Here is a 57,671-nt window from a genome sequence, read left to right as displayed (position 1 = left end):
ATCCAGGGCGGCCTGCGAGGTGGAGGATCCGCCCGAGTGCATGGTTGCGATAAATGCGCGGTGGTTTTCAAGTTTTTCGGCGAACACCGCGAAGCTGAATGGCTTGATTAGGTACTGGGTGATGCCGGTGGCCACCGCCGAACGTACCACGGCTAGGTCGCGTACCGCGGTGATGGCAATAATGTCGAGGGTGTATCCGCGCCCACGCATGCGTCGGGCCACATCAATTCCATGCAGGTCTGGCAAGGTCATATCGAGCAAGACTAGGTCAAAGGGGGCGCCAGCCTCGTGGGCGTCGTTGAGTAATTGCAACGCACTGTGCCCATTGGACGCGATAGCACCGGTGCAGAAACCCGGAACCCGGTCCACATAAGTGGCGTGCGCGCGGGCGGTCTCCGGTTCGTCGTCAACCACGAGTACCAAGAACTCACCGCTCGTCTCGGCTGGACTCACTCGCTGTCCTCCTCAGGTGGTACCGGCAGGGTGACGGTAAAAATCGCCCCGGCATCATTGTCTATGGTCATTGTTCCATGAAGCCGGGTTACCGCCTGCTGCACCAGAGCGAGCCCGAGTCCACGTGGCGCGTTGCCCTGTTTGGTGCTCACTCCGAAGCGCAGCAGGTTTTCTAAGAATTCTGGTTCGATACCCGGTCCTGAATCGGCAACGGCGATGTTCACCTCATCGTCCAAGGCGTGAACCTCCACCCAGACAGTCGCTTCCTCGGTACCCACCGAAACGTCCAACGCATTATCGAGGAGGTTTCCCACAATGGTCACGATGTCGCTGGCGTGGAAGGTGTCTGGACGGACCACCCCGGTCGCGCTGATGCTGAGCGTAACGCCACGCTCGTGCGCTTGGGCAGACTTAGCGACCAGCAAGCTCGAAAGGTACACATCGTCGATATTTTTGACGATCGCATCGGTGAGCGCCTGCGAGTTTTGTCGATCATCCACGGCGAAGGCCAAAGCCTTATCTGAGCTACCGTTTTCGATCAGCGTGGCAATGGTATGTAGGCGATTGGCGTGTTCGTGGGTTTGCGCGCGCAACGCGGTGGAGAAGGTTTTCAGCGACTGTACTTCACCGGTGAGCTCTTGCACCTCGGTAAGATCGCGCAGGGTGAGCACCTGCCCGGTAGGCGGTTGCACCCGAAGCCAGCGCAGCGGAAGTCGGTAGCGTCCGGGCAATTGTGTTCCGGTCAGTCGGGCATTGCTTTGTGAGACGGCCAGTACCGAGCTATGACCCAAATGGATCTCGTCGCGGGCCGCTCGTCCACTAGACATCAACTCACGCAGCGTGTCCGGCAAGTTTGCATCCGAAAGTTCGAGACCTTCATGTGGGGTTTGCGGTGGCAGCTTCAGTAGGCGGGCGGCCTCGGAGTTATAGAGCACGATGCGGTGCCTGCGGTCCAGAAGAATCAATCCCTCACGTACCGAGTGCAGCGCCGAGAAATAGAAGGCGTAGAGCCGGCGCAGTCCATGCGGCCCGAAACCCAAGGTAGCGCTTTGGATGTACTTTGAAAATGACCAGGAGGTGAACCCGGCCAGTAGCAGCGCGAAAAGTGAGACCAGCAAAATCTGTGGCAGTTCTTCGCGGTAAAGAACTTGCAGGCTTTCCAGGGTAATGCCGGTGGAGACCATGCCCACCAAGGTTCCGTCTTCCGCGTAGATCGGAGCGATGGTACGCACCGACCTGCCTAGGGTACCGACAGCTTGCTCGGAGAAAACCTCACCGCGTAGGGCCTGTTCAGTGGACCCGGAATAGGTCTTACCCAGTTGTGTCGGGTCGGGGTGGGTCACCCGCAACAGGTCCGGGGTCATGATGGTAATAAAATCGATGGTTTGCGCGTGCGACAAAATGTTCTGGGTGTAGGGCTGCAAGCTCGCGCTGGGGTCAGCTTCTTGGAGAGCGTTTGCCACGAACGGGTCATTGGCCAAGGTAGTGGACACGGTGGCGACGGTTGACTGGCGCACGTCGAGTGCCACCCGGGCCACGTGCTGATAGGAAGCGACGCCAAGCCAGATGACCACCACAATGACCAGCAGCATTTGTGCGGCAAATATCCGGGCGGCAAAGGACCAGCCGTCGCGGGTTAACGGCACCGGCGCGTTGCTTGCGGCTCCATCGTGCAAGTCGCTGGCCATGAACGTGGCTCCTTGATCGAACGTTTAAGATTTGCTGTGTGAACAATATGAACGCAATAGAGAGCTGAATCACTTAGTCGCGCACCATGGAACAAGAACGATCTTACGCGCCAGCCTAACAAAGTGGTTGAGCTGGTCCCTCGGCATATTAAGGCTGGAATCCCCATGGCTGTCACAGAGCAAGTACCGCAGGATCCGACGTCCCAGACGCCGGTCAAGAAAAAGGACCGCACCCACTGGCTCTACATCATGGTGATCGCCGCGGTAGTCCTTGGCGCAGCGGTAGGACTGCTGGCCCCCGAGGTGGGCAAGGCGCTCAAGCCTCTAGGAACCGGTTTCGTCGCACTGATCAAGATGCTCATCGCCCCGGTGATCTTCTGCACCATCGCACTTGGTGTCGGCTCGATCGCTAAGGCTGCCACTGTGGGTAAGGTCGGCGGTCTAGCATTGCTGTACTTCATCACCATGTCCACCTTTGCACTGGCCATCGGCCTGCTGGTAGGAAATATCATCCACCCCGGTGCCGGTCTGAAGCTAGAACCATACGAGTCGGGCTCCGCAGGTGGGGAAAACTCCACCGTTGCATTCCTGCTTGACATGATCCCGGGCGATATTCCGGTACTTCCTACCCTGGTACTTGCACTACTGGTTGGCTTCGCCTTGCAGTCCATGGGCAAGTCCGGTGAGCCGGTGCTCAATGGAATCAGAAATATTCAGGCAGTGGTCTTCCGCCTCATGATGATGATCATGTGGGCCGCTCCAATTGGTGCATTCGGTGCTATTGCCGCAGTGGTTGGTGCTACCGGTTGGGCCGCTATTGGATCGATGGCGATTCTAATGGGTGCTTTCTACGCTACCTGTGCAGTATTTATCGTGGTCATCCTCGGCACGATGCTGCGTCTGGTCACCGGGCTGAACATCTTCGCACTGTTGAAGTACTTGGCCCGCGAATACCTGCTGATCTTCTCCACCAGCTCTTCCGAATCGGCTCTGCCACGCCTGATCGCCAAGATGGAACACGTCGGTGTTTCCAAGCCGGTTGTCGGCATCACCGTACCTACCGGTTACTCCTTCAACCTTGACGGAACCGCGATCTACCTGACCATGGCGGCACTGTTCGTTTCAACCGCGATGGGCATGCCGATGAACCTCGGCGAGCAGATTGGTCTGCTGGTCTTCATGATTATTGCTTCGAAGGGTGCCGCCGGGGTGACCGGTGCCGGACTTGCCACACTGGCAGCCGGACTGCAGTCACACCGACCTGAACTGCTCGATGGTATGGGCGTGATCGTGGGTATCGATAAGTTCATGTCCGAGGCACGCGCACTGACCAACTTCACCGGTAATGCCGTGGCCACCTTGCTGATCGGCAAGTGGACCAAGGAGATTGATATGGAACAGGCCCGTGCAGTGCTGGCTGGCGATCGCCCGTTTGATGAGCTGTCATTGGAGCCAGACGCTCACTAATCTAGACACACTTTAAAAACCAAAAGTCCGCGGTCCCTATTAGGAGGGACCGCGGACTTTTGCGATTTTTGAACTGGCGGTGAAAAGGTCTCTAAGGTGCTTTGCTGAGACGAACCGTTGTGGTGGTCCCAAGGATGCCAGCTTCATAGCTGATCTGTTCATTGTCGAAGGTGAATTCCTTGCTATCGGAAGTTGAAGCTAGCAATGCGGTGTCAGTAGCTTTCTTATCACGCTTTGAAGACCAGATGTAGGGTTCCTGCAAGGTCGTTGGAGCTTCGAAAGTTCCAACCCAGTAAGTCGATTTGGTGTCACCATTGTTGGTCACCCAATCAATGGTGATCACTTCGTCGCGGACCGTGGCAACCTGGTAGGCATCCTCGCTCTGCGAATTCGTCTGCTTCCAGTCGCCAGTAAGGTCCGCTGGTACCGATTGCGCTACTTCGTTGTTACTGGTTGTCTCGCTAGAACTCTCTGCTGTTGAGGCAGTGCCCGCGCACCCCACAAGGAATATCAAGAACGCAAGACTTATGGGCGCGAGTATTTTTCTCATACCCTGAGAGTTCCACGGATGGGTACTACTTTGAAGTAGTCGCGGCGTGGCAGCCCAGTGCCTGACCGAGGACTTGCATGCCTTCGGCGTAAGCCCCGGGATTAGGACCAGAGAAGTTCAGCCGAACAAACGAACCACTGGGTTCTGCGGGGAACCACTCGTTACCAGCGGCGATGATGACGCCGGAGCGTTCACAAAAATTCGAGAGTTCTTCAAGGTTCGTCCCATCGGGCAAACGCAACCAGAGATGCAAACCGCCCTTGGGGATGTTTTCGATCTGAGCCTGTGGGACAAATTCGAGCACGCTACTGACTAACAAGTCGCGCCGAGCTTGGAGCTGCTGGCGTAGCTTGCGCAGATGGGTATTCCAGCCTGGTTGAGTCACAATATCCAGTGCCGCTGCCTGAAGAATTCCACTGACATAGATGGTTTCAGCGCCACGCGCGGCAAGGATGCGGGCTCGGGCCGGCCCACGCGCAATGACCGCTGCAATGCGAATAGCGGGAGAGACACTCTTGGTTAGTGAGCGAATGTAGATGACATGGCCAGCATCATCACGTGCCGCCAAAGGAACTGGGCTGGTGTTGATGCCGAAGTCGTGCGCCCAATCGTCCTCGATCAGGAATGCCCCGTGGTTGCGCACTACCTCTAATATTTGCTCGGCTCGCTGCGCAGACCACTGTGCCCCCGAAGGATTGGCATAGTGCGGTTGCGCATAGAACATCCGCGCACCAGATTCCTTGAATGCTCTGGCCAATACCGCCGGGTCTGGACCGTCGGGACCGCTAGGTACGGGGATGAGACGGACTCCAACGTTCCGGGCGACCAAGATAGCTCCCCAATAGGTGGGAGATTCAATGAGCAACGGTTGGCCGGCGCCCACAAGCGAGCTGAAGATCGAGCTCAGTCCGCTCTGGCTTCCTGGTAGCACGATGACATCGCTAGGAGTCGGAGGATTGACGCCGGTGGGGGTGAACGCTCCGAGCTCGCGGGCGAACCAAGCTTGCAGTTCCGGTAACCCTGCCACGGGCGGTCGGGACAACGCCGTATCTCCGCGCGCAGCCCGAACTAGTGCTGCTTGTACAAGCCGTTCAGGCAATAAATCACGGTCCGGATAGGCCGAGTGGAATGAGATAGCTTCGTTGGAAACTACGCGCATCGTGGCTGAGCTGGGTGGCAACGTTGTGCGAGGTGTACCCAAAGCTGCGCTCTGCCATCCGTAGTCGGCCGGGCGTGCGGTTGTTGTAGATCGGACAAAGGTTCCTACGCCAGGACGGCTTTCCACTAGCCCCTGCATGCTCAGAGCCTGTAAGGCTTTTTGCACGGTGACGGGGCTGGCTTTAAAGTCCGCGACCAATTCCCTGGTGGATGGCAATCGGGTTCCAGGGACGGAACTCAATATTCTTTTTTGGAGCTGCGCCACAATTCGCGAACTGCTATCGTTGTTCATGAAGACCAATGATAGCGCTACTGTAAATTTTCAACCACCGATACTGCGTCCGGTAACTAACGGCCTCTGGTGGGGCTTACTGGGAGTAGCAGCATTCTCATTCACTGTTCCACTCACACGAGTAGCAGTAGGTGGGATGTCCCCATTATTTGTTGGCTCCGGGCGAGCAGTTATTGCAGCACTTTTGGCTGGACTCGCCTTAGCCCTCACACAACAGCGGCTTCCTCATGGCAAACAGTGGCTGCGACTGGCAGCGATTGCTGGCGGAATTGTAGTGGGGTTCCCGTTATTGACATCCTTCGCACTCCAGAGCGTACCGGCCAGTCATGGTGCCGTGGTCATCGCCCTAATGCCTGCAGCTACCGCGACAGTCGCCGTTGTACGTGGACGCGAACATCCATCTAAAGCTTTCTGGATAGCCACCGTGATCGGGGCTCTAGCCGCGATTGGATTTGCCTTCCTTCAAAGCGGAAGTCTTGGATCGCTGAGTTGGAGTGACCTTCTGCTCTTCGGAGCGGTCGTGGCAGCAGCCATTGGATATGCCGAAGGGGGCCTGCTCGCTCGAGAACTCGGCGCCTGGCAGACCGTCTCTTGGGCGCTAGTTCTTGTTTCACCACTGATGGTGGGATTGACCGTGTTCGCTTTATTTCTGCACCCTATTTCTGCCTCTCCTGTTCAATGGGCGTCGTTCGCCTACTTAGGGGTGATCAGCATGTTCTTAGGCTACTTCGCGTGGTATCGAGGGTTAGCAATTGGGCCCATAGCCCAAGTGAGCCAGACCCAATTGGTCCAACCTGTGCTCAGTATCTGTTGGGCAGCTCTGCTGCTAGGGGAGAGCCTGACCTGGACCACAGCATTAGGTGGACTAGCCATAATCCTTTGCGCCGGTTTTGCAGTTCGAGTGAGACTCAACCCCGTACGGACAAGGACGAACGCTAAAAGCTAGGTGCAGGACTACGGCAACGGGGTAATCAAGGATCCTGCCAAAACCACAAGATTCCCGTCGGGGTCCTCCAACTGCAAAATGTGCGCCCCGCCGCCACGCTCGGGCCCATTATGGCTGATACCGAGGCTATGTAGCCGTGCAGCATCCGCGTTGAGATCGGCCACGTCGAGGACCACCGTGGATTTTCCTGCACGTTCGGGATCCGCCCACACTTGCACGCCAAAGCCTTGGCCAAGATGCCACTCCAAAAGCCCGGGCATTGGACGGTGGTCCGGTTCGCGTTCGAACAAGCGCGTGTACCAATCTTCCGCGCGTGCCAGATCTGAGACTGTGCAATTGGCAAGTATTCCCTTGATCAAGGTCCTGTCCTACCGTCCTGGAGAGTTCAACGTTGTTGATCAAGTCGACCACGGAGTTGATGCAGAGGCAAGAGCTCCAGGTGCGACTCGAAGTTGCTCACCGAACACTCATTCGACACAGACCTTGCGGCCGAGAAATGCCGCGAGTCGGTCTAATGCGCGGGACTGTTTGCTGACGGGCTGAGGTTGGGCGAAGCGACCGGTTCGAGACTGGCGTGAGAGTTGGGCTTGCACATAGTCCAGAGAATGTTCCGCCAGCTCATCTAAGTTGGCTAACTGGACACCGGTAGCTTGGGATAGATCCCAGGCATGAGCGAGTAGATCGTACATCCGTATCTCAAGTCGTTCCTGGCCCGTTGCTGATCCCAACGGAGTGTGGAAGCTCTGCTCTAGAACCGCCGGGCGTTCGAAACTTTTCAAGAGAGCGTCAGCTGAAGTGCGAAAGGCCAGACTTGGATCGTGTCCCAGCACCTCGACATCCCGCGATGGTGGCGTCTGTCCGGTAAGTAGCGCAGCGAAAACAAGGTTCATTCCCACCAAGTGAGCTACGAGCTCACGCACGTCCCATTCGGTACACGGTGTCGGAAGCGAGAACTTTTCGGGTGCTAGCTCATCGAGTAGTGCTTGGACCGCGACAAAAGCATCGGATAACTGCTCGATAGTTGTGCTCGGCTCGGTTCTCATAATGTCTCCGTATTATCTATGAGCAGGACGTTTAATTGGGGCCCTAATAAACTACAGATGCGCCGTTTGTTAGGGCGCGAATATGACCCCTACCGGATGGCCGGCGTGAATTTCTTGGATAACAGCCAATGGTTCTGTTCCGGGTTCAACAGAGTTTACTCCCGGCATGAATCGGCGCGTCCAGCCACCCCGCTGACGGTTTCTACCCTGAATACCGCCGGGTCATCAAGAACTGTAGACACCGATTTCCCGTCGAGATGGATGTTGAGAGGCACCGCGTTGCTCATCATAAGGAAAGTCCATCGTGAAGCGGCCGTGGCAAAGCTTCCAAGCTGTCATCTCGTCGAATAATTGGGCTAGGGATGAGCCATAATCGCTGGGAGAATGAACCGAAAAATAACGCCCAGCTCCCTTACAACATTTGAGTTAAGGTTCAAGGTAAAGGCTCGCCGTAGAACTGCCCTATACCCAAGTATTTTTAGGCTGAACCGTTAACCTTAAAGTAAGTACATCGTCCGATCCGAACGGGAAGTGTGGTTCACCCATCGTGAACGAACAGCAGGGAAGCAAGCAGCGCGGCGCAGGAATGCTCAAGGAACCTCATCCGTTGGGCCCCACAGGTAAACCGCTTACTGAGTTCCCGACCCCGCAGCCCCTGCCATCGCACGGGCCAGCGCGCGTGATCGCGATGGTCAACCAGAAGGGTGGCGTGGGTAAAACCACCTCCACCATCAACCTCGCCGCGGCGCTCGCCGAGTACGGTCGCAAGGTGCTACTGGTTGATTTTGACCCACAGGGTGCCTTGTCTGCCGGTTTCGGTATGAACCCGCACGAGCTGGATATGACCGTTTACAACGTGCTCATGGATCGTAAAGTTCAGATCACCGACGCGATCCGAACCACCGACGTCGAAAATATCGATCTATTGCCGGCCAATATTGACTTGTCAGCCGCCGAGGTTCAGCTGGTCAACGAGGTAGCTCGCGAACAGGCACTGGAACGTGCACTGCGCAACGTGATCGACGATTACGACGTGGTACTTATCGACTGCCAGCCATCGCTGGGCTTGCTCACGGTCAACGCGCTAACCGCAGCACATGGCGTGATTATTCCGCTAACCGCGGAGTTCTTCGCGCTGCGAGCTGTGGCGCTACTGATGGAAACCATTGACAAGGTCAAGGACCGACTGAATCAGGTTTTGGAGGTCGACGGCGTGGTAGCCACCATGTATGACGCTCGAACCTTGCACAGCCGCGAAGTGATGTCCCGTCTAGAGGAAGCCTTCGGGGACAAACTTTTCGAAACCGTCATCAAGCGAACCATCAAGTTTGCAGATGCCAACGTAGCGGCAGAACCAATTACTTCCTATGCTGCTAGCCACCCTGGCGCAGAGGCGTACCGCAACCTGGCAAAGGAACTGATCTTCCGCGGTGGCGCCCCGTAATGAGCGCGCAGGCCGCAGAAAAAACCGCCACCGATTCATCCACGGATGAGACGGCTGGCGGTTTTCGCCTTGCACTAGAGAATTTTAACGGCCCCTTCGACGTCTTACTGCACCTGATCACCCAGCGTGAAATGGACATTACCGAGGTGGCACTAGCCGAGGTCACCGATGAGTTCATCGCGTACTTGAAGGCGCTACAAGGTACCGGAGACGGGCTGAAGCTGCTCGACGAGACAACCGAATTTTTGGTTGTTGCCTCCACCTTGCTCGACCTCAAAGCATCGCGACTGCTTCCGCGCGGGGAAATGGCCGATGCCGATGACTTCGAACTGCTTGAAGAGCGAGATCTGCTTTTTGCTCGGCTCTTGCAGTACAAGGCATTCAAACATGCGGCCCAATTTTTGGGCGAGCGATATCACGAGGAATCCTCCCGTCACCCCCGTGAGGTTTCGCTGGAACCGCAGTTCGCAGCACTGCTTCCGGATCTGATATTCAACATTGGGCCGGAGAAGTTTGCGCAGCTTGCGGCTTCGGCCTTGGCGCCCAAACCGGAACCGGTCACCGAGGTGGGGTTGGCGCACTTACACGGAGCAAATGTCACCATTGGCGAGGAAGCGGCAACGATGACCGCCATGCTTGCCGAGCATGGCACCTTGGATTTTGTTGCGTTGATCGCAGATACCCATGAGCAGTTGGTCGTGGTGGTGCGTTTTCTGGCATTGTTGGAGATGTTCAGGCAGAAGGTGATCGTGTTTGCGCAGCAGAGCCCGCTGGGTCGGCTAGAGATTTCTCTGGCAGGCGAGAGCGACTTTGATGTGCACGAAGTTCAGGATCAATACGAGGGGAGCGCAGGTGAGCGGGATCATGAGTGAGATTGCACCCATCGACGAGCTGCCTGGAGGGCTTAAATCGGGTCTCGAAGCGGTGCTGATGGTCGCCGATTCGCCCGTATCTACGGCACGTTTGGCCCAAATCTTCGACCTTCCGATAGCCCGGCTCGCGGCCACTTTGGAAGAACTCGCGACCGAGTATGATGGTAAAGATCGTCCGCGCGGATTTGAACTGCGCCGTGTCGCCTCTGGCTGGCGCTTTTACACGCGGACCGATTACGCCGATTTCGTCTCCAGTTATGTACTCGACGGGCAAACAGCACGCCTTTCACAGGCCGCCCTAGAAACTCTGGCTGTCATCGCTTACCGACAGCCGGTCTCGCGTGGACGTATTTCGGCGATTCGAGGTGTCAACGTCGATTCTGTAGTGCGCACACTACTGACTCGGGGGTTGATCACGGAACACCCGGAGATTGGCGACGGCGGAGCGACGCTGTACCAAACAACCGAGTATTTCTTGGAACGACTGGGATTGAGTGCGTTGGAAGATCTTCCGGCGCTTTCTCCTTATCTTCCCGGGGTAGCCGACCTTGAATCGCTCGATTCGGCAACCTACGACGACTAGGCATCCGCGTATGAAACGGATGTCGACCGGACACCAGATGCGTTCCGCTTTTTAAGCGGTGCGCCCGCGATACTTAACAGACAAAGGAATTACGAACCATGAACAAGGGTTCCTCGGCACCGCGCAACTCGCGTGGCCCCAAGAGCTTCGGCGGCAAATCCGCTGGCAACAAGTCCTACGGCGATAAGCCATACGGCAATCGTTCCGAGGGTGGCAAGTCCTACGGTGACAAGCCTTACGGCAATCGTTCCGAGGGTGGCAAGTCCTACGGCGATAAGCCTTACGGCAACCGTTCCGAGGGTGGTAAGTCCTACGGCGATAAGCCATACGGAAACCGTTCCGAAGGCGGCAAGTCCTACGGTGACAAGCCTTACGGCAACCGCTCTGAGGGTAACAAGCCTTACGGCAACCGCTCCGAGGGTGGCAAGTCCTACGGCAACCGCTCTGAGGGTGGCAAGTCCTTTGGCAACAAGCAGGGCGATCGTTCCGGTCGACCAGGTGCAGGCCGTGACAAGTCCAGCTCTTCGGCATTTGGCAAGAACTCCGAGGCAGCCTTCGGTAAGGAACGTTTCGGTAACTCGGTGCAGTCAAACTATGCCCGACCAACCCAGCGTGCTCGGGCTCAGGCTCGCGTCGAAAACCAGGCAAACCGCACCGACAGCCAGGACGGCGTTCGTCTGCAGAAGGCCATGGCCAACGCCGGAGTCGCATCCCGCCGCGTCTGTGAAGAAATGATCACCGAAGGCCGCGTTGAGGTCAACGGTAAGCTCATCGTCGAACTCGGTGCCCGCGTGGATCCGACCAAGGATTCCATCCACGTCGACGGCATGCGTTTGCAGCTGAACCAGACGAACAAGTACTTCGTTTTTAACAAGCCAAAGCACGTGATGTGCACGATGGATGATCCTGAGGGTCGTCGTACCATCGCTGACTACTTCCGTCACGAGCACGCCCAGTTGCGCCTCTTCCATGTGGGCCGACTGGACTACAAGACCGAGGGTCTGCTGATCCTGACCAACGACGGGGAACTGGCTAACCGCCTGCAGCACCCGAAGTACGAGGTTCCAAAAACTTACCTGGTACAGGTTCCTGGCCCAATTTCGCGTGCCGCAAGCAATGCACTGCGCGAAGGTGTGCGTCTGGAAGACGGCTGGATCAAGGTTGATGACCTGAAGGTCATCGACACCACGCCAAAGTCCGTGATGGTTGAGGTGACCCTGCACTCGGGTCGCAACCGCATCGTGCGTCGTATGTTCGATGCAGTCGGACACCCAGTAGAGCGCCTCGTGCGCGTGGGTATCGGCCCAATCCAGCTCGGCGATCAGAAGCAAGGCGTCATCCGACCTCTGGGTAACCAGGAAGTCGGACACCTGATGTCCATGGTGGGGATGTAACCTATGCCCACTTCTCACCTTGCCGGCCCAGTGCTGGTGATTGGCACCGGACTACTGGGCACCTCGGTGGGTCTGGGGCTGCGCGCTAAGGGCGTAGCGGTATACCTGCAGGACATTTCGCCGACCGCACAAGCTGTGGCTCATGACATCGGCGCCGGTCAACCACTGGATTCCGAGGCGCGAATTGCCCCGGAGCTGGTGGTCATCGGAGCTCCACCTGATGTCACCGCGACATTGGTGGCCGAATCGTTGTTGAAGTACCCCAACTCGACGGTGGTCGACATCGCTAGCGTGAAGGGTTCAATCCTTGACGCGGTAAATGCCGATGCGCGGTTGAGCGACGCGGATCGTGCCCGCTATGTGGGTACGCACCCGATGGCAGGACGTGAGAAATCAGGTCCCGCCGCCGCGCGTGGAGCATTGTTCACCTCGATGCCGTGGGTGATCTGTGCGCATCAGTTAGCGTCCGCCGCGAGCGTGAAAACCGCCGAGGCATTGGCCATCGACCTGGGGGCGACCTTGCATCGCATGGACGTCACCGCTCACGACGAGTCGGTCGCGCTGACCAGCCATTTTCCACAGGCTGCCAGCTCGATGATCGCCTCACGATTGTTAAACGCTCAAGCCCACCAGTTGGGTTTGGCCGGTAACGGGCTGCGTGACATGACGCGCATCGCTGCCAGCGATGAAAAGTTGTGGATCCAGATTTTCTCACATAACGCGAAAGCGTTGATCCCGATCCTTTCGGGTATGAAGGAAGATCTGGACCGGCTGATCAATACGTTGAACAATCCAACGGGCCATGGAGCCTTACTGGATTTGTCGCAATTGATGAGCGAGGGCAATGCCGGGCAGGCTCGAATTCCGGGCAAGCACGGTGCCCCACCGCAGGCTTTCGCACTGGTTACCGTCGTCGTTGATGACAAACCGGGGCAGATCGCGGCACTCGTGACTGATATCGGCGAGGCAGGTATCAACCTCGAAGATATGCGCATGGAGCACTCCGCCGGACACCAGGTAGGACTGGTGGACGTGTCGGTATTGCCCGGACGGCGTGATGAACTGATCAACGTATTGACGAACAACGGATGGAAAGTAGCCCAGTGACGCACTCAGCTAACCCCACGAACCTTGTCATCGCCATTGACGGACCCAGCGGTTCGGGCAAGTCCTCGGTTTCCAAGGCAGTGGCCCGCGCACTAGGCGCAGCCTACCTGGACACCGGAGCAATGTACCGGGCGATCACCTTCTCGGTGCTCGACGCGGGAACTGACCTGTCCGATGCAGCAGCGATAGCTACCGCGGTGCGCGAAGCAAAGCTGGAAATCTCGGTAGATCCGGATCACGAACATGTGGTCATCGGCGATACCGTGGTGACCGACGCGATTCGTGAACCACGCATCTCGGAGCAGGTTTCGGCGGTGGCAACCAATTTGGAAGCCCGTGCCGAACTGGTCCGTCGACAGCGTGAAATCATCGCAGCCAACGCGCGCATTGTCGCCGAGGGCCGCGATATCACCACCGTTGTTGCCCCCGATGCACATGCCCGAATCCTGCTGACTGCTTCCGAAGAGGCGCGCCTGCGCCGCCGCGGAATCCAGCTTGGCGGAACTCAGGACGCTAGCGCGCTTGCATCTCAGGTGCTTGAACGCGATAAGAAAGATTCGACGGTTGTGAACTTTACTCAGGCCGCCGATGGGGTGATTACGGTTGACTCCTCGGACCTGGATTTTGAGCAGACCATCAACGCCGTGCTTGACGCAATCAACACGGCTGCGAAAAAGTAGTACTAACTAAGCCTTAACCGGCGCCCATCCTCGGCGAGAGCCGATGAAGATTCACGTTCCGCCCGCCACCTTGGGCAGGACCTATCGCCTTGAAGGGAATATCATGAGCGACCAAAACAACTCCCACGATGGGGAATACACCCCCCTCGTAGACGACGATATCGCCGAGCGCCTAGCCGAACTGAGCGAGGAAGACGCGGAAATCCGCACTCGCGCACTGCTCTCCGGACTCGATGACTACGATCTGGACGCCGAAGACGCCGCGCTGCTCTCCGGTCTGGACGATGACTCCGAGGACGATGCAGACGTCATCATCCCACCGGTGCTGGCCATCATCGGCCGCCCCAACGTGGGCAAATCAACGCTGGTCAACCGCATCCTTGGTCGCCGCGAAGCCGTAGTGGAAGACGTTCCGGGTGTCACCCGTGACCGCGTTTCCTACTCGGCCGAGTGGCTCGGCCGCCCATTCACCGTGGTGGACACCGGTGGTTGGGAGCATGACGCGAAGGGCATCCACGCCTCGGTTGCCGAGCAGGCTGAAATCGCTGCAGACGTAGCCGATGCAATCCTCTTCGTAGTCGACTCACACGTTGGCGCTACCGCGACCGACGAGGCCGTAGTGAAGATGCTGCGCAAGAAGCGCAAGCCAGTCTTCCTAGTCGCCAACAAGGTCGATGATTTTAACCAAGAAGCCGAAGCAGCCTCGCTGTGGGGTCTGGGTTTTGGTCAGCCTTGGCCAGTTTCCGCACTACACGGCCGCGGCACTGCGGACTTGTTGGACGCGGTCATGGAAAAGCTTCCCGCACACTCGGCCTTCGGTGGAATGATTCCTTCCGGTGGTCCGCGCCGTATCGCGCTGATTGGCCGACCAAACGTCGGCAAGAGCTCGCTGCTGAACAAGCTTGCAGGTTCCGAACGTGTGGTTGTTGACGACTATGCCGGTACCACCCGCGACCCGGTCGATGAGCTTCTAGAACTCGGTGGCGAGGTCTGGCGCTTCGTGGATACCGCAGGTATCCGCCGCCGTCAGCACATGGCTCAAGGCTCGGATTACTACGCATCGCTACGAACCCAGACCGCCTTGGAAAAGGCCGAAGTCGCCGTAGTGCTGTTGGCCGCGAATGAGACCGTCTCCGAGCAGGACGTACGCATCATCCAGCTGACCATCGAAGCCGGCCGCGCGCTGGTACTCGTGTTCAATAAGTGGGATGAAGTTGACGAAGATCGCCGTTACGTCCTGGAACAGGAAATTGACCGGGATCTGGCCCACATCGAGTGGGCACCGCGTGTGAACATGTCGGCATTGACCGGCTGGCACAAGGACAAGATCGTTGCCGCCCTACACACCTCGCTGGATTCGTGGGATAAGCGCATTCCAACTGGCAAGCTCAACGCGTTCCTTGGCGAGCTCGTCGCGGCGCACCCTCACCCGGTACGCGGTGGTAAGCAGCCACGCATCCTATTCGGCACTCAGGCATCTTCGCGTCCGCCGAAGTTTGTGCTCTTCACCTCCGGATTCTTGGATCCAGGCTACCGCCGTTTCATCGCGCGACGCCTACGTGAAACCTTCGGTTTTGAGGGTACTCCGATCGAGGTTTCCATGCGTATTCGTGAGCGTCGTAGCCGAAACCGGTAACGGTTCGAATATTATGCCTCTCTTGAGGTAGGGTAATTAAGGAGCTTTTCGTAGACGGCACCCTCGTCGTAAGGCGCAGGGATAACGGCTACGAGAGCATCGGGCTATGGCGCAGCTTGGTAGCGCGCCTGACTGGGGGTCAGGAGGCCGTGGGTTCAAATCCCGCTAGCCCGACCGGCTAAAAACCCCGACGAAAATTCGTTTTTGTCGGGGTTTTTTCGTGTCTAAAATCTTACTCCGCTCGCCGCCCCCTTGGCAGGTCGAATGCCCGAGCGTAGTGTGTAGCGCATGGGAACGCTGTTTTTATAAACTAGATCGTCACGTTGAGTCCTACTCCGTGGCGAATTATGCGCTGTCGCACCGAACTTTCGTTCGAGTTCAAGAATTCCCTTTTCGGCCCGTAGCCAACAACTTTTTGCTAACTACGCAGCCTTGCCGAGGTCACTAAGGAGTATCAGATGACCCGCGAACCATTAGTTGTTCCTCCGACACCCTCGCGAAATCATGTCTCCGATGATTTCGTTTGTTCCCTGCACCAAGTCAGCGTCAGTTTTGCTGAACGAGATGTTTTGAAAGGGGTAGATCTACACCTTGGTGCCCAGCAAAGAATTGCGGTGCTAGGGGACAACGGTGCAGGAAAATCGACCTTGCTGCGCGTGCTCGCTGGGACACTTTCACCGACTTCGGGCCATCGCCTCATGCAGGTACCTGGTGGTATTGCGATGGCCAGCCAAAACCCCATGTTTGCGCAGAAGGCTACGATCCAAGACGTCATCGACGGGTATCATCATAGATTTCGCGACCTAGAACGACTGATCGAGGCCATTGGCGCGCGGCTGGAACGCGCAGAGGCAGAAGACTCCGAACACCTATTAATTCAATTGTCGCGAGTGACTGAGCTGTATGAGTCGCAGCAAGGTTATTTGGTGAACCAGAGGCTGATGGTCGCCTTAGAACAACTTGGCCTTGGCTCCCTCGATAGAGGAGAGGAGGTGGCAACACTGTCGGGCGGTCAACGTTCCCGGCTTGCCCTAGCAGCTGTGCTTTGTGCAGAATCTCAGCTTCTCTTACTCGACGAACCGACCAACGACTTAGATGACACCGCCTTAGCTTGGCTGGAAGACAATCTACAAAATCATCGCGGTGCCTTGGTGGTGGTTAGCCACGATAGGGTTTTCCTGCACAAGTTCGCACAAGATATCTTGCAAATCGAACAAGGCAAGCTTCGGCATTACCGCGATGGATACGACGGTTTCCTACGAGCGAAAAGGCTGGAACGGGAACAAACTATCGCCAAGCATCAAACGTGGACTGCGGAATTGGAACGTGCTCGTCGACTTGTCGTGAAAAATACCAATTGAGTTGCTGCGGTCCCGCGTAAACGGGAAAAAGCAGGGTTTGGGCATGGTGCCTTTCGACAGCGCAGCCGCACCCATGGATCGACGAGTCGGATTCGGCAAGCAAAGTCTCGGATTGATGAACTCACTGAGCAACCGGCAATCGTTCCACCACAACAGCTACATTTTGAGCTCCCGAGATCCGCTGCGGAATACGAAGAGCCAAGAGAAGAGCTGATCATCCTTGAAGCCATCTCACGGCGCAATTTGCCGAAGCTGAGCGTTGACAGCCTGACTATTCGGGCGGGGGAGCGGTGGTTGATATCAGGAGCAAACGGTGCCGGGAAAACTACCCTCCTAGGAGTCTTGGCTGGACAGTTACCCGTGGAAGGCGGAGAGATGTTCCACGCGCCAGGATTGAGCGTGCGTTGGCTTCGACAGGATCTACAAATCCTCCCGGGCGACAGCCTGATTGAGGCCTACGCCTTGGCCATTGACGCTTATCTGCCAGAGGCATGGTTGCAATTGGCGGCATCGGGACTATTCGAACCTCAGGACTTCACCCGCCATCCACGAACCCTTTCGGTAGGACAGCAGCGAAGGCTGGAGCTGGCCGTCGCGATATCTAGCGAAGCGGAAATCTTGCTACTAGACGAACCGACAAACCATCTGTCGCCGGAACTAGTAGAACAGGTGGAAAGCGCATTAACTACTTACCCCGGAACCGTCATCACAGTTACCCACGACCGGCGTTGGCAACAAAAACTCATGAAGGTCTCCCATGCTCACAGGCTGACGGTCGGCGCAGACGCCGTGGTTATCCGGTCCTAGACGGGGCACCTGAACTCAATGTGCAGCAGTTCGCTGTTTTCCGCAGCATCGATGCGAGTTGCCGGCAGCGCTATTTGATTTCTATTTATGGTGGCTGACTTAGGCAAAGATGAGACGAAACCAATGTGGGCTTGTGTCGACGTTCACAATAGACTTATAGTTAGTGTGCGATATGCGAATCTGATGTTCTATTATCGAACACAAGAATTTTGAATCTAAGCGTTCACAGAGAAGTGAGGATGAAGCTGTGCAGTTTCACCACAATGGGTATATTTCCGCGGATCCGCGGGTCCAACCAGCAGCCGGAACTGGCCTTAACCGTCCCGAGGAAATGCCTGACGTGATGGATGTGCTAATCGTTGGCGCAGGTCCGGCCGGCATTATCACTGCTGCCCAACTCTCACAATTCCCAGATGTCCACACGCGGATTATTGACCGCCGCCCGGGCCGATTGGAGATTGGCCAGGCCGATGGCATCCAGTCACGCACTGTGGAGACTTTCCAAGCCTTCGGATTCGCCAAGCACATCACCAACGAGGCTTACATCATCAAGGAGACCACCTTTTGGAATCCTGATCCGGCGAATCCTGAAAATATCATCCGCACCGACCGCACCGCTGATGATCCGACCGGTGTCAGCGAATTCCCGCACTTGGTGGTTAACCAAGCACGAGTTATTGATTACTTCGCCGAGTTCGCCGAAAACTCGCCGGCACGAATCACCCCAGAGTACGGCTGGGACTTCAAGGAACTAACAGTCGAAGGCGGTCAGGAATACCCTGTCAAGGTCACCTTGATCGGATGCGGCGAGGATAACGAGGGCGTTGAGCGCATCGTTCGCGCGAAATACGTCGTCGGTTCTGATGGTGCTCGAAGCAATGTGCGTCGCTCCATCGGTGCCAAGCTCTCTGGTGACAAGGCCAACCACGCGTGGGGTGTCATGGATACGCTTGGGCTAACCGACTTCCCTGACGTGCGCACCAAATGTGCCATCCACTCTAATGCCGGCTCAATCCTGCTAATTCCTCGCGAAGGTGGACAGCTCTTCCGACTCTACGTCGATCTGGGCGAAGTTCCTGAGGGGGATGGCGGTAAGGTCCGCGAGACTCCGCTGGAAGAAATCATCGAACGTGCCAAGAAGATTCTGCACCCTTACACGTTGGAAGTGAAGGACGTGGCCTGGCACAGTGTCTACGAGGTCGGGCACCGACTCACCGACCGTTTCGACGACGTACCAGTCGAAGAAATTGGCACCCGTGAACCACGAGTCTTCATTACCGGCGATGCTTGCCACACGCACTCGGCTAAGGCCGGGCAGGGCATGAACGTTTCCATGCAGGACGGCTATAACCTCGCTTGGAAGATCGGTTATGTGCTCTCCGGCCAGGGGCCAGAAAGCCTGCTGCGCACCTACTCGGCGGAACGTCAGGTCATTGCCAAGAATCTGATCGACTTTGATAAGCAGTGGTCCTCGATGATGGCCGCAATGCCCGAAGACCTTGAAGGCAAGGAAGGTGTCGCGGAGTTTTATGTACGCACCGCTGAATTCCCTGCAGGCTTCATGACCGAATACGCCCCATCTGAGCTGACCGGTTCCAAGGAGCATCAGGATTTGGCCATGGGCTTCCCGATTGGCAAGCGCTTCAAGTCTGCCGAGGTCATGCGTCTAGGCGACAATAATCCAGTGCATTTGGGCCACCACCACCGTGCAGACGGACGCTACCGAATCTATGTCTTCGCAGATCAGTCTGTAGCAGGTGATGATGCAAAGGTCAGTGAACTTTCGAAGTGGTTACTTGAATCGCCAGAGTCGCCGGTTGTTAAATACACCCCGGCTGACGCTGATATTGACTCACGTTTCGACGTCAAGGTCGTTTACCAGCAGGACTACACCACCTTCAACCACAACGACGCACCAAAGGTGTTCCGCCCGAATCATGGGACGTTTGGGCTGATGGACTACGAAAAGGTCTATGCCGTGCTCGACGGTAACGATATCTACGAGCAGCGTGAGATCTCGCGGGACGGCGCAATCGTAATTGTGCGCCCAGATCAGTATGTAGCTAATGTTCTGCCATTAGATGCACGCGCCGATCTGGCAACGTTCTTTGACGGGGTATTGCTCGCGCAACGCTAGCCTCGAAGCAAAGTTAAGCGTAGTCTCGTACGTTATCCAATTGCCCTGTCACACATTCTTGTGGCAGGGCAATTGTTTTGGTCTGCGGAATATCGGAGGCTATTTCGTAGTTCTACTTGGATAGGAAGTAGCACTAGAGGAGAACTCATGGAATTCAAATTCGATCTTCAACAAGTCTCAGAATCCGACATGGCCTGCGTTGACGGCGTCTGTTTTGTTCCGCCAACGAAAACAACGGATGAAGCTACTGAACCAGCTGCTCACGTAGAAAGTCTCGAAGCACCATTGCATGGTTGATTTGCTCATCTTTGGCTGCATAGACGAAGGTGACGACCGGTTGCGCCTCGACAAGTTCTAAGAACTCGTCGACAGCAGGATTCTGGTTGAGCTCTTGACGATAATGCTCCGCAAATTCCGAAAACCTGTCTGCATCGTGATGCCACGCCTTACGCAGTTCGCTAGAAGGCGCGATGCCTTTGGCCCACCGGTCCAACTTGAGTACTTCTTTAGTCTGTCCCCGTGGCCACAACCGATCAACTAGGATTCGGTAGCCGTCAGGTTCTTCAGCAGCTACATAGGCACGTTTGAGTCGTATTTCTGCCATTGTCGTTCCTACTCCTTAACCTGCATCATGAATTGTGGAGTCTAATGGTGCCTTCTGTTGTGCCTCTAGATCTCTGATGCGTGCGCCTCGTCGGCGGAAGACCAGCCAGCTAATGACAAGGATCAATGAGATGGCCGCGGAGCTTAGGGCGCCAACGAGGCTGGCCCCACCGAACCACGTTGCTCCTGTATTCAAAATTGCCTGTGCCTTCTGTGCTGCATCCGAAGGGTTCCGGAAGATCCCAAGGGTTAGCCAATTAGGTAAAGCAAGAACAACCGCGAATATAGCGATTACTCCGCGCCCCCGCCAGCTCAACTTGCGGTAGCGCACCTGCCAAAGAACCAGCATCGGAATTAACGTAAAAACGAAACCGATGGAGAAACCGGAAACCCAGCCGCCCGTGGCGGAACCTGCATTATGGCTGGAAATTTTAGTCGCCCACCAAACAGGCATAAAAATCGTAGCGATCGCGTAAATTCCTAGCAGGATGAGAGGCGCAATTACACCTAGGAGTAATCGAATTTTCCAATTTGAGCGTGGTTTAAGAGTCGTGGCTTCATTGCTGGTTAGGCCACTTGCAGCACGCGTTTTCTCTTCCATGCAGGAATCATTGCACGTTTGGGCCTACTGAGCCTCAAAAATTTGTAATATCGTGTTATCTCTTGTGTGCTGAGTAGGCTAATCTGGAGATAGTCTGGTGTAAACCATTGATCATCCGTTTACCTAAAGGTCGTCAAGCGCAAGCTTGAGAGCAAATTTTCTTGGAGGACCCCAAATGTCTGAACATGGGCCGGTTGACCCGCATATCGAGTCTGCCTCCGAAACGACCAATATCTTCTTGCCGGCGGCTCACAAGTCTGCTGAGCCATCGGTAATCTATCCGTTATCGGATGATGAACGTACTGCGGTCTCAGCACTTCCTGCAGGATCCGCCTTGTTGATTGCCCATACCGGGCCAAACAAAGGCGCGCGCTTCTTGTTGGATACGGATTCGAATATCGCTGGTCGTCACCCGGATGCCGATATTTTCCTAGATGATGTGACTGTGTCCCGTCGTCATGCAAAATTTGAGCGCGTCGGTCAAGGATTTACGCTCAGCGACATTGGGTCGCTCAATGGAACCTACATCAACGGTGATCGTATCGACTCGGTGACTTTAGCCAATGCGGTACAGGTGCAGATCGGTAAATTCCGACTCAATTTCTACCAGAGCGTGCCAAACGTTTAAGCTAGGTACTGAACTAGTTTCCTGGTGGCCTGCGGTTCGGGCTAACTTTCAACCTAACAATTTGAGGAGCCTCTCCTTTGCCACTCTTTGATGCAGCCCGTAGCCCACGACTCGAGGCAGTTCGCCACGAGAACGTGAGAGCGGCAGCACTGAACATTGGCGAAGTACTCTCCGAGCTCAAAGATGAGTTTCCTCGAGTCACTGCCTCCAAGATTCGTTTCTTAGAGGACAAGGGATTGATTATTCCGCAACGCACATCAGCGGGATACCGTAAGTACACAGCTTCAGATGTCAGCCGACTGCGCTTTATCCTCTCGGTTCAGCGGGATCAATACCTGCCTTTGAAGGTCATCAAGGATCACCTTGACGCGATCGATCGTGGGGAAGCTCCTGCAGCGCTTCCAGGAGGTGCTCCAGTAGCGCCACAGGCAGTCAACAGCGAGATGGCTGAAGCAATCGATCGGCATTCCCGGCCGGTTTCCCTAGCTGAGTTGTGTGGGTTGACCTCTGCCAGCGAGGAACTAGTTAACGAACTAGTTAACTTCGGCTTGATAGAGCCGGAATCGGGTCGGTTCGATTCGCATAGCGTAAGAGTCACGAAGTCTGCCGTCGAGCTCTCAAATCACGGGATTGAACCACGTCACCTGCGCCAGTTCCGCACCGCTGCCGAGCGCGAATTCTCGCTCATCGAATCAATCATTGGTGCGGACTTGAAAAAGCCAGAAGTTTCGGCGCGTGCTAGAGCCGCTGAAGAAGCCCAAGAAATATCTCGACAGTGCCTGGAACTGCATGAGGCGCTGGTACAGCGTGCGATTTCACAACTTGATCGCTAGGCTGAGCTTAGCAACGAGTTCGCAACACTAGGGGGAGTCCATGCTTGAACTAGAGTTTGCCGGGATACGAATCCAACTTCCTTCGAACCAGCCACTTCTGCTCTTAAAGCGTCATGAACAAAATCTCTATCTTCCGCTGTGGATCGGTGCACCCGAAGCCTCTGCGATCGCCATGTCTGAGCAGGGTCTAACGCCTCCCAGGCCGATGACGCATGATTTACTGATCAACTTACTGGAAGCGCTCGAGGTGAGCCTACAACGAGTTGAAATCGTCTCGGTGCAAAACGCGATCTTCACGGCGGAACTTGTGCTCTCAAATGGCAAACGTGTGGATTCTAGATCATCGGATGCCATTGCTTTAGCGGTCCGCGCTCAATGCCCGATTCTTTGTACCGAAGAGGTCATGGAATCTGCGGGGGTAGCCATTGAAATTGAATCCGAAGATGAAGAGCTTCCCGAAGAGCAAATGCGCGAATTCAGGGAGTTTCTGGACAATATTGATCCCGAAGATTTCTCCGCCTAACCCAGCCTGCAACCCTTAAAAGCGACACGCCTTAAAGTTAAGCTTGAAGGTCTTTGACCAAAGCCCCTTATAGCCGTACCGTCGAAGCATAGGGAAAATTCCTGTTGACCGATCCATGGTTCGCCATCACTCGCACCTATCAGTCGCTAGAAAAAATTTCTCATCTCTCAATGGATTTTGCTTACACACTAGGAGTATTTGGATGGACTCTAGCCAGACCGGTCCTCGTCTTGGGACCACCGGTGGCGTTCAGCGATCCAATACTCAGGGCCTGCTCTTCACCGATGATCTACCTGAACTTGATGAACATGCCGGTTACCGTGGACCGGTAGTGTGCAAGGCGGCTGGGATTACCTACCGCCAGCTTGATTACTGGGCCCGTACAGGTCTGGTTGAACCGGCAGTGCGCGGCGCCAAAGGCTCGGGCACGCAGCGGCTCTACTCCTTCCGAGATATTCTGGTTTTGAAAGTAGTCAAACGCCTTTTAGACACCGGGGTTTCTCTACAGCAAATTCGGACCGCAGTCAGCCATCTTCGCGAGCGTGGAGTTGAAGACCTGGCGCAAATTACTTTGATGAGTGACGGTGCATCGGTCTACGAATGCACGAGTGCCGACGAGGTAATTGATCTAGTTCAGGCCGGACAAGGGGTCTTCGGCATCGCCGTGGGTCGAGTCTGGCGTGAAGTCGAAGGATCACTTGCGGCGCTTCCTTCCGAAAGTACCAGCGACCAATTGGCTACAGATGAGCTCTCCGCTCGCCGTGCCGCAAAGGCCGCTCGAAACGTCGGCTAAATACTTTATTAGAAACAAAAAGCTTCGGCTCCAACCAACTTTTTCAAGTGGTTAGAGCCGAAGCTTTTTACGTATGGGTGGTGTCTCTAGCTGTTTGGAGTGGGCGCAGCTGACATGAGTTCCTTGAGCAATGCATCGAACTGGCCAAGCATAGGAGCGGTGGCCTTACTTGGCCACTGATGCACCGAGTAAGCGGCGCCCTGGATCTGCTGCCACTCAGGGTGTTCAGGAATTTCTGGTTTCACCATTGAGTCGCCGAACATTTGACGCATTTCGTTGAGACGGAATGTATGTTCTGCGGAGTCTTTACGTACTCGGTTCGCGACAACACGTACGGGGCCCAGCGACGGAGCAAATTCGCGGCGGAAGAGTTCCAAGGCACGCTGGGTGCGCTCGGTTCCCGCAACGGAGAATAGGCTTGGCTCGGCAACGAGCAATAGCTGATCCGACGCGCTCCATGCCATGCGGGTTAGACCGTTAAGCGAAGGCGGGCAGTCGATAAGAACAAGCTGGTAACCGCTAGTGCGACTCAATAACTGAGATAGACGGCGTAAATCACGAGTACGTAAATCGGGGCGGTCATAAATACCGGTAAAGGCGTCGCCAACGGCAACGTCTAGTACAGGAATACGTGTGCGCGATTTCTTTTCGGCTGCCTTGGACTGCCATGCGCTTGCTACGACATTGTCCTGAAGGCGTGCGCGGCGAACGTTCTTGAGCATTTGCCCAATTGGCTGCTTACCGTTTACTCGTACTCCCAAGCCAGTGCTCGCGTCCGCGTGCGGATCTAAGTCGATCACGAGCGTCGGAATTCCGGCTGCGAGTGCTGCTGAGGCCAATCCGAGTGTTACGGAGGTTTTTCCTACGCCACCCTTGAGGCTGCTGATGCTCACTACATGCACGGACCAGACCACGCCTTTCACTGCTCGCTGATTATGTGTCCCACAGAATATTTAGTCTTCCTTTATCATAGTGTGCCGAGCCGTAATTCCCCGACTCCGCAACGTGGGATTTTTAGCACGAATGTACCTATGTCAAAAAAGATCCATAAAGCGTCTGGTGGAGATTGTGGTCAGACCACATGACGAAATGTTTGGTAATTGTGTACCCGATCACGGTAGGGTATCCACAGCAGCGGTTAAAAATATCCGTTATGCGAAGCCCAGCACCCGGGTAATACGCGACGAAGCGTCCACACATGGACGCAACTCCGAACCCAAACGGGTGTGCTGAATCGATGTAGGGAAAATATGTTTGAGAAGATCTTGGTCGCCAACCGCGGTGAGATTGCAATTCGTGCTTTCCGCGCTGGATACGAACTCGGCGCCAAAACCGTTGCCGTCTACCCATATGAAGACCGAAACTCGATCCACCGGCAGAAGGCTGGAGAGGCCTACCAGATTGGCGAAGAGGGACACCCCGTTCGCGCCTACCTGGACATTGACGAAATCATTCGCGTCGCCAAGGAAGCCGGCGCAGATGCTATTTACCCAGGCTACGGTTTCCTTTCGGAAAACCCAGATCTGGCGCGCAAAGCTGCAGAAAACGGCATTAAGTTCATTGGTCCAAAGGCGGACGTACTTGACCTAGCTGGTAATAAGGTTGCTGCGCTGAAGGCTGCACGCAAGGCAGGCATTCCCGTGCTGGAATCCTCGGAGCCAAGCGACGACGTTGACTTCCTGTTGGCCGAAGCAGACCGTATCGGTTTCCCTATCTTCGTCAAGGCAGTTGCCGGTGGCGGTGGGCGCGGTATGCGACGCGTGGACAAGCGCGAAGACCTCCCAGAGCTGATGGGCGCCGCAATGCGCGAAGCCGGAACGGCTTTCGGCGATCCAACAGTCTTCCTAGAGCAGGCAGTACTTCGTCCGCGTCACATTGAAGTTCAGATCCTCGCCGACGAACAGGGCAATGTAGTCCACCTGCATGAGCGTGACTGCTCCTTGCAGCGTCGTCACCAGAAGGTTGTGGAGATTGCTCCCGCTCCAAACCTCGATGATTCGATCCGGCAGGCCCTCTTCCGCGATGCGGTTAAGTTCGCCAAGGCTCTGGGATACCAGAACGCCGGTACCGTGGAGTTCTTGGTGGACACCGTCGGTGAGCGCGCCGGTCAGCATGTGTTCATCGAAATGAACCCACGTATCCAGGTAGAGCACACGGTGACTGAAGAAGTCACAGATATTGACTTGGTTCAGGCCCAGATGCGCATTGCCGCAGGCGAAACCCTGAGCGACCTCGATATCAGCCAGGACACCATTCAGGTTCGTGGTTGGGCCATCCAGTCCCGTATCACCACCGAGGATCCGGCTAACGGTTTCCGCCCGGACGTCGGAACAATTACTGTATACCGCTCTGCCGGCGGTTCTGGCGTACGTCTAGACGGCGGCACAATCTACACCGGTGCTGAAGTTTCACCGCACTTTGACTCGATGCTGGTCAAGCTCACCTGCCGTGGCCGCGATTACGCCACTGCCGTGGCACGTGCACGACGAGCACTCGCTGAATTCCGTGTTCGCGGCGTAGCGACCAACATCCCGTTCATTCAGAACGTGTTGAACGATCCACAGTTCATCGCCGGCGATGTCGCCACTGACTTCATTGACTCGCGTCCAGATCTGCTGACCGGTAATGAATCTCAGGACCGTGGCACCAAGGCGCTTAACTACCTGGCGCACGTGACTGTCAATAAGCCCAATGGTGAACGCATCGATGGCATTGACCCTCGTAAGAAGCTTCCAAGCTTCCCGGGTGACAAAGCCTCCGAGCCTGAGCGCTCGCCATTTGATGGCCCATCGAAGTCGGTAACACCACCAGCTGGCTGGCGCCAGAAACTCATCGACCTAGGTCCTGAAGGATTTGCCAAGGCGCTACGCGATTCAACCGCCGTTGGTATCACCGACACCACTTTCCGTGATGCACATCAGTCGTTGCTCGCAACACGCGTTCGTACTCGTGATCTGCTTGCAGCCGCTCCCGCTTACGCACACACCGTGCCGCAGTTGTTCTCCATGGAGGTCTGGGGAGGGGCAACCTACGATGTATCACTACGATTCCTAGGCGAAGATCCATGGAAGCGTTTGGAGCTCCTGCGCGCCGAACTACCGAACATTCCATTGCAGATGCTTCTTCGTGGTCGCAACACCGTTGGTTACACTCCGTACCCAACTGAGGTGACCGATGCCTTCGTGAAGCAGGCAGCTAAGAGTGGCGTCGATATCTTCCGTATCTTCGATGCGCTGAACGACGTGGCGCAGATGGCTCCGGCTATCAAGGCGGTCCGGGAAACCGGAACCGCGGTCGCCGAAGTGGCCTTGTGCTACACCGGCAATCTTCTTGATCCCAAGGAGAAGCTATACACGCTGGATTACTACCTGAATCTAGCTCAGCAGATTATCGATGCTGGCGCACACATCATCGCCATCAAGGATATGGCCGGTCTGCTTCGTCCGGCTGCGGCGAAGAAGCTTGTCACCGCCTTGCGAGCACGCTTCGATGTCCCAGTCCACATGCACACCCACGATACTGCTGGTGGCCAGATGGCTACCCTCACGGCAGCCATCGAGGCCGGCGTGGACGCGGTAGACGTTGCTTCGGCAGCGATGGCAGGCACTACCAGTCAGCCATCTGCTTCGGCACTGGTTGCTGCATTGGAGCACACCGAACGCGATTCTGGTCTATCAGTGGCAGCAGTTGCTTCCCTAGAACCATACTGGGAAGCAGTGCGTGCCATGTACAAGCCATTTGAATCCGGACTGCCGGCTCCAACCGGACGCGTTTACCAGCACGAAATCCCCGGTGGACAACTCTCCAACCTGCGCCAGCAGGCTATTGCGTTGGGATTGGGCGAGCGCTTCGAAGCCATCGAGTCCATGTACGCCTCGGTCAACGACATGCTGGGCAACGTCGTGAAGGTGACCCCATCATCGAAGGTGGTTGGCGATCTAGCTCTACAGCTCGTTGGCTCCGGTGTGCCAGCTGTTGATTTCGAGTCCAACCCGCAGAACTTCGACATCCCAGATTCGGTTATTCAGTTCCTTTCGGGCGAATTGGGTAACCCTCCTGGTGGCTGGCCAGAACCGTTCCGCGCCAAGGCCCTGCAGGGTCGCACCGTGCGCGATCACGTTGAGGCAGTCTCAGATGAGGACTTGGCGGCGCTGACTAGCGACGACGAGACCATCCGCGCAACACTGAACCGCTTATTGTTCGCTGGTCCGACTCGCGACTTCGAAAAGTCGGTAGAGAACTACGGCGACCTCTCGGTATTGCACACCCGTGATTACCTCTTCGGACTGACCCCAGACGTTGAGCGCGTAGTTTCGCTTGGTACCGGTGTTCGCTTGCTGGTCAAGCTGATTTCGGTTTCCGAAGCCGACGAAAAGGGTCTGCGCACCGTGGTGTTCTCGCTCAATGGTCAGTCGCGTCAGATCAAGGTTCGTGACGAATCCGTTGAATCAACCGTCAAGAGCGCGCCAAAGGCGGATCCGAAGAACTCGGGTCACGTCGCAGCGCCATTCGCCGGAGCGGTGACGATCAATGTTAAGGTCGGAGATTTGGTCGAGTCCGGACAATCGGTAGCCACTATCGAAGCGATGAAGATGGAAGCTGGCATTACCACTAATGCCTCAGGCGTCGTTTCACAGGTAACTTTTGAGGGAACTAGCCAGGTTCAGGGTGGAGATTTGCTCCTGGTTATTGAACCTAAGTAAGCACCGGTTTATGTAGCGTTTAGCAAACTACCAATGGCGTGGCGCCTGGGGCAATCCCTAGGCGCCACGCCATTGGTATGACATGTCGCTGTTTGTACAACTTCACGAGCCAGCAAACTGGAACACTAGGGGTATCTATGGAACGATGCACACTGGTGGTCCCGAATTCGTTCAAGGAAACGGTTCAAACTCAAATCTTGGGCAAGGAGAGCGATGCGTTTATCGCGTAAGCAGGGCGAAACACTTAAGCCAGCAACGTTACGGGCGAAGGCCCTCGCCGCAGGAAAAATACGAGCAACCCTGAACGTCAGCGTTTTCGCCCTCGACTCCGCGTTGCCAGCGGAAGCGCTCGCAGGTGTCCTGCAAGCTCAATTTCAAGAGCTCTCGTTGTCTTCGCAGGTGCAGGCGGCGGGTCCCGAACGAGTCCTAGCTGCGTTGGCCGGGCACTTTAGCAAAGCCGATGTTCTGGTGGTATTGGGTGATAGCTCCGCGAAAGCAGAACCGGCGCTCATGGATCTAGTGCAGTGGCTTTTGCTCAATGGGCAAACAAGTTTGGCAGAGAACTTACTTTATGCGCAGTTGGGATCAGCCAAAGCAGGAACTGTTGCACCAGTCTTTGAACGCGTGATCATACCCCTTGATTTTGCCGAGCGGGTACAACAAAGCGGCCGCAGGTTTCCCTGGGCCGCCTCATCCCACGAACAGTGGGAACTTGCTGATGCAGTACTGACTTATGCGACTGGCTTGGCTGCCGAATAGATTTCGTCAATGACCTGTTCGTAGTCCTTGAACACCACCGCACGCTTGATCTTCATCGAAGGGGTCAAATGACCGGAGGTCTCCGTGAAATCAGTGGGCACAATACGGAACGCCTTGATTGCTTCAGCGCGACTCACAGATTTGTTTGCTTTGTCGAGCAGTGACTGAATATGCGTCTTGACCACGTCCAGTTCTCCTGCTTGTTCGACGGTCAACGACTTATCCAACTGGTTGCGTTCCAACCAGCCCGGTAGTGACTCGACGTCGAGGGTGACTAGTGCCGAGATGAATGGGCGACCATCACCTAGGACGACGCACTGTGAAACTAATGCGTCGGCACGAATCTGATCTTCGAGCAGTGCTGGAACAACGTTCTTACCGCTGGCAGTAACGATAATTTCCTTCTTGCGGCCGGTGATCTTTAAGAACCCGTCAGAATCGAGCTCTCCAACGTCCCCAGTTCCAAACCAGCCGTCGGTGAAGGTTTCTGCTTCGAGATCTGGCCGGTTGTGGTAACCGCGCATCACGCAAATGCCCTTGGTCAAGATTTCGCCGTCTTCGGCGATACGAACTGCGTTGCCCGGCAGCGGACGACCAACGGTGCCGATCTTGATCTTGTCGGGGGTATTTACGCTGATTGGAGCCGTGGTTTCGGTCAAGCCGTAACCTTCGAGAATTGTCACTCCAATTCCGTTAAAGAAGTGTCCAAGACGCTGGCCTAGGGGAGCGCCGCCGGAGACGGCGTAGCGGATTTTTCCGCCCATGGCGGTGCGCAACTTGTTGTAGAGCAATACGTCAAAGAGCTTGTGCTTGGCCTTGAGCACTAGTGGAATATTGCCGTTCTCCATCGCGCGAGAATAAGCAACGGCGACGTCAACACCAGCGTGGAAGATCTTGCCCTTACCGCCGTCTTCGGCCTTCAGCATGGCTGAGTTGTATACCTTTTCGAATACACGAGGTACGGCAAGAATGAAGCTTGGCTGGAATGACTGGAGGTCAGGCAAGAGGTTTTTAACGTCGGGGGTATGGCCGACGCGGCAACCAACAGAAACGGCCAGTATCGAGATATAGCGGGCGAAGATGTGCGCGAGTGGCAGGAACATGATGGTCGCTGCACCGGGGTAGACACATTCAGGAAGTTCCGCGGCAGCGTTGTCAGAAAGCTCGACGAAGTTGCCATGGGTCAATTCGCAACCCTTGGGGCGCCCGGTAGTCCCGGAAGTGTAAATTACCGTGGCTACGTCATTGAGCGTAGCTGAGGATCGACGCGTTTCAAGTTCCTCGTCGCTGACTTCTTTCCCGAGATTGCGAAGCTGGTCAAGGCCGCCCTCAAACTGCCAGACGTCATCGAGTTCGTCTAAAGACTCTTGATGGGCGGCTTGTCGAACGACATTCTCATGGTTAGCAGATTCCACTACCACCGCGCGGGCGCCGGAATCGGCCATGATCCATGCGACCTGGCTGGGGGAGGAGGTTTCATAGATTGGTACGGTGATGCAGCCGGCATACCAGATGGCGAAGTCAACTAGGGTCCACTCGTAGCGAGTGCGTGCCATCAAACCGATGCGCGAGCCTTGCTCAATGCCGGAAGCAATGAATCCACGCGCGATCGCCGAGGCGTCGGCGGCAAACTGTGAGGCTGTAATGTCCTGCCAATCCCCATTAGCAGTTGGTACCGAGAAGAGCGCCGGATTGGCTGCTGAATTAGCATGCCTTAGGAGCAGATCGGTAATGTTCGAATTTTCCGGCGAGTGGATGCGAAGTGGCGAGCTGTATTCGCGCATCTGGTACTCATCTCCTGTGCTAAGTGTTCGGGCTATGACAATACGTAAGCTGTGTCACATCTATATTACTTGATAGTAACGTAGCCATGGAAGCGTTCCAAGTTGGTTAGACCTTAGCCCCATCATCTCCCGGATCTCGCTGAGTCGGAAGTCTTCGCAGCAAGTAAAAAATACCGACGATCGCTGCGGCCGCTAGGCCAAGATAAATAAAGCCTGGAGCGCTTCGAAAAAAGATTACACAAAAAAGCAGTCCAAAAGGACCGCCTACGGCACCAACCCACGCAAGGTTGAGCATTGGGTCGCCACTGCCGATAGCGGCAGGTTCTTCGGGAATGAACTCTTCGGGTGTTTCGTCGGCCGAATAATCACGCGGACCGCGTGCCAGTGGACCGGTATTAAATAATTTTGCTAATTCGGCAGCGCGCTCTTCTGCGCTGGGCTCACGCGGGGCGGGTACTTCGAGGTTTCTAAAGTTCTCCACCAACTCGTCCCAGCGTGGATCTTCGGTGTTTGATGGCTCATGTTCTGCCGGGTTCACTTAGCCTCTTCCCGCGCTGTCACATCGGTGAAAAAACGCAGTGATTCTTTGAAAATTTTCGGCGCATCATAATCCAACGTCGCCACGTGTCTACTGCGTGACAACGCAATACGTTCGCGAAGAATTCCCGGCTGCAGTCCCTTGAGAAGCTCGTGTACGGATGCATCCGAAACGACGTTATCCACCGCGGAACGAAATAATTGAACTGGTGCGCTCACTAAGGGGAGTCGGGCACGAGTTTGCGCGAAGAGCTTATATAACTCGTGTACGGCGGCTACCGGTGTACGAGAATAGGCATTTTCATCAGCTTCTGGCAGCGCAATGTCATTGCTGATTGGCGCGACCGATCGAACGACTCGGTGCAGATATCCTGCATAAGGTGCCACCGGTGAATCGATGACCAGTCCAGGATTAACTAATGACACGCCGGCGACGTTTCTACGTGTGGCAAGGTGTAACGCCAATGCGCCACCCATGGACAGGCCTGCGACAAATACCCTTCGATGTGTTGCGGCAAGTTCGTCGTAGGCATCTTCGGTGCGTTGGATCCACTGGTGATAAGGACGTCCAATCATGTCTTGCCAGTGGGTTTCATGACCGGGAAGTATCGGAACGCTAGTGGGTACACCTTGCTCTTCTAGGGAGGCGGCCCAGGGGCGCATAGCTGTAGTGGAGCCAGTAAAGCCATGGATTAACAGCACTGCAAAATCCACGTCCGACGTGGTCCCCGGGATCGAAGTAGCGTCTTTCATCATGTGCACCCCTAATAATTTAACGGTTCATAGTCGAGCGTAGTGCACAATTGTATGGAGTGGAATCAACGCACGCAGCAGCGAACCCACTCATAGACGTTCGAAGACAAAAACGAAGGAATGCCACCCCGTGCTCTACGACTTTCTCAAACGGTTCGCGGTTCGGCCCTTGTTGCGTATCTTTTTCAAGATCGACCTGCAAGGTATCGACAACATTCCCTTAGAGGGCGCGGCAATTCTCGCCTCAAACCACCTCTCGGTTAGTGATTCAGTATTCTTGCCAGCCAGTCTCGAACGCCCGGTGATCTTTTTGGCCAAGGACGATTATTTCAACGGCAAGGGACCCAAAGGACGTTTTGTCGCGTGGTTCTTCCGCAACATTAATCAGCTGCCGATGGACCGTTCCGGCGGGAAGGGCTCAGCTGCATCGCTAGCGAGCGCCAACCGCGCATTGCAAGAAGGCAAGTTACTGGGTATCTACCCGGAAGGAACACGTTCTCCGGATGGCCGGCTCTACCGGGCCAAACTTGGAGTAGCAAAACTGGCCATTGAATCCGGTGCACCCGTAATCCCTATCGCCATGATCGGTACAGACAAGGTCCAGCCCATTGGGCGGGGGATCCCTAAACCTGGGCGGATTGGGATACATCTGGGAGCACCCTTGGATTTCAGCCAGTACGCAGGGCAAGCTGATGACCCGCAGATCTTGCGCCTCGTGGCCGACAACATTCGCAAGGCCATCAACGAGCTCTCAGGCCAGAACTACGTAGACGTATACGCGCCGAAAAAGGCTAAAAATAGCTAGTTCAGAGATTCTAGGTAGTGTCCAGAATCGGTGTGTTACGTCCAGTTGTTACATTCATCGCGGTGCTTTGATGCTCTCACACGTAGAATCTTTAGGGTGAGCGAAGAAAACCGAACCCCATTGCCTGGCTCCTCTGTAGCCGGCCCCGCCACCGACCCTCAACTTGATGCGTGGCGTGATCTGCCTATTGCCCAACAGCCCACCTGGCGTGAGCACCCGGACTATAGCGCTTCAATTTCCGAACTGGGTTCACGTCCGCCACTGGTATTTGCTGGTGAAGTGGATATTTTGCGAGAACGTCTTGCTGCTGCGGCACAGGGCAAAGCGTTCCTCCTTCAGGGTGGCGACTGCGCCGAAACCTTTGACGGAGCGACCGCAGACAAGATCTCTTCGCGTGTGAAAACTATTTTGCAGATGGCCGTTGTGCTGACATACGGCGCTTCGATGCCGGTCATCAAGATGGGACGCATGGCTGGGCAATTTGCCAAGCCCCGTTCTTCCAACGATGAGACCCGAGACGGCGTGACTCTGCCGGCATTCCGCGGCGACATCGTCAACGGTTATGACTTCACCCCAGAGTCCCGCGCCCATGATCCTAAACGACTGGTGCAGGCCTACAACACCTCCTCCGCGACGCTGAACTTGATTCGTGCGTTCACTCAGGGTGGTTTCGCTGACCTGCGAAGCGTTCACTCGTGGAATGCCGGTTTCATGGCCAACCCAGCTCACTCGGCATACGAGCAGCTTGCCGGTGAAATCGACTCGGCGATCCGTTTCATGGATGCCTGCGGAGCCGACTTCGAAGCACTGAAGCGTACCGAATTCTTTGCTTCCCACGAAGCGTTGTTGCTGGATTACGAACGTGCACTAACGCGTACTGATTCACGGACCGGGCAGCCATATGACACCTCGGGACACTTCCTGTGGATCGGTGAGCGTACCCGTCAGCTGGATCATGCACACGTGGACTTCCTCTCGCGCGTGCGCAACCCAATTGGCGTGAAGCTTGGCCCGAACACCAAGCCAGAAGACGCGCTGGAACTGATCGAGAAGCTGGATCCGAACCGCGAACCAGGACGCCTGACCTTCATTACCCGCATGGGTGCGCAGAACATTCGCGAGAAGCTGCCAAACCTGGTCGAGAAGGTCACCGCTTCCGGTGCGCAGGTACTCTGGGTCACCGATCCGATGCACGGCAACACCGTTACCAGCGAAAACGGTTACAAAACCCGCAAGTTCGACGATGTTATGGACGAAGTCCGTGGCTTCTTCGAAGTCCACGATTCGCTGGGCACCTTCCCAGGTGGCTTGCACGTGGAAATGACCGGCGACGATGTAGCCGAGTGCCTTGGTGGAGCCGATCCAATCCGTCAAGAACAGTTCGACGATCTCTACGAGTCGGTCTGCGACCCTCGACTGAACCACAAGCAGTCACTGGAAATGGCATTCCTCGTTTCTGGCGCATTGCAAAGCCGCGGCCGACGCTAACCCGTCTAACGCAGAAAAATCCTGGCTCCTCTCACCATGAGAGGAGCCAGGATTTTTTTATTGCCACAATCCGAAAGCTAGAACGTGTACAGACTGACTTCGCTCCCACGCTCAGCCTGTTTATTCAGCGGCGTTTGCATGCGTACGGTATCTGAGAAGCCACCGAGCATCGATCGATTGGAAACGGTAAACCCGGCAGCTTCAAGAGTGGCGGTGGCTTCCGTGAGACTCTGGCCAAGGACCGAAGGGACCTGGAGGAGTTCTGGTCCCTTGGAGAGGTTCACGGTAATGGTGCTGCCGTAGGGGACCGTCTTATTCTGCGCGCTTTGCGCCACCACCAATTCGGGGGCAATATCAGAAGAATACTGTTTTTCTCCGACAGTCAGCTTTAGCCCTACATCGTTAAACTTTTGTTTGGCTTGTTCGTGGCTCAGTCCGAGAACACTTGGAACTTGGACTGGGGCAGGACCGCGCGAAAGCGTCAGTGAAATGGTGTTCTTGCGGCTAGCCATTTCACCCGAGGCGGGTGAGCTGGAAATAACCTTGCCCTCTTCAACCGAGGATGAATACTCCTGACTCGTTGTCAGCTTCGTCAATCCCTTATCGGCGAGGCGGGAGGTCGCTTCAGTTTGACTCAAACCTTGCAGTGCAGGAATTTCAAAAAGTTCCGGGCCACGGGAGACTAATAGATTGACGCCCTGAAATTTCATCAAGCTTTCGCCGGTGTTTGGCTTAGATTGCACAACCCTGCCGACGGCGACTTCATCGTCGTAGACCGAGTTCACGCGCACCGGGACACCTTGACTATCAAACTGTGAGACAGCCTGAGTTTGCAGCATTCCGGTGAGCGAGGGAACACGAATGATTGTTCCCGGGCCGCGGCCGAAGAACCATGCGCCGGCGGCGACTAAAGCAACGACGAGGATTAGCACCACGGTGATGACAGCCCGACGCCCACCAGTTTTGGGTCTCACCAGCTGGTGAGTAGGTACCTGCGCAGTTTTTCGCCATTCTTTAGCCGCCCGCTTTTGTTCTTGCTTCTGTGCGCGGGCAGATACTTTGCCCTGAGCGGCTGGGACCGCAAGGTCGGTTGCCGTGGGAGCTGAACCTGAACCCTCGAACTGGTCCAAGTCTTCTCGCGAATAAGCAGCAGTGGCCGAGGAAAGGGCGGTCTCTGGGGCATCGAGTTCATTGACCATGCGGGGTACCGTCGTTGTTTGGGCCTCACGCAGGTCCAGCACTTCGGTGGCATCGGAGGTGCTGATTACTGTGGTGGCTTCATCATCTGGCACGGCAGAGTAGTCTTCGGACGATGCCGCTGCGGTTTCCCCGAGGGTATCTTCATCCATCCACCAAGGTTGACGTTGTTCATCGCGATGGCGCTGCCACTCATCGAGTCGTTGCTGCACCGTGGTCGGCATTGCAGCCGCGGCGAGGGGCGCGAGATCAGAGACATCACCTAAGGACTCGGCATCGAGATCCAGCTCATCGTCAGTTAATGTTGATCGGATCTGGATGACATCATCGAGTAAAAATCCGGCATTTTGGGGACGTCGTTCAGGGTCCTTTTCGGTGCAGTAACGCACCAGTTCATCCAGATCTTCACTCAATCCTGGTACCAAATTAGAAGGCATTGGCATGGGTGAATCGAGATGGTGCTTCATCATGGCCGCAGGATTAGTCATGGGGAAAGGCAATTGGCCGGTGAGCATTTGATAGATCATGATGCCCACTGCGTAGATATCGCTACGTGAGTCGGAAGGAGCGCCAGAAACCAGCTCGGGGGAGACGTGGGAAAGCGTCGCCACCAGCGTGGCAGACTGGGTATGCGCACTTGCAGCTCGGGCTAAGCCAAAGTCGGTGATTTTGATTTCGCCGTTGTCGGAGAGTAAAACGTTGGCAGGCTTCATATCTCTATGCACGATGCCTTCGAGATGAGCGGCGCGAAGTCCACTGCAGATGCGCTCTAGAATGCTGAGCATCTGGCGTGGAGTGAAACGTCCACGTTCTTCGATGACCTCGGCGAGATTCTGACCACGCACATACTCCATGACGAGATACACATGACTGCCTGAAATTGCATGGTCGCGAATGGACACCACATTTGGGTGAGAAATATTCGCGGCGATAATGGCTTCAGACTCAAAACGTTCACGAACGAGGGATTCGCTAGCGAAGTTATCGTCCAGCACTTTCACTGCTACCGAACGGTGCAAGTTGAGATCCATCGCCCGGTAGACCCGAGACATCCCACCTAAAGCGATGAGAGTATCTAAGCGGTATCGGTGACCGAGGACTTGCCCTACAAGTTGGTCTGGTCGTTCAGGGGTTATCAAGGACAAACTCCTGCCACAGGGGAGCACAGTTGAAGGGTCTGAGACACTGCACGGCTCCTTTCGAACACAGATACTAAGTGTAGGTTACTCAGCTGGCCTGAGTGTTTCACGAGTTAAAGTCGAAATCCGCCAGTAGGATTCCCACTAGCGGATTTCAGACAGCATCCCGGGTTGCGAGATCTACCTCGGGTGCAGCTTTTACTCTAAGAAGCGCGACGAGCCCGAGCAGCACGACGCTTTAGGGCACGACGCTCATCTTCACTCATACCGCCCCATACGCCAGCGTCCTGTCCGGACTCGATGGCCCACTGCAGACAGGTTTCGGTGACGTCGCATCGACGGCATACGCTTTTGGCCTCTTCGATCTGTAAGAGGGCCGGACCGGTGTTACCCACCGGGAAGAAAAGTTCCGGGTCCTTTTCCAGACACGCCGCGCGGCTACGCCAATCCATGCTTATTGATGCTCCTTGAAATATTTGGGGAAACGAAGGCCCTCCAGTAAACGTCACAAAGTGAAAACAACTGCGAATTGGAAAAGCAGGTGAGTTACGTTGTGAGTACTGAAATCATCTTCGAGGAGTCGGTCAGGTACGAACTGAGATGTTCATTTAACCAACCACATTAGGTTTTCATGTTACGAGAAAGTAAACAAGAGTCATGGAAGTGAAATGTGGCTGAATCCCTGAGTGCTTTCTCACATGGCTTTCCGGTGCCCTCTGCGCTATCTGAGGAACGCTAGTCAGGGCTGATCTTTCCTTAGGACTACACCCGTTTGAGTTCCTGAGACACTTGCACGAAAATTAGTCTCGTGAGCAACAACGAATCTTCGGTATCCCGTCCGACCAGCGTTTTAACTGTGGCAGCACTAACGATGCTCGAAGCAATAGCGGTTCTGGTTTACGCAGCGAACTACCTTTTGCATCTTTCGGACGAGGGAAACCTCAATATGGGCGGGCGTATTTTCATGCTCGCGCTGTGCCTAGCAGCGGGTGCTTGGCAGGTTAGCGTTTCGCTGAACTTCTTCAAGGGGAAGGCCTTCACCCGCGCCCCCATTATCGTGTGGCAACTCTTCCAGCTAATCCTCTCGTTCTCATTCATGCAGGGACCATTTACCGGCATCGCTATTGCTGCGATTGTGGTGGCCGCCGTGACTATCGTGATGTTATTTGCTCCGAAAACAACGGCTTTCCTCGGAGATCGTCCACAGTCTTAAATACCTTCTTTATCGATCAAAATGGCGCGTGGTAGTCCGTGAACACTTGCTATCGCGCGCCATTGGTTTTTAATATCTAAATTCTTAGAGGGCCCCAACGGCTCCCAAGGCATTGGTTGTAGATCGTGCGGATGATGGGCCTCAACTACCACCACACATCTATCGTCGAGGACCATCCCCGGAGCCCCGACTTCGTAAGCGAGACGACTTGAAGGTGGAGCGAAAAGCACAGGAATCACTGCACAGCTCACTGCGGAATTGAGTAACGGGGCAAGCCTCGGATCATTCGTATGTTCGAGAACCAGACCGACGCTTCCACTGGTTGGGCAGTTGAGTAATGCTTCGAGGTCTTCGATTTTCTCCAGGCGCTCGATGCCCCACCGCTGGCACAAAACCTGGCTCAGTTCCTGTCGAATGGTGGTGTCCGCGCAAATTACGATCGACATCGCGGTGGCAGGCAATGAAATGCTGGTGTCCTCCAACGAACGAGTTCCTAACCGAAGCAATCCAGTGGAATTGTCCTTCTGCGCGTCTGAGATTACCCCGGACCACTGACGATCCGTTGTTGCCAGCGATTGTGCGGTACCAAGCTGAATGCTGCGTGCAACGTCGGTTCCGCTCAACAAAATTCCGCGTCCAACGTGGTTGGCAACGGCCGGTATTCGTGGCCAAGCCATTTTTAACGAGTCGGTGGCGTGGAACGGGAAATACCACTGCTCGGTGCACAAACCCGCGGCTTTGAGTAGCGATTGGTCCCGATCGACCGCTATGACTACGGTTGGCCCAAGGCCGCCGCGTCGCAGGAGTGCCCCTAGGACCTCATCAAAATGCTGGAAATGCTGCGGGTGCAGGGACGACTGTAATTGGCCGGCTCCGTGGATGAGTACTAACAACTGCTCATCTTCACGTAGTTCATCAAGGTAGTCGACGGCGTCGAGGAAATCGTAAGTGTCGTGCCCAGTCACCTGCAGCAGGTGAGGAAATCGCGTCCCGTCGAGGAGTAACTCCGGACCAAAACTTACAACCTTTCTCGGGAGTTGGCACAAACTGTTAAGCAACTGTCGAGGGCCAGCTTCGGGTAATCCGCACACCAGAAGGCTATGACCGGCTTGCCCACCGATAACTAAGGGCTCCAGCGTCCCGGACTCGAGCCGATCCACGAGCCCACACCAGATTTCTTCTGTTTGACCGTGCATCCATGGTGTTTTAGGCGGTATAGGGTTTAGCGGTAACGCTTCAGCAAACGGCGAGCGCCCCACACTGAAGGACTGCCACTCTAAGGCCAAGATAGCTATCTGCTGGTGCAATGCTTGCATACTCTCGTGCGCGGTGGGGAGATTGCCGAAGGTGCACACTTGCTTGGCGGTGAGATCCCGTGGACCTCGTTCGGCTAATTTGCCGTGAGGGGGCGGATCATAGGCGAGCGCAAACTGAAATTTGCGGGTGGACCGTGTAGCACAGTGAATGACTGCCTGTCCGGGGCTTGTTAATGCTGCAGCGTCAGGAATGCCGACTAGCTCGATGGATTCACCGGGGTCATTGACGCGTAGGGCGATCACAGTGTTTAGGTTGGCTCTGGTCTGTCCGGTTAAGGTGCCGGCCGGTCGCTGGGTGCTGAGCAAAAGGTGTATGCCCAATGCCCTCCCAACGGCAGCGAGACGGTCTATTCGTGGGTTGGCTTCGGGGATGGAATCACTGAACACCCGGAATTCGTCAATTACCACTATGAGGCTGGGAAGCGCAGGGCCAGGCTGAACTAGTTCTCTGTACTCGCGTAGGTCACTACAACGATATTCGGCCAACAACTCCTCACGACGGGTCACTTCGATTTCCAACTGGGCCAACGCGCGTTGAGCGGCGGCTGCGTCTAAATCACTGGCGAACAGCTGAACGTGGGGCAACTGTGCGAATACGGACAGACCTGCACCTCCTTTAAAATCGATGAGCGCGAAGGCCACCTGTTCAGGCGAATAATCGCTAGCCAATTGCTTCACGATGCGGCGAAGTGCTTCAGACTTTCCAGAACCGGTCGTTCCGCAGATCAGCATGTGTGGTCCGTCTGCGCCGAAGTCGAGAATAATCGGATCCTGCTGATCGGTAGCACCAATAAGCGCCGTTAAGGCACGAGCCGGATCGCAGGGGGTAATTTCGTTGGCCTCTGTGAGGCCTCGCATTGCGTGGGACTCGGCCAAGCTGAGGCAGCGATCAATCAGCCGAACAAAGCGTTGCACGCTGAGCCGTTGTACAGTGTGCAGCGCAAGCTGTGTATCTTCGAGTGCGACCTCGGGAGTCCGGGGATTCACCCACCACGTGCTCTTTGGTACTGGGCCTTGGCCTATGCCGATCACTAACGCCTGCTCGCATAGTTGCGCCGGGGCAGACACCACGTACAGGGTACGTAACAAGCCGTCTGATTTGGGTGCCAGCATGGTGGGGGCGGCCGCCAGCGGTGGCAGTCCGGTGCTGACTCCGGGTAGCAGCAGTAAACTCGCCGGGAGGCATTGCAATTTCGGATCGAGCACCAGTTCTAAGCGTCCGGATAAAACCGCCGGTAGATAGCGAGCCAAGATCGCGAAGAGCAGTTCGGTGCTTGGTTTGTCCTGCGCACCAATGATCTGCCAAGCGCCCGGCACACTGGGGGAGAACACCGGTGACGGGCACGGTGCGTCCAAGGAAGTACGCGCCTTCCTACGTCGCTTGGTCTTAGACGAAGCATCTTCGGCAGCCGGCGACCACAACCCCTGGCCAAAGACCAGTGGAGGCAAGCTGGCTGAAGGTATCTGTAATTCGGTGCGTGCCATTCCTGCCAGCATGCTAATTCCCAGGGGCGAGGCATAGGTTGCTCGGGTATTGATGATGTGCTCGCGGTACACCACCGCTTTGGTTTTCCACCGACGACGTTCGCCAATCAACTGGATGGCAGGGAACACTCCGAGTAGCGCCGAGGCGCCACTGAGTAGTAGAAACAGCATTGACCCGGTGAATACCGCCAGCATCACTCCGGAAAGCATCGGCAGAAGGGCTGCTAAACATAGGGCGATCAGGCGCTGAAGCTCTGGCTTATCCGGCAGTGCCCAGTGAAGTTGCTCGGCATTGATAGACTGCGCATGATCAAGCATCACCGGGTCGCCCACACATAACTCGGTATCACCGAGCCAGAAATGTGTGCCGCGTTCCAAAGACAGTTCGCTCAGTGGCTCATTGGAAGAGTGTTGCGGAGAAATCCGCAGCGTGTTGGATGATTCGCAGGTCAGCAGCAATTGGGATTGGTCCACTCGAATGCGCGCATGACGCCGCGCGATCTGGGGGTCTTGCAACCATAGGGGAGCACAACGCCCTACCTCATGAGTTCCTTGAACCAGTCGTAAGCTCGCGCCTGCATCTGGCCCGGAAGCGACAAAAAGCTGCAAGGCCGATGGCGTCTGGTGTTCGCGCGGAAGAACCGGACGCGGAATGTCTGTCAGCAACAAGTGCGTGCGCGAGCTTAACTCCGGAGCTTCTTCTAAGGCACCTGGCCCAAGAAACCAGCGCGTTGAACCAAAACTTGCGGAGAGGATCGTCGATAATTGCGCACCGTTAAGGGCAGCGGAAACCTCCAACTGAAACTGGCGCGGCTGAGCGAAAGATCGAGAAATAAGCAACAGCTCATAACGCACCATGATTTTCCTCCTCAGCCAGGCCCGCCACTTATAAGTACTTCAGCATCTACAGGTCACAGCGCACCTGGGTGCTTCACCGGCTGTGGAGAACGTCGCCCTCGGGTTATCCACATCTCCACTCGGGTATTGAAAGACAACGATTCTGGGGCTAGGCTCCCATCACATACCCACTTCTCTCAGAACACGAACAGAAATGGGTTGCACGATGTTGTGCTGGCGCTTCAGCGGCCGGTCTACCTCGATCATTCGGGAATATCTTCATAGTTTCGGCTGAGGACTTGACGTGGACGCCCTATCCATCGTGGAAGACGAAGTACGTGAGCTGGTCCGTCGACGCGGGCTAGATCCCGGCAAACAACAGGCGCTCATCCGATCTTTGATTGACGATGTCTTGCGTGACTACGACGAACGAGCGCTACTCGGCGCAGTGCCTGCTATCGGTCCGTTAGACGAGGCCCGCCGTCAGGTGTATGACAACGTGGCAGGGTTTGGGCCATTACAACCATTGCTCGATGACCCCACCGTCGAGGAATTGTGGATCAACTCGCCACATCAGATTTTCTGCGCTCGTGGCGGGCAAAGCGAACTCACCCATATCCGGCTCGAAAGTTCCGAAGTGGCAGCGTTGGTTGAACGGATGCTGAAATCCTCAGGGCGCAGGCTCGATCTCTCACAGCCCTTCGTGGACTGCCAACTCCCCGATGGATCCCGGTTGCACGTAGTCATTCCAGACATCACCCATGAACATTGGGCGGTGAATATCCGCAAATTTATCGCTCGGGCCAATAAACTCGAAGACCTTGTAGAACTAGGATCCCTCAGCGAGGATGCAGCGGCCTTTTTAGGGTGGTCGATCGGCGCGGGACTCAACGTCGTGGTTACCGGGCCCACCCAGGCAGGCAAAACGACAATGCTCAACTGTTTGGCTTCCTCCATCGGCTCTCGCGAACGCATCATCACCATTGAAGAGATTTTCGAACTAAACCTGGCCTTGCGCGACGTGGTGAGCATGCAAACCCGGCTACCAAATCTGGAGGGTACCGGAGAAATCACGATGCGCCGGTTAGTCAAGGAAGCACTGCGCATGCGGCCCGATCGGATCATCGTCGGGGAGGTACGCGAAGCCGAATCGCTAGACATGCTGATCGCGTTGAACTCCGGAATTGCCGGCCTATGTACGCTCCACGCAAACTCTGCCCGCGACGCAATCACCAAAATATGTACGTTACCGCTCCTTGCAGGCCCGAACATCACCAGTGATTTCACCGTGCGAACCGTGGCAGCCTGCATTGATCTGGTGGTGCACTGTACGCGTGATCCCAATGGAAAACGCTATGTGCAAGAAATCCTCAGCGTGCGCGGACGCGTCGAAGACGGCCAATTCGAAACCTCCACGCTGTTCGACTACACCGACGGCGAATTGAGCCAAGCACCGGGAGCCGATTGGTCACATGACAAATTCGCGCTCGCCGGAATCAACGTCGCACAATTGCTCATGGAGCGGTCATGATCGCTTTATGTGGTTTACTCGGCGGCTTGGGCGTGGCCCTCATGGTGGATTGGCTACTTTTTGACCCCAGTCCGCCAAAGCCCAAACGGCAGTCGCTGATTCGCCTATCACTATTGCGCGCAGGCATTGTGAATCTCAGCCCGGCAAAATTCGTCGCTATCTGTGCCGCCAGCGGAATAGTTTTTGTGCTGATCACGCTGGCCTTGACCGGTTCGTGGTTATTCGCCGCCGTATTTTTGCTCTTTGGCTTCTGGGCGCCATGGGTTTACCTGCGCCATCAAGCAGCTAAACGTCAGGCCGCATTGCACGAGCAATGGCCCGAGGTGGTCGATCATCTACGAAGCGCGATCCGCGCCGGGTTGTCATTGCCAGAGTCCCTCAGCCAGCTGGCCAGTATGGGGCCGGAACTGCTGCGTCCTGCTTTCAGCGACTTTGCACTGGATTACCGGGCCACCTCAAACTTTTCGTTAGCGCTCGAACAACTCGGCGACCGGCTCGCAGACCCGGTTTCCGACAAGATCCTTGCAACGCTACGCATCACCCGCGAGGTGGGCGGCACCGACCTTGGTCAGACGCTGAGCACCCTCGCCGCATTTTTGCGTGATGACGTGCGTACCCGTGGAGAACTCGCAGCCCGCCAATCATGGATTGTTTCTGCGGCCAGATTAGCGGTGGCGGCCCCCTGGATTATGTTGCTCGTCTTGGGCACCCAAGAAGCCGCAAAAAATGCCTACCTGACCCCCGGCGGGGTAGTGGTGCTGGCCGCCGGTCTGGTGATTTCACTGTTGTGTTACCGAGTGATGCTGCGCCTAGGCAATTTACCTGTGGAAGAACGGGTACTGGCATGAATTCACTAGTTCCCTGGGCGGTGCTCTGCGGTTTCGGACTGGGTCTGGGATTGTGGATGATCGTGGTGAACCTGCCATCGTGGCGTCCGCTGTCCTTTGCCGAAAGGGTCGCCCCGCACATCCGGGTGGGAACACGCTCCTCACGTATGCTCGAAGATTCATGGCGCGCAGAATCGCGCAGTCCGGCCTTAGTGCAATTTGCCGCCCCGGTCCTCCAACAGATCAAACGCTTGGCCAGTTTGCACAACCCCGGCATCGAGACCGTCCGCAAACGCCTACGCGCGGCCGGACTAAAAATGAACGTCGTGGACTACCGTTCCCAAGAGATCATTTGCGCGCTACTGGGACTGCTTACTGGCGCCGCACTGATGGCGCTCTTCGCATTGGGGCGCACGACAAACTTCGCGTTCGCTCTCATCGTGGTCCTAGGCTGTGGCATCTTCGGATTTCTTGCGCGAGGCTGGTGGCTAAATGAGCAAATTCAGCGTCGCGCACGCAGAGTCTTGACCCAATTTCCAACAGTTGCCGAGGTTCTGGCATTAACGGTGGGCGCCGGAGAATCAACCACTGGAGCGATCGAACGTATTTCACGCATCTGTCACGGGGTGATCGGCGAGGAATTTACCGAAACATTGAATGACATCCACTCGGGAAATTCCATGATTCAAGCCATGCAGAATATGTCCGATCGCATCCAAGTCGGTGCGATGACGCGCTTTGTTGATGCCATCGTGGTCGCCACAGAACGTGGCACTCCACTGGCTCAAGTGCTCCGTGATCAAGCACAAGACGTCCGTGACGCCTCAAAACGTGAGCTGATGGAAGTCGCCGGAAAACGCGAAATCGGCATGCTTGTTCCCATAGTTTTCGGCGTGCTTCCGCTGACGATTGTCTTTGCGGTATTCCCTGGATTGGCCTTATTGGAGATGAGCTATTGACAGCTAACCCACCTTCACAATATCTACACTCCGCAAAAGTTAGGAAGAATTCCGATGTCCAGCATTCATTCTTGGTTCATGATGACAGCCCTAAGCCTGCTCGACGCAGGACAGAGATTCTGGAGACAATTCACGATAAAACTACGTGACGAGCGTGGAGATGTCCCCGGATGGGTGATGATTACGCTGATGTCAGCACTACTTGTTGCAGCGCTGCTGGCCATCGCCGGCCCACGACTACAAGACCTGTTCAATCAGGCGATCGATCGAGTATCCGGCCTAGGCTAAGCCGGAATTCTCAAAATGAATCGGGTTACACGCGCCAATGCTCGCCGCTTCTGGAAGCTGGGATCAGAAGAGGCAGGCTCGGCCGTGGCCGAATTTGTCATGATCACTAGTCTGCTGATCATTATCGCCGTGACCTTAATTCAACTGACGCTTGTGCTTCATGTGCGCAATACCCTCATCGATGCCGCCGCCAATGGAGCGCATTATGGAGCATTAGCTAACCGTTCACCCGGGGACGCTGCCGGGCGGACCCGCACACTGATCGGCGAGTCTTTGCACAGTGGGTTTGCCCGAAACGTGCAGGTATCAACTAGCGCGGTGGGGGAGGGACAATTAGTCTCCGTCACCGTGAACACCCGTGTCCCGCTCATCGGACTCTTACCCAACGGGTGGGACCTCACAGTTCATGGTGATGCGGTGCGCTATGACTGAGGCCGGTATGGCGCGGGCAGAGCAAGGACCTGATGAAACCGAAAAGGGTAGTGCCATCGTCGAATTTATTTTTGCGTCTACGGTGTTGCTGATCCCAATGATTTATCTAATCCTTGCCGCCGGGCAACTTCAAGCAGGATCGTATGCAGTTGTTGGCGCCGCAGACCAAGCTGCCAAGGTATTTGCGGTGGCAGAAAATCCGATGCAAGCACGTTCGCACGCCCATCAAGTCGTCGAGCGAGCGATGAATAACTTTGGATTAGCGGGAGCCGACACAGATATTTCTTGTGACAAAACATGTCTAAGCCCGGGCAGCGTCGTTACGGTCAGGGTCTCCCTACGGGTGCAGTTACCTTTTATCTCTGAGTATCTTGATGCCTCCGTCTTCACCGTCGATGCTTCGTCGACCCAACGAATTGATCGTTTTGGATAGCGGAAACTGGTGGAGAAGATTGCTCCGCAGGTTTCATTCCGAGGATGGGCAGTCCTTGGTACTTGCGATTGGGCTATGCGCGATCACCTTGCTAACAATTTCAGTCGTGCTCGCAGCGAGCGCCGTTAACCTCAAAGCCCGCCAGCTCTTATCGGTCGCCGACGGGGCTATCGTCGCGGCAGTAGACGAATTCGAGTTTGTTGGCGACGGAGGCCAACCACGAATTGAATTGAATCATTCACAGGTTCAGGCCGCAGTTCAGCGATACCTGCAGGATGTGGATGCCGGACAGCGTATTGATAACCTTACGATCGGTTCTGTCCAAATTCTGCCTGATGGCCAGGGCGCGACGCTCTCGCTCACCGGTTCGGTGCAACCACCAATCATTGGTTGGATCGTGCCGTCTGGGGTGAGCATTCAGGTCAACTCAACGGCACGCACGGTACTGAGCCGATAACGTCGTGAACTTAAGCCGTTGGGCTGCATGGCGTAGGCTTAGATAACCATGGCAAAAACTGACTTCCCCGCTGAAATCCGTTCGCTCCGATCCACTTTCTCTGCGATTGAGGATGTGAGCGACGTTGCTCAAATTAAGGCCGACATCGCCGTACTCTCCGAAGAGGCCGGGGTGCCGGACCTATGGGACGACCCGGCCAGCGCGCAGATTGTCACTAGTAAATTGTCTCATCGACAATCGGAACTTGAACGCTTGAACAAGATCCGTACACGAATCGAAGACCTTGAAGTGCTGGTGGAACTCGCCGAAATGGAAAACGATGACGAGACCCTCGCCGAAGCCGATAAGGAATTAATCTCCATTCGCAAGGCACTCGCCGAGTTGGAGATCGTCACCTTGCTCAATGGTGAATTCGACTCACGCGGTGCCGTAGTAACGATCCGTTCGGGTGCAGGTGGCGTAGACGCGGCAGATTTCGCAGAAATGTTGCTGCGCATGTACTTGCGATGGGCTGAAAAGCACGGATATAAAGCCACCGTGATGGATACTTCTTATGCTGAAGAAGCAGGCTTAAAGTCAGCGACCTTTGAAATCGATGTTCCTTACGTTTTCGGCACGCTTTCGGTGGAAGCCGGCACCCACCGATTGGTGCGTATTTCACCGTTTGATAACCAAGGACGTCGCCAAACTTCGTTCGCAGCCGTCGAAGTGGTGCCTTTGATTGAGCAGACCGATACCATCGAAATTCCCGAGTCGGAGTTGCGCGTAGACGTCTTCCGTTCCTCCGGACCTGGTGGACAGAGCGTGAACACCACCGACTCCGCTGTTCGCATGACACACATTCCTACCGGCACAGTGGTGTCGATGCAGAATGAGAAGTCCCAGATTCAAAACCGGGCCGCTGCCTTACGCGTTATGCAGTCCCGTCTACTATTGCTGAAGAAAGAAGCCGAGAGCGCACAGAAGAAGGAATTCGCTGGAGATGTTAAGGCTTCCTGGGGCGATCAGATGCGGTCCTATGTTCTTAACCCGTACCAAATGGTTAAGGACCTGCGCACCGACCACGAAGTTGGTAATACGCAGGCTGTGCTAGATGGAGAAATTGACGACTTCATTAATGCCGGAATCCGATGGCGCGCGGGTAATCGACGTCCCTCAAATTAAGTTGTAAAAGCACTCAAAAAGGCCTGAAAACTGAAAAGTTTTCAGGCCTTTTTTGCGCCAACTTCTATCGTAATTTTGTAACATAAACCTTCGACTGCGTATCTGAATTTGAGCATCAATAGGGGACCTCATAGACCCGAAATCTGAGTACATGCTAGGATGGCTAAGTCGTTGAGTGATCTATACCATCCACTTTTCGCGAATCGTACCGTGTCAAACTCGCATGATGTAGGCAATTTTCTTGTTGCCGCCCTGCCATGGACGCGGCTAATAGCTGTGATTTCGCTCGAAAATTAGATGCATCTTTTGGTGATCAAAAGACGGCAAATGAACGAACGTGAACCTTTAAGTAATCATGAATTTCTGAGTGTAATTTTGCATTGGAATTCAGTTCGTCAATGAAGAAACGCATTTATACGGCGATGCTGTCCTGAAGAAGGGGCAGCACTTTGTATGCCGGGAGTTGGATGCGACCAAGATAAAACGATACGTAATTGGAGTGAAGGAAGTGGTTGATGGGCGTAGAGCTTAGGTACGTCGGCTAAACGAATCCTCGTGGAGTATTCCCCGGGATGAGACGTGCGAACCACGCATCAAAAGTTTCAGGTTAAACCTGGACGATGCCAATTCACAACTACGTCGTTTGAAGGAGGTGGCGTGTGAACAACCCGGAAACGGTCGGTTTCAGCGCCTTGGTCATCATACTTTTATTGGTCCTTTTCTATGGTGGAACATTCTTCGTGTCCACCAAGATCGGCCAGAAAAATGAAAACGCTGACGGTTATATGACCGCTGGCAACAAAATCGGATTCGGAATCTCTGCGGCCAGTATGACCGCAACGTGGATTTGGGCTTCATCAATGTACGCCTCGGCATCTTCGGGCTACACCTATGGCATCAGTGGACCTATCCACTACGGGCTCTGGGGCGCACTGATGATTCTGTTCATTTACCCATTCGGTAAGAGAATCCGTAAAGTTGCTCCGAAGGCTCACACCCTCGCAGAGGTCATGCACGCGCGACATGGACGTTCCAGCCAGTTAATGCTGGCCGGCTCGAACGTGGTCGGTTCAGTCATCTCATTGATGTCTAACTTCATTGCCGGTGGCGTGCTTATTTCGATGCTCTCCCCATTCAATTTCATCCAGGGCGTGCTGGCGGTAGCCGGTGGCGTATTGCTCTACACCCTTTGGTCGGGGTTCCGTGCCTCTGTCTTGACTGACTTCATGCAAGTCATGGCAATGCTCGGCGCGGTAGCAATTATTGTTCCGTTCATTTTCTTCGCAGCGGGGTTCCCAGCAGCATTCGAAACCGGAGCAGGAAACCTTACCGCCCAACAGTCGAACTTCTTCTCATCCGACGCATTTTTGAACCAGGGTGCACCATATATCGCCGCGGTTTTGGCCTACGCGATTGGTAACCAGACCATCGCTCAGCGTCTCTTTGCTGTCCGTGAAGACCTTATTAAGCCAACCTTCATCACCGCCACCATTGGTTACGGTGCCATGGTGATCGGTGTCGGTATGATCGGCGTCCTTGCGCTCTACCTTGGTTTTGAACCTACAGGTGGGGACCAGAACAACATCATCCCTGAGATGGCGATGAGCTATCTGCCTGGAATCCTGTTGGCGTTGTTCTTTGTCATGATCATTGGTGCGCTTTCCTCCACCGCCGACTCTGATCTGGCGGCGCTATCTTCCATCATGATGGCCGACGTTTACGGCCAGAACGTTGCAGGCAAAACGAAGGCCAATCCAAAGACCATGCTATTGGTCGGACGTATGACCATGATCGTCGCAACCGTGATTGCTGTCTGTTTGGCCAGTTTGCAACTAAATATCTTGGATCTTTTGGTCTTCGTCGGTGCGCTATGGGGAGCATTAGTTTTCCCAGTGCTCGCCAGCTTCTACTGGAAGAAGGTTACGAACAAGGCCTTCACCACTGCAGTCTTGGTAGCACTCCTAGTATTCATTCCGGTTCGTTTCGAACTGATCCCTATGACCGGTTTTACCGCGGTAATCATCGAGCTGTTGGCAATCCTCGGCATAGGCATCGTTTTGGGTTTGATGTCGTTCGGATTCTTTGGGCTTCGTGTTGCACTTATCGTTGGCACAGTAGCCACGCTGGTCGCTGCACCATTCTGCTTCGGATTCCTGCGTGACTACACCACGCTCTCGGCATCACTCGTCGCCTATTCGGTCAGTACATTGATCTGTTACTTCATGTCGTTCCGTTCAAAGATGGACTTCGACTTCTCGGTCATCGCAGAACGAGCCGGAGATTTTGACCCCATTGAAGAGATTGTCGCTAGTGCGACTAAGGGTTCCGCTCGTAGCAACGATTCGAACAACTCCGAAAGGAATGAATAATGTTGGCCCTGACCATTTACGTACTAGCTTGGCCCGTCATCGTCGCGGGAGTTGCCTTCTTCATTGCCAGGGCGTTTATTTCCGAAGCGCGGGAAGCCAAGCGCAACGGTGACCCACTGATTTAAGTCATGAATTGAAGGGTAAGGATCGGTTTGCGCCGATGCTTACCCTTCAATTTTTTGACCTTGGTATCGACTTGAGCCCGCGGAAAAGGGTGTCGCACAGCGGGATCTTCTATTGCTGTGCGAAAGGTCACCGAGGGATCTTGCGGTAGTCGAAATTTTGCAAGTCAATGCGTTACCTAGCTCGGCGCCGAGTCTGTATAAACGGCATGAATGTGGCAACACACCACACTATCGGCACCTGATGTACATGTTGCCCCTATAAGGTTTGGAAGACTGGCGCATCAAAAAACGTTCGATCTCGACCTGAGTTTCCGTGGGTCGCGCCCCGACGGCAACTAGCGATTGAAGACATGATTAAATTCGAAAATGTCTCGATGGTTTACGAGCCAAAGCAACGTAATGCTGCTTTGAACGACGTAAGCATCGAGGTAAACCGTGGCGAATTCGCCTTCTTAGTCGGAGAATCTGGCTCTGGAAAGTCTACTTTTCTCAGCTTGATCCTGCGCGAAAAGCGCGCCACAAATGGAGCGGTCTACGTCGCAGGGCAAAACCTGAATCGTATACCGAGCCGACGTGTGCCTAAACTGCGTCGTGATATCGGTTTCGTGTTCCAGGATTTCCGTCTGCTACGTGAACGTACCGTGTTCGACAACGTTGCCTTTGCGATGGAAGTTATCGGGGCCTCACGCGCTCAGATTCGCGATCGTGTGCCGGACGCGCTGCGCATGGTGGGCCTGGAAGATAAAGCCCGCCGTAAGCCCACCGAACTTTCCGGTGGCGAGCAGCAACGTGTCGGTATCGCCCGCGCGATCGTTAACAAGCCTTCGATCCTACTGGCCGACGAGCCGACCGGTAACCTCGACCGCAAGAACAGCGTCGAGGTAATGAATGTGCTTGATCGCATTAACCAAAACGGCACCACCGTGCTGATGGCCACTCACGCTCACGAGCTTGTCAGCGAGTTCCGCCACCGAGTCATTGAATTGAGCAAGGGCAACGTTGTGCGCGACGAAGTTGACGGTCAATACACCGCAATGACGACCGTGATCAATCAGGACGGTTCACGTGAGCTCCTAACTGGCGAGGCCGCCATGGAAGCATCTAGTGAAGCTGCAATGAACGAAGAGAAGGACGAGCGCCAGTGAGATTAGGATTTATTCTCCGCGAGGCTGCGAAGGGCCTTCGTCAAAACATCATCATGGTCGTATCAGTGGTTTTGGTGACCTTCGTATCGCTGACCTTTGTTGGTGCTTCGGCACTATTGCAATTACAGATCAACCAGATGAAGGGCTACTGGTATGACCGCATGGAAGTTGCGGTCTTTCTTTGTGACGACAACACCGCTGCGCCAAACTGCGCGGGTGAAGGCGTCACCGATGAACAGCGCACCAGCATCAAGCAACTGCTCGAATCAAATGAGATGGCTCCATACATCAAGGAATTCGCGTATGAGTCAAAAGCGGATGCACTCAAAAACTTCAAGGAACAGTACAAGAACTCATCCTTGGTTGATCAGGTTACCGAAGATCAGCTACCAGAATCGTTCCGTATCGGTCTCGTAGACCCGGAGAAGTATCCCGTTATCAATGAAGCTTTTTCGACCGTAGCGGGTGTTGATTCGGTCGTAGACCAACGCGAACTTTTGGAGAAGGTCTTCCAATTAGTGCGAGTGGCCTCTGCCGCTGCAGCTGTGGTGGCAATCGTGATGATTGCCTGTGCTGTGTTGCTGACAGGCACAACTATTCAGCTCTCTGCCATGCATCGACGGCTAGAAACCACCATCATGAGACTAGTTGGCGCATCAAAAACGACTATTCAGTTGCCGTTTATCATCGAGGGTGTGATCGCATCCATTATCGGTGGTGTCCTTGCATCAGGCACGCTGTGGTTATTAGTTAAGTTCCTAGTTCAAGACAAATTGGCAAGCGAAAATGTTGGCGTCGCCTTCATTTCAACCAATGAAGTTCTCTTAGTGGCACCCGGGCTCTTGATTATTGGTATCGTTTTGGCCACAATTTCTTCAGTGGTAACGTTGAAGCGTTACCTGAAGGTATAGCCAATCGTTATCTTGAGAGATCGGTTATGCCTGAAGCGCGAAAATCTTTAAGGAGCAGTATGCTATCCAACGCCGTGCGACGTAAGTTCCTGCGCGCCACCCTTGGTGGAGCCCTTGCATTGTCACTTACCTTGCCTGCGGGGATTGTTATTGCCGATGAACTCGATGACCGTAAGGCCAACATCGAGAAAAACATCGACAATTTGGAACAGGACATGGAAGTCCTTGATTCGGATATTGTTGCCACAGATAAGAAACTTCGGGCACAACAAGCCCAGGTTCCAGCTGCCGAGGCGGCTCTCGCAGATGCCCAAAGTCGTGTCTCCAATGCACAAGCTACCGTCGCAGATCTGACGAACCGGCTGATCAGTGCTCAAGCCACGAGGGACAAGGTTGCTAAGGCAATCGAAGAGAACGCCGCCAAGATTGCTGAAGCGGAAAACACCATGGCACAGATCGCCTCTGAAGCGTATAAGCGCGGAGGTGTATCCAGTGGGTTAGACATGATCTTGAATATGGATTCGGCAACCGCCATGGCTGATGGTCTGGACATGGCTAACCGCGCCATGGATTCACAGAACGCAGCGTATAACGATCTAGCTCAAGAAAAAGCCACCGACGAGAGCAATAAATTGCGACTCGTTGCTGTCGAAGATGAAATCTCATCGCTCAAAGGTCAGGCAGAAGAAGCTTTAGCCCAAGAGCAAAGCGCCCGTGATGCGGCTCAATCTGCCAAAGATGAATTGAATGCCTTGGTTGCAAGCACCGAATCTCTTAGTGCTGAATTGGAAGCTAAGAAGCCGCAGATTCAAGCGAAACTAAAAGTTCAAGAGCAAGAATCAGCTTCGGTCAATCAGCAGATCAAGGAACGCCAAGAACGCTTGATCAAAGAAGCTGCGGAACGTAAGCGTAAGGCGGAGGAAAAGGCTCGCAAGGAAGCCGAAGCGGAGCGCCAGCGCATCGCCAAGGAAAAGGCTGCCTACGAAGCCGAGCAGGAGCGTCAGGCTGCGGAAGCCAAGCGCAAGCAGAAGACTTACCAGAAAAAGCAGTACGTGGCTCCTAAAGCGAAGCCAAAGACCCAAACATACTCGGAACCAAGCAGCTGGGGCTTGGTCAAGCCCACCAGCAGCGCACGAATCACCTCTAGTTTTGGCTGGCGTCCAACCCCTGCAGGAACGATTGACTACTCGGGACAGGGCGGCTACGTCCACGCAGGTGTCGACTGGGGCTTCGGCGGCCAGTGTGGCTCACCAATCCGTGCAGCTGCCAGCGGCGAAGTTTGGTACGCCGGCTGGGGTGGCTCCTCGGGTAACAAGGTGACCGTGTCGCATGGCGTCGTAAAGGGTAAGGCACTAGCAACCAATTATCACCACATGTCACGCATCGCCGTGAGCAATGGTCAGCACGTAAAGCAGGGCCAGGTTATTGGGTATGTGGGCACCACCGGTAACTCCACCGGTTGCCACCTTCACTTCGAAACGATCATCAACGGTTCGCATGTGAATCCATTGGGTCTGCTCTAACGCTAGACTTGGTAGTTGTGCGCGGGAATCCGCCCGCGACATGCAAGGAGTGTCATGGCTAAGAAGAACCAAGAAGATCGCATTATCGCGAGCAACCGCAAGGCGCGCCACGATTTTGAGATTCTAGATACCTTCGAAGCGGGCATGGTGCTAACTGGGACCGAAGTTAAATCACTGCGTGAAGGTAAAGCTTCGCTAGTGGATGGCTTTGGTCAGTTCTACCGCAATGAACTGTTCATTGAGAATTGCTACATCCCGGAGTACCTGAACGGTTCGTGGACCAACCACACCGCTCGTCGTCGTCGTAAATTATTGCTGCATCGTGCAGAGCTGCTGAAAATTGAACGTAAGATCTCTGAAGCTGGGCTAACTATTGTTCCGCTGAAGATTTACTTCAAGTCGGGTCGCGTAAAAATTGAGATCGGTGTCGCACGCGGTAAGCGTGAGTATGACAAGCGTCAGACGTTGCGCGAGCAACAGGATAACCGTGAGGCACTGCGTGCCATGCGTGAACGTAATCGCGGACAAGCTTAGGCGTGGCGGGAATCTCGTTGGGTTAGCAGAGCAGATTGCGCTATGATTATTTAACGCACCTTTTGGTGTGGTTGTACCCGGGAAACCGGGACTGACAACAAAATACGGGGATGATCGGTTTCGACGGTGTGAGTCGCGACAGATGAAGCGGGCCGAGGATGCAAAGTTATCTCGTAAACGCTCTTTGCAAAACAATAAGTGCCGAATCAAAGCGCACTGACTTCGCTCTCGCTGCCTAAGCAGCCAGACAGTCCGTTAGCCAGGGGATGCTATCGCCCCTGATCCTAACGTCATTTAGGTAGCCCCTGCGTTCGGCGGACGTTACCGCTACCGAACACATACTTAGGTAACTGTGCCTGGATCAACTACATGTTTGCGTGATGGTTGGGGCAGAGAAATTCCGCAGCAAACTGCGCCCGGAGAAGACCTGGCAACACCACATCGGACGGGAGTTCAATTCTCCCCATCTCCACGTATTTGAACCCTCGAGATTCTTGTAATCTCGGGGGTTCTGTCGTTAGACCCGTGATTCTGCACCCGACCTGTAGCGCAGTGAGTGATCCTCAGATGCTGATAAAAATTCCTCGCGTCCTTTGTGGCGTCAGCGAATGGCAGACGGACGGGAAACAGAGATACATCTTGAATTACTGATTCGCGTGACCCCATTGAGGCTTTATCCGCAGTGAGTGCATGAGTGAATTATCAGCTGCGTCTGCCCGGAATGACTTCAACCGCTGAACGCCGGGGGAGTGCTATAGCTCTTACAGGGACAGCGAATCGTTGGTAATTCCGGAGCTTAGCGGGCCTCGCACTGGCACATGGTGTGCACCACGGGCCCAAGGTATTAACGAACGATATAGAGGATCTAGGGCAGATTTGGACGAGTAAATAGATGCTGGCCAATCTAGGTAACACGCTGCCTTGCGCGCGAGTCATGTCGCGAGGTCGCTGTTTACCACATAGACTGGAATTGAGTGGCTAAGCAGACGGCCAGATTGCTGAAACGGAGTGAGATCAGAAACGATGGGTAAAAACGGTTCCCAGCGGGTATCACCGGCTATTTCGGCTATCTATGCTGTGATCGCATTCCTCCTCGAAGTTGGTCTGATTTTCGCTGCAGCGTTGGCCGCTATCGCCTTCGTTCCCTGGCCAACCATCCCGTCGATCCTCGTCGTGGTAGTGCCACTGCTAATTATTTGGGCACTCTTCTTCTCACCTAAAGCCAAGTTCCGTCTACGCCTTCGTATTAGGCTGACGCTACTGCACCTGATCTACCTCGTCGGCGCCTACGTGTTGTGGCTGAGCGTTGATCACTCATTCACCGATCAGTCCCAGATCTGGGCGATCGCGATGCTTGCTCTGACGGGTATAAGCGCCATCCTGGTGCTAGCCACGGGCGGATACGTAGTGCCACACGACCGAGAAAAAAGAATCCAGCAGTCGCCAGGGCAGTCAAAGGACGCGACACGCAATGCACCTCGCGGACGCCGCGCGGCACGCTGAAAAACTTAAAGTAAAAAATATGAGTCCGGCCAATTGGCCGGACTCATATTTTTTTCCCCACCGCGGACTAGCTAGCCAACAAGTAACCCAGCGCACCGGCGCCGCCGGCAATCACGAAGGTGCAGCATAAATACGCGAGTGCGCGGGCTTTGTTGACCTCATAGATCAGACAGAACCCGACAAATAGGGTACTGGCGGTAGTCAGCGAGCCACAGAACCCTGAAGCTAGTAGCCAGAGTCGGTCGGCTGCCGGGATGGTGTGCACAAAGTTTTCGTGCGTGAGGTCCAACTGGTGGCTGCGCGCATAACCGAGCACCACGCCTAACGCCAAGCTGCCGAGAATGTTCGCGAGCAGGATTCCGCGCGGCCAGCCAGCGAAAAGGCCCTGCACAGAATCATGTGTGGCAGGTAGCCCACGGTCCAAGAGGTAACGAATTATCGCGCCGAGTACACCAGCGACCAACAGTAGCCCGATCATGACCGCTCCTGCCGACGAGCTAGGTATCGGTCCACTAACGAGTGCGTCAAGAAGACGGCGGCGAGACAGAGCACCACGCTGAGCAAGAGGTAGCCGAGGTATCCGACGGTGCTCAAGGTCGTAAATAACAGCAGCAACGTTGAAAGAGTGGTGAAGGAACCACAAAAACCGGTGCCCGCGAAAAGCTGCACTACCGGTGCCAGCGACCGGCGCGCACCATAGGCGCTCAACGCAGCCAAAGCGATGCAACCTAGTACGTTGACGATCAAGGTTGAGGCAGCCCAGTCGTTGGACGGGATGAGCATGTCGACGCCTACCCGGGCCAGCGCGCCCAAGGCTCCGCCGAGCGCCACCGCCAGCAGTCTGCTCAGCTGTGCGCGGCCGCTCACGGCGCGCAGACCCAGACCAGTGAGGCTTCGATGTAGTTCAGCTGGTGCGGAAGCTCGATCAGCGCCCCGGGGATAATTCCTAGCTTCTTGGCTCGGCGCAGAAACTCTGGGTCCTCGTCGCTCACCCGGCATACGATCGCCTGCGCGCCGTGGAATCGATCGAGGCGTCGCGCATCGCGGGTAGCCAGTACCCCGGCGGCCGAAGGGATCGAGTCTCCGTGCGGGTCAACTTCGGGGTGTCCTAGCCGGGCGTGTAAGGCATCGATGAATCTGTCGGTGACGGTGTGCTCAAGCGCCTCGGCCTCATCGTGCACCTCATCCCAGTCATATCCGAGCTCATCGCGTAGGAAGGTTTCTAAGATCCGGTGCCGGCGCACCATGCGTAGCGCCTCGCGTCGTCCGATCTCGCTGAGCGAGATGGCACCACGCGGAATATGATCGACCAGACCTTTAACCGCAAGCTTTTGCACCATCGAGGTAGCCGAGGCGGGGGAGAGCCCCAGCTGATCGGCTAAGGCCCCGGTGCCCACCGGCTCATCTTCCCATTCGGTGAGCAGGTAGAGCGCCTTGAGGTAGTCTTCCTCGCTGGTGGTCAGCTTGTGCGGGTGCAGGCCGGGCATGATTAACCGCGGTTCAGGTAGGGCAAGATCAGCGGGTGCAGCTTGCCATTGCTGGCCAGCGCGTTACCGCCGTGGCATCCTTCGACGCCGGCGATCGAGGTGAAAGTTCCGCCGGCTTCACGAACCAAGGGGACCAGCGCGGCCATGTCGTAAAGTTCCAGTTCCGGTTCGAAGGCCGCGTCTACCGCACCCTCGGCAAGCAGCGCGTAGGAGAAGAAGTCACCGTAGCCGCGGGTGCGCCAAGCCTGATCGAGTAGTTCGAGCAGATCATCGAGCTTGTCCAGCGCCTTCCAGCCATTGAGCGAAGCGTAGGACAGCGACGCATCAGCCAGCTCGGTGACCTGTGAAACCTGTAGCTTGCGTGGGGC

General features: G+C 55.3%; 55 protein-coding genes, 1 tRNA gene and 1 other RNA gene (2 of these 57 cut by a window edge). 38 read left to right on the top strand and 19 right to left on the bottom strand.

Annotated elements, in window-relative coordinates:
- Positions 1–453: the 5' portion of a response regulator gene (locus tag CQ011_RS16925; protein WP_181148176.1), read on the bottom strand. Its footprint begins 270 nt before the window's first position; the window shows 453 of its 723 coding nt (coding positions 1–453); its start codon is at positions 451–453; the stop codon falls past the left edge of the window.
- Positions 450–2,141 (bottom strand): sensor histidine kinase, encoded by a 1,692-nt coding sequence (locus CQ011_RS16920; protein ID WP_105678873.1) that lies wholly within the window; start codon positions 2,139–2,141, stop codon positions 450–452. Before CQ011_RS16920 ends, CQ011_RS16925 begins: the two co-directional genes overlap by 4 nt.
- 165 nt (positions 2,142–2,306) lie before the next feature.
- Here CQ011_RS16920 and CQ011_RS16915 point away from each other — a divergent pair, with 165 nt between their 5' ends.
- A complete protein-coding gene (locus CQ011_RS16915) occupies positions 2,307–3,608 on the top strand; it encodes a cation:dicarboxylate symporter family transporter (RefSeq protein WP_105678872.1) in 1,302 nt (433 codons plus the stop codon).
- A gap of 91 nt (positions 3,609–3,699) precedes the next feature.
- On the opposite strand, the gene CQ011_RS16910 is transcribed toward CQ011_RS16915, so the two are convergent.
- Together CQ011_RS16910 and CQ011_RS16905 are read right to left on the bottom strand one after the other, a co-directional pair.
- Positions 3,700–4,158: a hypothetical protein gene (locus CQ011_RS16910; protein ID WP_105678871.1), complete on the bottom strand. Its 459-nt coding sequence runs from the start codon at positions 4,156–4,158 to the stop codon at positions 3,700–3,702.
- A gap of 25 nt (positions 4,159–4,183) precedes the next feature.
- On the bottom strand, positions 4,184–5,608 hold the full coding sequence (locus CQ011_RS16905; RefSeq protein WP_105678870.1) for an aminotransferase-like domain-containing protein: 1,425 nt from the start codon (positions 5,606–5,608) through the stop codon (positions 4,184–4,186).
- Between CQ011_RS16905 and CQ011_RS16900 the strand changes: the two genes are divergently transcribed.
- Complete coding sequence (locus CQ011_RS16900) at positions 5,607–6,554, top strand: DMT family transporter (RefSeq protein WP_105678869.1); 948 nt, start codon at positions 5,607–5,609, stop codon at positions 6,552–6,554. The two genes, CQ011_RS16905 and CQ011_RS16900, sit on opposite strands and share 2 nt — an antisense overlap.
- 8 nt (positions 6,555–6,562) lie before the next feature.
- Here CQ011_RS16900 and CQ011_RS16895 read toward each other — a convergent pair whose 3' ends face one another.
- Positions 6,563–6,913: a VOC family protein gene (locus CQ011_RS16895; protein WP_105678868.1), complete on the bottom strand. Its 351-nt coding sequence runs from the start codon at positions 6,911–6,913 to the stop codon at positions 6,563–6,565.
- A gap of 108 nt (positions 6,914–7,021) precedes the next feature.
- On the bottom strand, positions 7,022–7,597 hold the full coding sequence (locus tag CQ011_RS16890; protein WP_105678867.1) for a TIGR03086 family metal-binding protein: 576 nt from the start codon (positions 7,595–7,597) through the stop codon (positions 7,022–7,024).
- A 586-nt stretch (positions 7,598–8,183) separates the two neighbouring features.
- Between CQ011_RS16890 and CQ011_RS16885 the strand changes: the two genes are divergently transcribed.
- From CQ011_RS16885 to CQ011_RS16835, 11 genes are all read left to right on the top strand, one after another.
- The gene (locus CQ011_RS16885) at positions 8,184–9,041 is read left to right on the top strand and encodes a ParA family protein (protein ID WP_181148180.1); all 858 of its coding nucleotides are present in this window, start codon (positions 8,184–8,186) and stop codon (positions 9,039–9,041) included.
- Entirely contained in the window at positions 9,041–9,913 is an 873-nt protein-coding gene (locus CQ011_RS16880) for a segregation and condensation protein A (RefSeq protein WP_105678865.1), read from the top strand. Before CQ011_RS16885 ends, CQ011_RS16880 begins: the two co-directional genes overlap by 1 nt.
- On the top strand, positions 9,906–10,496 hold the full coding sequence (gene scpB / locus CQ011_RS16875; protein ID WP_105678864.1) for an SMC-Scp complex subunit ScpB: 591 nt from the start codon (positions 9,906–9,908) through the stop codon (positions 10,494–10,496). The genes CQ011_RS16880 and scpB overlap by 8 nt, the downstream gene beginning before the upstream one ends.
- Before the next feature lie 98 nt (positions 10,497–10,594).
- Entirely contained in the window at positions 10,595–11,890 is a 1,296-nt protein-coding gene (locus CQ011_RS16870; RefSeq protein ID WP_105678863.1) for a pseudouridine synthase, read from the top strand.
- 3 nt (positions 11,891–11,893) lie between these two features.
- Complete coding sequence (locus tag CQ011_RS16865) at positions 11,894–12,997, top strand: prephenate dehydrogenase (RefSeq protein ID WP_105678862.1); 1,104 nt, start codon at positions 11,894–11,896, stop codon at positions 12,995–12,997.
- On the top strand, positions 12,979–13,677 hold the full coding sequence (gene cmk, locus CQ011_RS16860; RefSeq protein WP_105678861.1) for a (d)CMP kinase: 699 nt from the start codon (positions 12,979–12,981) through the stop codon (positions 13,675–13,677). Before CQ011_RS16865 ends, cmk begins: the two co-directional genes overlap by 19 nt.
- 103 nt (positions 13,678–13,780) lie before the next feature.
- Complete coding sequence (gene der / locus CQ011_RS16855; RefSeq protein WP_105678860.1) at positions 13,781–15,313, top strand: ribosome biogenesis GTPase Der; 1,533 nt, start codon at positions 13,781–13,783, stop codon at positions 15,311–15,313.
- Between the two features lie 100 nt (positions 15,314–15,413).
- Positions 15,414–15,487: transfer RNA gene (locus CQ011_RS16850), tRNA-Pro, on the top strand.
- 284 nt (positions 15,488–15,771) lie between these two features.
- On the top strand, positions 15,772–16,674 hold the full coding sequence (locus CQ011_RS16845) for an ATP-binding cassette domain-containing protein (protein ID WP_105678859.1): 903 nt from the start codon (positions 15,772–15,774) through the stop codon (positions 16,672–16,674).
- 243 nt (positions 16,675–16,917) lie between these two features.
- Positions 16,918–17,481, top strand: coding sequence for an ATP-binding cassette domain-containing protein (locus CQ011_RS16840; RefSeq protein WP_286161245.1), 564 nt, complete (start codon positions 16,918–16,920; stop codon positions 17,479–17,481).
- A gap of 247 nt (positions 17,482–17,728) precedes the next feature.
- Entirely contained in the window at positions 17,729–19,618 is a 1,890-nt protein-coding gene (locus tag CQ011_RS16835) for an FAD-binding monooxygenase (protein WP_105678857.1), read from the top strand.
- 244 nt (positions 19,619–19,862) lie between these two features.
- Here the strand turns inward: CQ011_RS16835 and CQ011_RS16830 are convergent, their stop codons facing one another.
- On the bottom strand, positions 19,863–20,222 hold the full coding sequence (locus tag CQ011_RS16830) for a DUF488 domain-containing protein (RefSeq protein ID WP_105678856.1): 360 nt from the start codon (positions 20,220–20,222) through the stop codon (positions 19,863–19,865).
- Between the two features lie 15 nt (positions 20,223–20,237).
- A complete protein-coding gene (locus CQ011_RS16825; protein ID WP_105678855.1) occupies positions 20,238–20,822 on the bottom strand; it encodes a hypothetical protein in 585 nt (194 codons plus the stop codon).
- Positions 20,823–20,997: 175 nt separating this feature from the next.
- Between CQ011_RS16825 and CQ011_RS16820 the strand changes: the two genes are divergently transcribed.
- The 4 genes from CQ011_RS16820 to CQ011_RS16805 all read left to right on the top strand — a co-directional run bounded on the left by CQ011_RS16820 (position 20,998) and on the right by CQ011_RS16805 (position 23,599).
- On the top strand, positions 20,998–21,450 hold the full coding sequence (locus CQ011_RS16820; protein ID WP_105678854.1) for an FHA domain-containing protein: 453 nt from the start codon (positions 20,998–21,000) through the stop codon (positions 21,448–21,450).
- A 77-nt stretch (positions 21,451–21,527) separates the two neighbouring features.
- Positions 21,528–22,283: a transcriptional regulator FtsR gene (gene ftsR, locus CQ011_RS16815; RefSeq protein WP_105678853.1), complete on the top strand. Its 756-nt coding sequence runs from the start codon at positions 21,528–21,530 to the stop codon at positions 22,281–22,283.
- Positions 22,284–22,323: 40 nt separating this feature from the next.
- Complete coding sequence (locus CQ011_RS16810; RefSeq protein ID WP_105678852.1) at positions 22,324–22,806, top strand: bifunctional nuclease family protein; 483 nt, start codon at positions 22,324–22,326, stop codon at positions 22,804–22,806.
- Positions 22,807–23,008: 202 nt separating this feature from the next.
- Positions 23,009–23,599 (top strand): MerR family transcriptional regulator, encoded by a 591-nt coding sequence (locus CQ011_RS16805; RefSeq protein WP_105678851.1) that lies wholly within the window; start codon positions 23,009–23,011, stop codon positions 23,597–23,599.
- An 86-nt stretch (positions 23,600–23,685) separates the two neighbouring features.
- Here CQ011_RS16805 and CQ011_RS16800 read toward each other — a convergent pair whose 3' ends face one another.
- Positions 23,686–24,501 carry a ParA family protein gene (locus CQ011_RS16800; RefSeq protein ID WP_105678895.1) on the bottom strand — a complete coding sequence of 272 codons (816 nt, stop codon included), beginning with the start codon at positions 24,499–24,501 and terminating at the stop codon, positions 23,686–23,688.
- Between the two features lie 348 nt (positions 24,502–24,849).
- Here CQ011_RS16800 and CQ011_RS16795 point away from each other — a divergent pair, with 348 nt between their 5' ends.
- The gene (locus CQ011_RS16795; protein WP_105678850.1) at positions 24,850–28,302 is read left to right on the top strand and encodes a pyruvate carboxylase; all 3,453 of its coding nucleotides are present in this window, start codon (positions 24,850–24,852) and stop codon (positions 28,300–28,302) included.
- 213 nt (positions 28,303–28,515) lie between these two features.
- Positions 28,516–29,061, top strand: coding sequence for a hypothetical protein (locus CQ011_RS16790; RefSeq protein WP_105678849.1), 546 nt, complete (start codon positions 28,516–28,518; stop codon positions 29,059–29,061).
- Here the strand turns inward: CQ011_RS16790 and CQ011_RS16785 are convergent.
- The 3 genes from CQ011_RS16785 to CQ011_RS16775 form a co-directional block, all read right to left on the bottom strand.
- Entirely contained in the window at positions 29,034–30,845 is a 1,812-nt protein-coding gene (locus CQ011_RS16785; protein ID WP_105678848.1) for an AMP-dependent synthetase/ligase, read from the bottom strand. The genes CQ011_RS16790 and CQ011_RS16785 overlap by 28 nt on opposite strands.
- 106 nt (positions 30,846–30,951) lie before the next feature.
- Positions 30,952–31,383: a hypothetical protein gene (locus CQ011_RS16780; RefSeq protein ID WP_105678847.1), complete on the bottom strand. Its 432-nt coding sequence runs from the start codon at positions 31,381–31,383 to the stop codon at positions 30,952–30,954.
- Positions 31,380–32,138 carry an alpha/beta hydrolase gene (locus tag CQ011_RS16775; protein WP_105678846.1) on the bottom strand — a complete coding sequence of 253 codons (759 nt, stop codon included), beginning with the start codon at positions 32,136–32,138 and terminating at the stop codon, positions 31,380–31,382. The genes CQ011_RS16780 and CQ011_RS16775 overlap by 4 nt, the downstream gene beginning before the upstream one ends.
- A gap of 127 nt (positions 32,139–32,265) precedes the next feature.
- On the opposite strand from CQ011_RS16775, the gene CQ011_RS16770 reads away from it, so the two are divergent.
- A complete protein-coding gene (locus tag CQ011_RS16770) occupies positions 32,266–32,940 on the top strand; it encodes a lysophospholipid acyltransferase family protein (RefSeq protein WP_105678845.1) in 675 nt (224 codons plus the stop codon).
- A 96-nt stretch (positions 32,941–33,036) separates the two neighbouring features.
- Positions 33,037–34,428, top strand: a complete 1,392-nt coding sequence (locus tag CQ011_RS16765) for a class II 3-deoxy-7-phosphoheptulonate synthase (protein ID WP_181148174.1) — start codon at positions 33,037–33,039, stop codon at positions 34,426–34,428.
- Positions 34,429–34,505: 77 nt separating this feature from the next.
- On the opposite strand, the gene CQ011_RS16760 is transcribed toward CQ011_RS16765, so the two are convergent.
- Together CQ011_RS16760 and CQ011_RS16755 are read right to left on the bottom strand one after the other, a co-directional pair.
- Positions 34,506–36,770: a Stk1 family PASTA domain-containing Ser/Thr kinase gene (locus CQ011_RS16760; RefSeq protein ID WP_181148173.1), complete on the bottom strand. Its 2,265-nt coding sequence runs from the start codon at positions 36,768–36,770 to the stop codon at positions 34,506–34,508.
- A 197-nt stretch (positions 36,771–36,967) separates the two neighbouring features.
- Positions 36,968–37,216 (bottom strand): WhiB family transcriptional regulator, encoded by a 249-nt coding sequence (locus CQ011_RS16755; protein WP_096256388.1) that lies wholly within the window; start codon positions 37,214–37,216, stop codon positions 36,968–36,970.
- 356 nt (positions 37,217–37,572) lie between these two features.
- Here CQ011_RS16755 and CQ011_RS16750 point away from each other — a divergent pair, with 356 nt between their 5' ends.
- Positions 37,573–37,977, top strand: a complete 405-nt coding sequence (locus CQ011_RS16750; protein WP_105678843.1) for a hypothetical protein — start codon at positions 37,573–37,575, stop codon at positions 37,975–37,977.
- Here the strand turns inward: CQ011_RS16750 and CQ011_RS16745 are convergent.
- Positions 37,974–41,636: an FHA domain-containing protein gene (locus CQ011_RS16745; protein ID WP_105678842.1), complete on the bottom strand. Its 3,663-nt coding sequence runs from the start codon at positions 41,634–41,636 to the stop codon at positions 37,974–37,976. The two genes, CQ011_RS16750 and CQ011_RS16745, sit on opposite strands and share 4 nt — an antisense overlap.
- 283 nt (positions 41,637–41,919) lie before the next feature.
- On the opposite strand from CQ011_RS16745, the gene CQ011_RS16740 reads away from it, so the two are divergent.
- The 16 genes from CQ011_RS16740 (at position 41,920) to CQ011_RS16670 (ending at position 55,816) form a co-directional block, all read left to right on the top strand.
- Positions 41,920–43,146: a TadA family conjugal transfer-associated ATPase gene (locus CQ011_RS16740; RefSeq protein WP_105678841.1), complete on the top strand. Its 1,227-nt coding sequence runs from the start codon at positions 41,920–41,922 to the stop codon at positions 43,144–43,146.
- Positions 43,143–43,994 (top strand): type II secretion system F family protein, encoded by an 852-nt coding sequence (locus CQ011_RS16735; protein ID WP_105678840.1) that lies wholly within the window; start codon positions 43,143–43,145, stop codon positions 43,992–43,994. Before CQ011_RS16740 ends, CQ011_RS16735 begins: the two co-directional genes overlap by 4 nt.
- Positions 43,991–44,932 (top strand): type II secretion system F family protein, encoded by a 942-nt coding sequence (locus CQ011_RS16730; RefSeq protein ID WP_105678839.1) that lies wholly within the window; start codon positions 43,991–43,993, stop codon positions 44,930–44,932. The genes CQ011_RS16735 and CQ011_RS16730 overlap by 4 nt, the downstream gene beginning before the upstream one ends.
- A gap of 81 nt (positions 44,933–45,013) precedes the next feature.
- Complete coding sequence (locus tag CQ011_RS16725; protein ID WP_105678893.1) at positions 45,014–45,220, top strand: hypothetical protein; 207 nt, start codon at positions 45,014–45,016, stop codon at positions 45,218–45,220.
- Between the two features lie 15 nt (positions 45,221–45,235).
- On the top strand, positions 45,236–45,652 hold the full coding sequence (locus CQ011_RS16720; protein ID WP_105678838.1) for a TadE family protein: 417 nt from the start codon (positions 45,236–45,238) through the stop codon (positions 45,650–45,652).
- On the top strand, positions 45,645–46,085 hold the full coding sequence (locus CQ011_RS16715) for a hypothetical protein (protein ID WP_286161244.1): 441 nt from the start codon (positions 45,645–45,647) through the stop codon (positions 46,083–46,085). Before CQ011_RS16720 ends, CQ011_RS16715 begins: the two co-directional genes overlap by 8 nt.
- A gap of 106 nt (positions 46,086–46,191) precedes the next feature.
- A complete protein-coding gene (locus CQ011_RS16710) occupies positions 46,192–46,542 on the top strand; it encodes a hypothetical protein (RefSeq protein ID WP_146112653.1) in 351 nt (116 codons plus the stop codon).
- A gap of 48 nt (positions 46,543–46,590) precedes the next feature.
- Positions 46,591–47,706 (top strand): peptide chain release factor 2, encoded by a 1,116-nt coding sequence (gene prfB / locus CQ011_RS16705; RefSeq protein ID WP_105678836.1) that lies wholly within the window; start codon positions 46,591–46,593, stop codon positions 47,704–47,706.
- A gap of 659 nt (positions 47,707–48,365) precedes the next feature.
- Positions 48,366–50,075, top strand: a complete 1,710-nt coding sequence (locus CQ011_RS16700; protein ID WP_105678835.1) for a sodium:solute symporter family protein — start codon at positions 48,366–48,368, stop codon at positions 50,073–50,075.
- Complete coding sequence (locus CQ011_RS17990; RefSeq protein WP_219844225.1) at positions 50,075–50,200, top strand: putative transporter small subunit; 126 nt, start codon at positions 50,075–50,077, stop codon at positions 50,198–50,200. Before CQ011_RS16700 ends, CQ011_RS17990 begins: the two co-directional genes overlap by 1 nt.
- A 350-nt stretch (positions 50,201–50,550) precedes the next feature.
- Complete coding sequence (gene ftsE / locus CQ011_RS16695) at positions 50,551–51,345, top strand: cell division ATP-binding protein FtsE (RefSeq protein WP_105678834.1); 795 nt, start codon at positions 50,551–50,553, stop codon at positions 51,343–51,345.
- Positions 51,342–52,256, top strand: coding sequence for a permease-like cell division protein FtsX (ftsX, locus tag CQ011_RS16690; protein ID WP_105678833.1), 915 nt, complete (start codon positions 51,342–51,344; stop codon positions 52,254–52,256). The genes ftsE and ftsX overlap by 4 nt, the downstream gene beginning before the upstream one ends.
- Before the next feature lie 59 nt (positions 52,257–52,315).
- On the top strand, positions 52,316–53,779 hold the full coding sequence (locus tag CQ011_RS16685; RefSeq protein WP_105678832.1) for a M23 family metallopeptidase: 1,464 nt from the start codon (positions 52,316–52,318) through the stop codon (positions 53,777–53,779).
- A 54-nt stretch (positions 53,780–53,833) separates the two neighbouring features.
- The gene (gene smpB, locus CQ011_RS16680) at positions 53,834–54,313 is read left to right on the top strand and encodes an SsrA-binding protein SmpB (RefSeq protein ID WP_096256403.1); all 480 of its coding nucleotides are present in this window, start codon (positions 53,834–53,836) and stop codon (positions 54,311–54,313) included.
- 106 nt (positions 54,314–54,419) lie between these two features.
- Positions 54,420–54,788: a transfer-messenger RNA gene (gene ssrA / locus CQ011_RS16675) on the top strand.
- A 548-nt stretch (positions 54,789–55,336) separates the two neighbouring features.
- On the top strand, positions 55,337–55,816 hold the full coding sequence (locus CQ011_RS16670; RefSeq protein WP_105678831.1) for a DUF2568 domain-containing protein: 480 nt from the start codon (positions 55,337–55,339) through the stop codon (positions 55,814–55,816).
- Positions 55,817–55,883: 67 nt separating this feature from the next.
- Here the strand turns inward: CQ011_RS16670 and CQ011_RS16665 are convergent, their stop codons facing one another.
- The 4 genes in view from CQ011_RS16665 to CQ011_RS16650 are tightly spaced (at most 2 nt apart) and all read right to left on the bottom strand, a layout consistent with a single transcriptional unit that may run on beyond the window.
- Positions 55,884–56,294 (bottom strand): fluoride efflux transporter FluC, encoded by a 411-nt coding sequence (locus CQ011_RS16665; RefSeq protein ID WP_105678830.1) that lies wholly within the window; start codon positions 56,292–56,294, stop codon positions 55,884–55,886.
- Positions 56,291–56,683, bottom strand: a complete 393-nt coding sequence (locus CQ011_RS16660; RefSeq protein WP_181148172.1) for a FluC/FEX family fluoride channel — start codon at positions 56,681–56,683, stop codon at positions 56,291–56,293. The genes CQ011_RS16665 and CQ011_RS16660 overlap by 4 nt, the downstream gene beginning before the upstream one ends.
- Positions 56,680–57,303: a metal-dependent transcriptional regulator gene (locus CQ011_RS16655; RefSeq protein WP_105678829.1), complete on the bottom strand. Its 624-nt coding sequence runs from the start codon at positions 57,301–57,303 to the stop codon at positions 56,680–56,682. The genes CQ011_RS16660 and CQ011_RS16655 overlap by 4 nt, the downstream gene beginning before the upstream one ends.
- Before the next feature lie 2 nt (positions 57,304–57,305).
- Positions 57,306–57,671 carry the end of an inositol monophosphatase family protein gene (locus CQ011_RS16650; RefSeq protein ID WP_105678828.1) on the bottom strand. Its footprint extends 429 nt past the window's final position, so only the last 366 of its 795 coding nucleotides appear in the window; its start codon lies beyond the right edge, outside the window — the gene reads right to left on this strand; its stop codon occupies positions 57,306–57,308.

The sequence above is a fragment of the Arthrobacter sp. MYb213 genome (genome assembly GCF_002979915.1).
Classification (GTDB): domain Bacteria; phylum Actinomycetota; class Actinomycetes; order Actinomycetales; family Micrococcaceae; genus Glutamicibacter.
This window is presented reverse-complemented; position numbering and strand designations above follow the sequence as displayed.

Coding starts and splice junctions, on each gene's coding strand:
- CQ011_RS16885 (WP_181148180.1), top strand. CDS start 8,184: ATGCTCAAGGAACCTCATCCGTTGGGCCCCACAGGTAAACCGCTTACT.
- CQ011_RS16845 (WP_105678859.1), top strand. CDS start 15,772: ATGACCCGCGAACCATTAGTTGTTCCTCCGACACCCTCGCGAAATCAT.
- CQ011_RS16685 (WP_105678832.1), top strand. CDS start 52,316: ATGCTATCCAACGCCGTGCGACGTAAGTTCCTGCGCGCCACCCTTGGT.
- CQ011_RS16920 (WP_105678873.1), bottom strand. CDS start 2,141: ATGGCCAGCGACTTGCACGATGGAGCCGCAAGCAACGCGCCGGTGCCG.
- CQ011_RS16665 (WP_105678830.1), bottom strand. CDS start 56,294: ATGATCGGGCTACTGTTGGTCGCTGGTGTACTCGGCGCGATAATTCGT.
- CQ011_RS16825 (WP_105678855.1), bottom strand. CDS start 20,822: ATGGAAGAGAAAACGCGTGCTGCAAGTGGCCTAACCAGCAATGAAGCC.
- smpB (WP_096256403.1), top strand. CDS start 53,834: ATGGCTAAGAAGAACCAAGAAGATCGCATTATCGCGAGCAACCGCAAG.
- CQ011_RS16755 (WP_096256388.1), bottom strand. CDS start 37,216: ATGGATTGGCGTAGCCGCGCGGCGTGTCTGGAAAAGGACCCGGAACTT.
- CQ011_RS16915 (WP_105678872.1), top strand. CDS start 2,307: ATGGCTGTCACAGAGCAAGTACCGCAGGATCCGACGTCCCAGACGCCG.
- CQ011_RS16795 (WP_105678850.1), top strand. CDS start 24,850: ATGTTTGAGAAGATCTTGGTCGCCAACCGCGGTGAGATTGCAATTCGT.
- CQ011_RS16730 (WP_105678839.1), top strand. CDS start 43,991: ATGAATTCACTAGTTCCCTGGGCGGTGCTCTGCGGTTTCGGACTGGGT.
- CQ011_RS16810 (WP_105678852.1), top strand. CDS start 22,324: ATGCTTGAACTAGAGTTTGCCGGGATACGAATCCAACTTCCTTCGAAC.
- CQ011_RS16775 (WP_105678846.1), bottom strand. CDS start 32,138: ATGATGAAAGACGCTACTTCGATCCCGGGGACCACGTCGGACGTGGAT.
- CQ011_RS16790 (WP_105678849.1), top strand. CDS start 28,516: ATGCGTTTATCGCGTAAGCAGGGCGAAACACTTAAGCCAGCAACGTTA.
- CQ011_RS16785 (WP_105678848.1), bottom strand. CDS start 30,845: ATGCGCGAATACAGCTCGCCACTTCGCATCCACTCGCCGGAAAATTCG.
- CQ011_RS16870 (WP_105678863.1), top strand. CDS start 10,595: ATGAACAAGGGTTCCTCGGCACCGCGCAACTCGCGTGGCCCCAAGAGC.
- CQ011_RS17990 (WP_219844225.1), top strand. CDS start 50,075: ATGTTGGCCCTGACCATTTACGTACTAGCTTGGCCCGTCATCGTCGCG.
- CQ011_RS16745 (WP_105678842.1), bottom strand. CDS start 41,636: ATGGTGCGTTATGAGCTGTTGCTTATTTCTCGATCTTTCGCTCAGCCG.
- CQ011_RS16725 (WP_105678893.1), top strand. CDS start 45,014: ATGACAGCCCTAAGCCTGCTCGACGCAGGACAGAGATTCTGGAGACAA.
- CQ011_RS16830 (WP_105678856.1), bottom strand. CDS start 20,222: ATGGCAGAAATACGACTCAAACGTGCCTATGTAGCTGCTGAAGAACCT.
- CQ011_RS16735 (WP_105678840.1), top strand. CDS start 43,143: ATGATCGCTTTATGTGGTTTACTCGGCGGCTTGGGCGTGGCCCTCATG.
- prfB (WP_105678836.1), top strand. CDS start 46,591: ATGGCAAAAACTGACTTCCCCGCTGAAATCCGTTCGCTCCGATCCACT.
- CQ011_RS16890 (WP_105678867.1), bottom strand. CDS start 7,597: ATGAGAACCGAGCCGAGCACAACTATCGAGCAGTTATCCGATGCTTTT.
- scpB (WP_105678864.1), top strand. CDS start 9,906: ATGAGTGAGATTGCACCCATCGACGAGCTGCCTGGAGGGCTTAAATCG.
- CQ011_RS16905 (WP_105678870.1), bottom strand. CDS start 5,608: ATGAACAACGATAGCAGTTCGCGAATTGTGGCGCAGCTCCAAAAAAGA.
- CQ011_RS16805 (WP_105678851.1), top strand. CDS start 23,009: ATGGACTCTAGCCAGACCGGTCCTCGTCTTGGGACCACCGGTGGCGTT.
- CQ011_RS16670 (WP_105678831.1), top strand. CDS start 55,337: ATGGGTAAAAACGGTTCCCAGCGGGTATCACCGGCTATTTCGGCTATC.
- CQ011_RS16910 (WP_105678871.1), bottom strand. CDS start 4,158: ATGAGAAAAATACTCGCGCCCATAAGTCTTGCGTTCTTGATATTCCTT.
- CQ011_RS16880 (WP_105678865.1), top strand. CDS start 9,041: ATGAGCGCGCAGGCCGCAGAAAAAACCGCCACCGATTCATCCACGGAT.
- CQ011_RS16820 (WP_105678854.1), top strand. CDS start 20,998: ATGTCTGAACATGGGCCGGTTGACCCGCATATCGAGTCTGCCTCCGAA.
- CQ011_RS16655 (WP_105678829.1), bottom strand. CDS start 57,303: ATGCCCGGCCTGCACCCGCACAAGCTGACCACCAGCGAGGAAGACTAC.
- CQ011_RS16900 (WP_105678869.1), top strand. CDS start 5,607: ATGAAGACCAATGATAGCGCTACTGTAAATTTTCAACCACCGATACTG.
- CQ011_RS16865 (WP_105678862.1), top strand. CDS start 11,894: ATGCCCACTTCTCACCTTGCCGGCCCAGTGCTGGTGATTGGCACCGGA.
- CQ011_RS16720 (WP_105678838.1), top strand. CDS start 45,236: ATGAATCGGGTTACACGCGCCAATGCTCGCCGCTTCTGGAAGCTGGGA.
- CQ011_RS16715 (WP_286161244.1), top strand. CDS start 45,645: ATGACTGAGGCCGGTATGGCGCGGGCAGAGCAAGGACCTGATGAAACC.
- cmk (WP_105678861.1), top strand. CDS start 12,979: ATGGAAAGTAGCCCAGTGACGCACTCAGCTAACCCCACGAACCTTGTC.
- der (WP_105678860.1), top strand. CDS start 13,781: ATGAGCGACCAAAACAACTCCCACGATGGGGAATACACCCCCCTCGTA.
- ftsE (WP_105678834.1), top strand. CDS start 50,551: ATGATTAAATTCGAAAATGTCTCGATGGTTTACGAGCCAAAGCAACGT.